The 55,851-nt window shown below is 69.8% G+C and carries 57 protein-coding genes (1 of these 57 running past the window's edge); 33 read left to right on the top strand and 24 right to left on the bottom strand.

Features of this window, described 5'->3' with window-relative positions; all coding sequences use genetic code 11:
• Window positions 1–182 carry the 5' end (the start) of a DNA polymerase domain-containing protein gene (locus tag EFL95_RS08835; protein WP_123233632.1) on the bottom strand. It extends 898 nt beyond the left edge of the window, so the window shows 182 of its 1,080 coding nt (coding positions 1–182); the start codon lies at window positions 180–182; its stop codon lies beyond the left edge, outside the window.
• Between the two features lie 28 nt (window positions 183–210).
• On the opposite strand from EFL95_RS08835, the gene EFL95_RS08830 reads away from it, so the two are divergent.
• The gene (locus tag EFL95_RS08830) at window positions 211–705 is read left to right on the top strand and encodes an SRPBCC family protein (protein WP_123233631.1); all 495 of its coding nucleotides are present in this window, start codon (window positions 211–213) and stop codon (window positions 703–705) included.
• Window positions 706–776: 71 nt separating this feature from the next.
• The gene (gene msrB, locus EFL95_RS08825) at window positions 777–1,184 is read left to right on the top strand and encodes a peptide-methionine (R)-S-oxide reductase MsrB (protein ID WP_123233630.1); all 408 of its coding nucleotides are present in this window, start codon (window positions 777–779) and stop codon (window positions 1,182–1,184) included.
• Window positions 1,185–1,254: 70 nt separating this feature from the next.
• Here the strand turns inward: msrB and hemQ are convergent, their stop codons facing one another.
• Window positions 1,255–1,950 carry a hydrogen peroxide-dependent heme synthase gene (gene hemQ, locus EFL95_RS08820; protein ID WP_123233629.1) on the bottom strand — a complete coding sequence of 232 codons (696 nt, stop codon included), beginning with the start codon at window positions 1,948–1,950 and terminating at the stop codon, window positions 1,255–1,257.
• A gap of 23 nt (window positions 1,951–1,973) precedes the next feature.
• On the bottom strand, window positions 1,974–3,401 hold the full coding sequence (hemG, locus tag EFL95_RS08815) for a protoporphyrinogen oxidase (RefSeq protein ID WP_246004868.1): 1,428 nt from the start codon (window positions 3,399–3,401) through the stop codon (window positions 1,974–1,976).
• A gap of 57 nt (window positions 3,402–3,458) precedes the next feature.
• On the opposite strand from hemG, the gene EFL95_RS08810 reads away from it, so the two are divergent.
• Window positions 3,459–4,514: a DUF4349 domain-containing protein gene (locus EFL95_RS08810; protein WP_123233627.1), complete on the top strand. Its 1,056-nt coding sequence runs from the start codon at window positions 3,459–3,461 to the stop codon at window positions 4,512–4,514.
• Here the strand turns inward: EFL95_RS08810 and hemE are convergent, their stop codons facing one another.
• Entirely contained in the window at window positions 4,515–5,552 is a 1,038-nt protein-coding gene (hemE, locus tag EFL95_RS08805; protein WP_123233626.1) for a uroporphyrinogen decarboxylase, read from the bottom strand. It abuts the gene before it with no gap.
• A gap of 70 nt (window positions 5,553–5,622) precedes the next feature.
• Between hemE and EFL95_RS08800 the strand changes: the two genes are divergently transcribed.
• Together EFL95_RS08800 and EFL95_RS08795 are read left to right on the top strand one after the other, a co-directional pair.
• On the top strand, window positions 5,623–6,222 hold the full coding sequence (locus tag EFL95_RS08800; RefSeq protein WP_123233625.1) for a DUF3000 domain-containing protein: 600 nt from the start codon (window positions 5,623–5,625) through the stop codon (window positions 6,220–6,222).
• A gap of 10 nt (window positions 6,223–6,232) precedes the next feature.
• Entirely contained in the window at window positions 6,233–7,525 is a 1,293-nt protein-coding gene (locus EFL95_RS08795) for an HRDC domain-containing protein (protein ID WP_123233624.1), read from the top strand.
• Here the strand turns inward: EFL95_RS08795 and EFL95_RS08790 are convergent, their stop codons facing one another.
• Window positions 7,526–8,941, bottom strand: a complete 1,416-nt coding sequence (locus EFL95_RS08790) for an ABC transporter substrate-binding protein (protein WP_183407100.1) — start codon at window positions 8,939–8,941, stop codon at window positions 7,526–7,528.
• A gap of 80 nt (window positions 8,942–9,021) precedes the next feature.
• Between EFL95_RS08790 and EFL95_RS08785 the strand changes: the two genes are divergently transcribed.
• The 4 genes from EFL95_RS08785 (at window position 9,022) to EFL95_RS08770 (ending at window position 11,432) form a co-directional block, all read left to right on the top strand.
• Complete coding sequence (locus tag EFL95_RS08785) at window positions 9,022–9,768, top strand: hypothetical protein (protein ID WP_123233622.1); 747 nt, start codon at window positions 9,022–9,024, stop codon at window positions 9,766–9,768.
• A gap of 59 nt (window positions 9,769–9,827) precedes the next feature.
• Window positions 9,828–10,463 (top strand): hypothetical protein, encoded by a 636-nt coding sequence (locus EFL95_RS08780; protein WP_246004867.1) that lies wholly within the window; start codon window positions 9,828–9,830, stop codon window positions 10,461–10,463.
• 161 nt (window positions 10,464–10,624) lie between these two features.
• Window positions 10,625–11,062 (top strand): type II toxin-antitoxin system PemK/MazF family toxin, encoded by a 438-nt coding sequence (locus tag EFL95_RS08775; RefSeq protein WP_123233620.1) that lies wholly within the window; start codon window positions 10,625–10,627, stop codon window positions 11,060–11,062.
• A 1-nt stretch (window position 11,063) separates the two neighbouring features.
• Complete coding sequence (locus tag EFL95_RS08770) at window positions 11,064–11,432, top strand: type II toxin-antitoxin system PemK/MazF family toxin (protein ID WP_123233619.1); 369 nt, start codon at window positions 11,064–11,066, stop codon at window positions 11,430–11,432.
• Here the strand turns inward: EFL95_RS08770 and hrpA are convergent.
• Window positions 11,423–15,184 carry an ATP-dependent RNA helicase HrpA gene (gene hrpA, locus EFL95_RS08765; RefSeq protein ID WP_123233618.1) on the bottom strand — a complete coding sequence of 1,254 codons (3,762 nt, stop codon included), beginning with the start codon at window positions 15,182–15,184 and terminating at the stop codon, window positions 11,423–11,425. The genes EFL95_RS08770 and hrpA overlap by 10 nt on opposite strands.
• Window positions 15,185–15,305: 121 nt before the next feature.
• A complete protein-coding gene (locus EFL95_RS08760; RefSeq protein WP_123233617.1) occupies window positions 15,306–15,761 on the bottom strand; it encodes a hypothetical protein in 456 nt (151 codons plus the stop codon).
• A 149-nt stretch (window positions 15,762–15,910) separates the two neighbouring features.
• Here EFL95_RS08760 and EFL95_RS08755 point away from each other — a divergent pair, with 149 nt between their 5' ends.
• Both EFL95_RS08755 and EFL95_RS08750 read left to right on the top strand, forming a co-directional pair.
• A complete protein-coding gene (locus tag EFL95_RS08755) occupies window positions 15,911–16,642 on the top strand; it encodes a response regulator transcription factor (RefSeq protein ID WP_123233616.1) in 732 nt (243 codons plus the stop codon).
• A complete protein-coding gene (locus EFL95_RS08750; protein ID WP_246004866.1) occupies window positions 16,639–18,054 on the top strand; it encodes a sensor histidine kinase in 1,416 nt (471 codons plus the stop codon). The genes EFL95_RS08755 and EFL95_RS08750 overlap by 4 nt, the downstream gene beginning before the upstream one ends.
• Window positions 18,055–18,084: 30 nt before the next feature.
• Here the strand turns inward: EFL95_RS08750 and EFL95_RS08745 are convergent, their stop codons facing one another.
• The 4 genes from EFL95_RS08745 to EFL95_RS08730 form a co-directional block, all read right to left on the bottom strand.
• On the bottom strand, window positions 18,085–18,702 hold the full coding sequence (locus tag EFL95_RS08745; RefSeq protein WP_183407099.1) for a class I SAM-dependent methyltransferase: 618 nt from the start codon (window positions 18,700–18,702) through the stop codon (window positions 18,085–18,087).
• Window positions 18,703–18,852: 150 nt separating this feature from the next.
• Window positions 18,853–19,989, bottom strand: coding sequence for a glycosyltransferase family protein (locus tag EFL95_RS08740; RefSeq protein WP_123233614.1), 1,137 nt, complete (start codon window positions 19,987–19,989; stop codon window positions 18,853–18,855).
• Between the two features lie 2 nt (window positions 19,990–19,991).
• Entirely contained in the window at window positions 19,992–21,077 is a 1,086-nt protein-coding gene (locus EFL95_RS08735; RefSeq protein ID WP_123233613.1) for a glycosyltransferase family 4 protein, read from the bottom strand.
• A gap of 79 nt (window positions 21,078–21,156) precedes the next feature.
• Window positions 21,157–22,131 (bottom strand): UDP-glucuronic acid decarboxylase family protein, encoded by a 975-nt coding sequence (locus EFL95_RS08730; RefSeq protein ID WP_123233612.1) that lies wholly within the window; start codon window positions 22,129–22,131, stop codon window positions 21,157–21,159.
• An 83-nt stretch (window positions 22,132–22,214) separates the two neighbouring features.
• On the opposite strand from EFL95_RS08730, the gene EFL95_RS08725 reads away from it, so the two are divergent.
• A complete protein-coding gene (locus EFL95_RS08725; RefSeq protein WP_123233611.1) occupies window positions 22,215–23,384 on the top strand; it encodes a nucleotide sugar dehydrogenase in 1,170 nt (389 codons plus the stop codon).
• Window positions 23,385–23,401: 17 nt separating this feature from the next.
• Here EFL95_RS08725 and EFL95_RS08720 read toward each other — a convergent pair whose 3' ends face one another.
• The gene (locus EFL95_RS08720; protein ID WP_123233610.1) at window positions 23,402–24,004 is read right to left on the bottom strand and encodes a TetR/AcrR family transcriptional regulator; all 603 of its coding nucleotides are present in this window, start codon (window positions 24,002–24,004) and stop codon (window positions 23,402–23,404) included.
• A 72-nt stretch (window positions 24,005–24,076) separates the two neighbouring features.
• On the opposite strand from EFL95_RS08720, the gene EFL95_RS08715 reads away from it, so the two are divergent.
• The 3 genes from EFL95_RS08715 to EFL95_RS08705 are packed head-to-tail and all read left to right on the top strand — an operon-like array spanning window position 24,077 to window position 26,970.
• Complete coding sequence (locus tag EFL95_RS08715) at window positions 24,077–25,594, top strand: flavin-containing monooxygenase (protein WP_123233609.1); 1,518 nt, start codon at window positions 24,077–24,079, stop codon at window positions 25,592–25,594.
• Window positions 25,591–26,430: an SDR family NAD(P)-dependent oxidoreductase gene (locus tag EFL95_RS08710; protein ID WP_123233608.1), complete on the top strand. Its 840-nt coding sequence runs from the start codon at window positions 25,591–25,593 to the stop codon at window positions 26,428–26,430. The genes EFL95_RS08715 and EFL95_RS08710 overlap by 4 nt, the downstream gene beginning before the upstream one ends.
• Before the next feature lie 21 nt (window positions 26,431–26,451).
• Window positions 26,452–26,970 (top strand): ribonuclease FAU-1 family protein, encoded by a 519-nt coding sequence (locus EFL95_RS08705; RefSeq protein ID WP_123233607.1) that lies wholly within the window; start codon window positions 26,452–26,454, stop codon window positions 26,968–26,970.
• Here the strand turns inward: EFL95_RS08705 and EFL95_RS20035 are convergent.
• The gene (locus tag EFL95_RS20035) at window positions 26,951–27,637 is read right to left on the bottom strand and encodes a VOC family protein (RefSeq protein ID WP_123234877.1); all 687 of its coding nucleotides are present in this window, start codon (window positions 27,635–27,637) and stop codon (window positions 26,951–26,953) included. The two genes, EFL95_RS08705 and EFL95_RS20035, sit on opposite strands and share 20 nt — an antisense overlap.
• Before the next feature lie 28 nt (window positions 27,638–27,665).
• On the opposite strand from EFL95_RS20035, the gene EFL95_RS08695 reads away from it, so the two are divergent.
• Window positions 27,666–28,805 carry a glutamate--cysteine ligase gene (locus EFL95_RS08695; RefSeq protein ID WP_123233606.1) on the top strand — a complete coding sequence of 380 codons (1,140 nt, stop codon included), beginning with the start codon at window positions 27,666–27,668 and terminating at the stop codon, window positions 28,803–28,805.
• 37 nt (window positions 28,806–28,842) lie between these two features.
• Window positions 28,843–29,397 carry a cysteine hydrolase family protein gene (locus tag EFL95_RS08690; protein WP_123233605.1) on the top strand — a complete coding sequence of 185 codons (555 nt, stop codon included), beginning with the start codon at window positions 28,843–28,845 and terminating at the stop codon, window positions 29,395–29,397.
• Here EFL95_RS08690 and EFL95_RS08685 read toward each other — a convergent pair.
• Complete coding sequence (locus EFL95_RS08685) at window positions 29,394–30,509, bottom strand: FUSC family protein (protein ID WP_246004864.1); 1,116 nt, start codon at window positions 30,507–30,509, stop codon at window positions 29,394–29,396. The two genes, EFL95_RS08690 and EFL95_RS08685, sit on opposite strands and share 4 nt — an antisense overlap.
• Window positions 30,493–31,995 carry an aldehyde dehydrogenase family protein gene (locus EFL95_RS08680; RefSeq protein ID WP_123233604.1) on the bottom strand — a complete coding sequence of 501 codons (1,503 nt, stop codon included), beginning with the start codon at window positions 31,993–31,995 and terminating at the stop codon, window positions 30,493–30,495. Before EFL95_RS08680 ends, EFL95_RS08685 begins: the two co-directional genes overlap by 17 nt.
• Before the next feature lie 153 nt (window positions 31,996–32,148).
• Between EFL95_RS08680 and EFL95_RS08675 the strand changes: the two genes are divergently transcribed.
• Window positions 32,149–33,549: a WS/DGAT/MGAT family O-acyltransferase gene (locus EFL95_RS08675; RefSeq protein WP_123233603.1), complete on the top strand. Its 1,401-nt coding sequence runs from the start codon at window positions 32,149–32,151 to the stop codon at window positions 33,547–33,549.
• A gap of 43 nt (window positions 33,550–33,592) precedes the next feature.
• Window positions 33,593–34,462, top strand: a complete 870-nt coding sequence (locus EFL95_RS08670) for a matrixin family metalloprotease (protein WP_123233602.1) — start codon at window positions 33,593–33,595, stop codon at window positions 34,460–34,462.
• Window positions 34,463–34,466: 4 nt separating this feature from the next.
• Here the strand turns inward: EFL95_RS08670 and EFL95_RS08665 are convergent, their stop codons facing one another.
• From EFL95_RS08665 to EFL95_RS08645, 5 genes are all read right to left on the bottom strand, one after another.
• On the bottom strand, window positions 34,467–34,772 hold the full coding sequence (locus EFL95_RS08665) for a helix-turn-helix domain-containing protein (RefSeq protein ID WP_123233601.1): 306 nt from the start codon (window positions 34,770–34,772) through the stop codon (window positions 34,467–34,469).
• Between the two features lie 81 nt (window positions 34,773–34,853).
• A complete protein-coding gene (locus EFL95_RS08660; protein WP_123233600.1) occupies window positions 34,854–35,552 on the bottom strand; it encodes a response regulator in 699 nt (232 codons plus the stop codon).
• A gap of 9 nt (window positions 35,553–35,561) precedes the next feature.
• Complete coding sequence (locus EFL95_RS08655; RefSeq protein ID WP_123233599.1) at window positions 35,562–36,077, bottom strand: flavin reductase family protein; 516 nt, start codon at window positions 36,075–36,077, stop codon at window positions 35,562–35,564.
• Window positions 36,074–37,198 (bottom strand): MacS family sensor histidine kinase, encoded by a 1,125-nt coding sequence (macS, locus tag EFL95_RS08650; RefSeq protein WP_123233598.1) that lies wholly within the window; start codon window positions 37,196–37,198, stop codon window positions 36,074–36,076. The genes EFL95_RS08655 and macS overlap by 4 nt, the downstream gene beginning before the upstream one ends.
• A gap of 3 nt (window positions 37,199–37,201) precedes the next feature.
• Window positions 37,202–37,978, bottom strand: a complete 777-nt coding sequence (locus EFL95_RS08645; protein WP_123233597.1) for a lysophospholipid acyltransferase family protein — start codon at window positions 37,976–37,978, stop codon at window positions 37,202–37,204.
• Window positions 37,979–38,059: 81 nt separating this feature from the next.
• Here EFL95_RS08645 and EFL95_RS08640 point away from each other — a divergent pair, with 81 nt between their 5' ends.
• From EFL95_RS08640 to EFL95_RS08630, 3 genes are read left to right on the top strand one after another with little or no spacing between them, the layout of a single operon-like run.
• Window positions 38,060–38,845, top strand: a complete 786-nt coding sequence (locus tag EFL95_RS08640) for an alpha/beta hydrolase (RefSeq protein WP_123233596.1) — start codon at window positions 38,060–38,062, stop codon at window positions 38,843–38,845.
• Window positions 38,842–39,258 (top strand): hypothetical protein, encoded by a 417-nt coding sequence (locus EFL95_RS08635; protein ID WP_123233595.1) that lies wholly within the window; start codon window positions 38,842–38,844, stop codon window positions 39,256–39,258. The genes EFL95_RS08640 and EFL95_RS08635 overlap by 4 nt, the downstream gene beginning before the upstream one ends.
• 29 nt (window positions 39,259–39,287) lie before the next feature.
• Entirely contained in the window at window positions 39,288–40,523 is a 1,236-nt protein-coding gene (locus EFL95_RS08630; RefSeq protein WP_123233594.1) for an ornithine cyclodeaminase, nickel-pincer nucleotide-dependent, read from the top strand.
• Window positions 40,524–40,643: 120 nt separating this feature from the next.
• On the opposite strand, the gene EFL95_RS08625 is transcribed toward EFL95_RS08630, so the two are convergent.
• The 4 genes from EFL95_RS08625 to EFL95_RS08610 are packed head-to-tail and all read right to left on the bottom strand — an operon-like array spanning window position 40,644 to window position 43,659.
• Window positions 40,644–41,591 (bottom strand): ROK family glucokinase, encoded by a 948-nt coding sequence (locus EFL95_RS08625; RefSeq protein WP_123233593.1) that lies wholly within the window; start codon window positions 41,589–41,591, stop codon window positions 40,644–40,646.
• Window positions 41,588–42,022 carry a hypothetical protein gene (locus EFL95_RS08620; RefSeq protein WP_123233592.1) on the bottom strand — a complete coding sequence of 145 codons (435 nt, stop codon included), beginning with the start codon at window positions 42,020–42,022 and terminating at the stop codon, window positions 41,588–41,590. The genes EFL95_RS08625 and EFL95_RS08620 overlap by 4 nt, the downstream gene beginning before the upstream one ends.
• Window positions 42,019–43,215 (bottom strand): ArsA family ATPase, encoded by a 1,197-nt coding sequence (locus EFL95_RS08615; RefSeq protein ID WP_425463958.1) that lies wholly within the window; start codon window positions 43,213–43,215, stop codon window positions 42,019–42,021. Before EFL95_RS08615 ends, EFL95_RS08620 begins: the two co-directional genes overlap by 4 nt.
• A 6-nt stretch (window positions 43,216–43,221) precedes the next feature.
• Window positions 43,222–43,659 carry an SRPBCC family protein gene (locus EFL95_RS08610; protein ID WP_123233591.1) on the bottom strand — a complete coding sequence of 146 codons (438 nt, stop codon included), beginning with the start codon at window positions 43,657–43,659 and terminating at the stop codon, window positions 43,222–43,224.
• A 114-nt stretch (window positions 43,660–43,773) separates the two neighbouring features.
• Here EFL95_RS08610 and EFL95_RS08605 point away from each other — a divergent pair, with 114 nt between their 5' ends.
• The 11 genes from EFL95_RS08605 to EFL95_RS08555 all read left to right on the top strand — a co-directional run bounded on the left by EFL95_RS08605 (window position 43,774) and on the right by EFL95_RS08555 (window position 55,670).
• Window positions 43,774–45,576 (top strand): AMP-dependent synthetase/ligase, encoded by a 1,803-nt coding sequence (locus EFL95_RS08605; RefSeq protein WP_123233590.1) that lies wholly within the window; start codon window positions 43,774–43,776, stop codon window positions 45,574–45,576.
• A 290-nt stretch (window positions 45,577–45,866) separates the two neighbouring features.
• On the top strand, window positions 45,867–46,601 hold the full coding sequence (cpaB, locus tag EFL95_RS08600) for a Flp pilus assembly protein CpaB (RefSeq protein ID WP_123233589.1): 735 nt from the start codon (window positions 45,867–45,869) through the stop codon (window positions 46,599–46,601).
• 27 nt (window positions 46,602–46,628) lie between these two features.
• Window positions 46,629–47,825 carry a CpaE/TadZ family protein gene (locus tag EFL95_RS08595; RefSeq protein ID WP_123233588.1) on the top strand — a complete coding sequence of 399 codons (1,197 nt, stop codon included), beginning with the start codon at window positions 46,629–46,631 and terminating at the stop codon, window positions 47,823–47,825.
• A gap of 15 nt (window positions 47,826–47,840) precedes the next feature.
• Complete coding sequence (locus EFL95_RS08590) at window positions 47,841–49,487, top strand: TadA family conjugal transfer-associated ATPase (protein ID WP_246004863.1); 1,647 nt, start codon at window positions 47,841–47,843, stop codon at window positions 49,485–49,487.
• Window positions 49,484–51,433, top strand: a complete 1,950-nt coding sequence (locus EFL95_RS08585; RefSeq protein ID WP_123233587.1) for a type II secretion system F family protein — start codon at window positions 49,484–49,486, stop codon at window positions 51,431–51,433. Before EFL95_RS08590 ends, EFL95_RS08585 begins: the two co-directional genes overlap by 4 nt.
• Before the next feature lies 1 nt (window position 51,434).
• Entirely contained in the window at window positions 51,435–52,376 is a 942-nt protein-coding gene (locus tag EFL95_RS08580; RefSeq protein ID WP_123233586.1) for a type II secretion system F family protein, read from the top strand.
• Window positions 52,377–52,390: 14 nt separating this feature from the next.
• Window positions 52,391–53,875, top strand: coding sequence for a sensor histidine kinase (locus EFL95_RS08575; RefSeq protein ID WP_123233585.1), 1,485 nt, complete (start codon window positions 52,391–52,393; stop codon window positions 53,873–53,875).
• A 48-nt stretch (window positions 53,876–53,923) separates the two neighbouring features.
• A complete protein-coding gene (locus EFL95_RS08570; RefSeq protein ID WP_123233584.1) occupies window positions 53,924–54,565 on the top strand; it encodes a response regulator transcription factor in 642 nt (213 codons plus the stop codon).
• A gap of 135 nt (window positions 54,566–54,700) precedes the next feature.
• Complete coding sequence (locus EFL95_RS08565) at window positions 54,701–54,910, top strand: Flp family type IVb pilin (protein WP_123233583.1); 210 nt, start codon at window positions 54,701–54,703, stop codon at window positions 54,908–54,910.
• 146 nt (window positions 54,911–55,056) lie between these two features.
• Complete coding sequence (locus EFL95_RS08560; protein ID WP_246004862.1) at window positions 55,057–55,314, top strand: Flp family type IVb pilin; 258 nt, start codon at window positions 55,057–55,059, stop codon at window positions 55,312–55,314.
• Between the two features lie 146 nt (window positions 55,315–55,460).
• On the top strand, window positions 55,461–55,670 hold the full coding sequence (locus tag EFL95_RS08555) for a Flp family type IVb pilin (protein WP_123233581.1): 210 nt from the start codon (window positions 55,461–55,463) through the stop codon (window positions 55,668–55,670).
• Window positions 55,671–55,851: the final 181 nt, after the last annotated feature.

Here is a 55,851-nt window from a genome sequence, read left to right as displayed (position 1 = left end):
AGCGCGGTCGGGCGGTTGCGCAGCGCCCGCATCAGGCCGTCCCCGACACCCGCGAAGAACTCCGCGACCATCAGCTTGGTCACCTCGGGCGTGGACTCGGTCGCCGGGTAGATGACGCGGTCGGGACTGGAGACCCGGACAGCACGATCCCCGGCGATCACCTCGGCGGCAGGAGTGGCCATGGCACCGACCTTAACTACACTCGCCGACATGCCACGACGACCTATGACCGTGACCGACTCGGTCGACGTCTCCGCCTCGCCGGAAGCCATCTGGACCCAGGTGGCCGACCCCGCGAACATGCCGCGCTGGAGCCCGGAGAACACCGGTGCCCCTGACGGCGCCGGCCGCATCCTCGCCACCGGCGACGTCTTCACCGGGCGCAACAAGCGGGGACCTGCCCGATGGATCACCCGCTGCACGGTGACCGCGTCCGAGCCAGGTCAGGTCTTCTCGTTCGACGTCCAGGCGATCGGCGTACGGGCACCGTGGCTGCGCGGCAAGATCGCCAACTGGACCTACACCTTCGAGCCCGTCGGAAGCGGGACCAGGGTCACCGAGACGTGGACCGACCACCGCTCCTGGTGGCCGGACTGGTTCGCCGCCGGATTCGACAAGGTCGCGACCGGCAGTCGGTTCTACAAGTTCCAGGTCGGCAACATCGGTCGGACCTTGAAGAACCTGAAGGCAGACTTCGAAGCCTGATGGGTCTGACGTCCTGGTTCCGTAACCTCCTGACCCCTCGTGGGCCTGGTCTGACTCCGTACGCTGGTCACATGGGATACCAGGTCGAGAAGTCCGAGGAGGAGTGGCGCGAGCAGCTCTCCCCCGCCGAGTACAACGTGCTGCGCCAGGCGGGTACGGAGCGTCCGTTCACCGGTGAGTACACCGACACCAAGACCGTCGGCGTCTACAAGTGTCGCGCCTGCGGCAGCGAGCTCTTCCGCTCCGACAACAAGTTCGACTCGCACTGCGGCTGGCCCTCGTTCTACACCCCGCTGGCCGAGGACCGGGTCGAGTACATCGTCGACAAGACCCTGGGCATGACCCGCACCGAAGTGCGGTGCGGCAACTGCGGCTCGCACCTGGGCCACGTGTTCGAGGGCGAGGGGTACGACACCCCGACCGACCAGCGCTACTGCATCAACTCGATCAGCCTGACGCTGGAGCCCGCGGAGGAATGAGCCTGCGCGGTTCTGCGCGAAATGGTCGGGCTGCGGCTCGAAACGCAGCCAGATCGCTCAGAATCTCGCGTTACGGCAGGCGGTCGATGAGGTCGGCCGGCTCCAGCCGGCGGCCGGTGTAGAACGGGATCTCCTCGCGCACGTGGCGGCGGGTCTCCGACCCACGCAGGTGCCGCATCAGGTCCACGATCCGGTAGAGCTCGTCAGCCTCGAAGGCCAGCATCCACTCGTAGTCACCGAGCGCGAACGACGACACGGTGTTGGCCCGGACGTCCGGGTAGTCGCGCGCCATCTGGCCGTGCTCGGCCAGGAGGCGGCGGCGCTCGGCGTCCTCGAGCAGGTACCACTCGTAGGAGCGCACGAACGGGTAGACGCAGACGTAGGGCTTGACCTCCTCGTCGGCGAGGAACGCGGGGACGTGGCTCTTGTTGAACTCGGCCGGCCGGTGCAGGGCCATCTGCGACCAGACCGGGTCGAGCCGCCGGCCGAACGCCGTACGACGGAACCCGTGGTACGCGTCCTGGAGCTCGTCGGAGGTCTCGGCGTGCCACCAGATCATCACGTCGGCATCAGCCCGGAGACCGGCGACGTCGTAGGTACCGCGGATCGTCACGTCGGCGTCGTCGAGCTTGGCGAACAAAGCCTCGACCTCGGCGATCTCGGTCGCCCGGTCGGCGATGCCGTACGTCTCACGCAGCCGGAAGACCGACCACATGGTGTAGCGCACCATGTCGTTGATCTCGCGGGCCTTCTTCACCTTCGACATGGGTCCATCCTCCCAAGAGACGCTCAGACGCGCGCAGGCAGGTCCGCCAGCAGGGACGCGACGGCGAGGTGCGCCGAGGCGATGCACGCGGGGATCCCGAGCCCGTCGTACGCCGCACCGCAGACCTCCAGGCCCGGCAGCCGGCTGATCTCCTGACGGATCGACGCGACCCGGTCCAGGTGTCCGACCGCGTACTGCGGCAGCCCGCCGCCCCAGCGCTGCACGTGGGTGTCGATCGGCCGCACCGAGAGGCCGATGGCGTCCGCCAGGTCGGTCAACGCGATCTCGACCAGCTCCTCGTCGCTGGCCTGAAGCTGGTGCTCCTCGCGGTGCCGGCCGAGCGAGCAGCGCATCACCACGACGCCGTGCTCCCCTGCGCCGGCCTCGCGGACCCAGTCCCACTTGGCGAAGGAGAACGTCGCGGCCTTGATCGCGCGCTTCTCCACCGGCGGCACCAGGAAGCCCGAACCGTCCACGGACGGGAAGTCGCGGGCCGCGAACGCCATCGTCACCAGGGCCACCGAGGCGTACTCGATCCGCGCCAGCTCCAGGGCGGCACCCGGCGCGACGTCGCTGAGCAGTCGTGCGGTCGTCCGCGCGGGCGTGGCCACGATGACGGCGTCGGCCTGGAGCAGCTGCGGGTCGTCGGCCGAACCCACGACGAGGTTCCAGCCCCCGTCGGGACGCCGGGCCAGGTCGCGGACCGGGGCGTCGGTCGTGATCGTCGCCCCGCTGACCTTCGCGACAGCACCGGGCAGTCGTCCGACCCCGCCGACGATCCCGGCGAACACGGGGACGTCACTGACCGGCCCGGACGTCGCCCGCGCCGCGGCCTTGCCGAGCGAGCGATCACGGTCGAGCAGCGCCACCACCTGCGGCACGGCGGCGCGGGCCGAGATCTCGCGGGCGTGCCCGGCGTAGACACCGCCGAGCAGCGGCTCGACGAGCCGGTCGACGACCTCCTTGCCGAAACGCTCCTCGACCAGACCGCCGATGCTGGTGTCCCGGCCCTCCAACGAGGTACCTGGGAGCACCGCGTCCATCGCCGCGCGGGCCATGCCCGGCTTGGAGATGACGCCGGAGTCGGCCAGCGCACGCAGGTCGGTGGGGATGCCCATCATGGTGCGCGGCATCGCGACCAGCTCGTCACGGGTCCAGAGGTGGGCGGTGATCGTCGCGGGGTGCACGACGGCGTCAGCGAGGCCCGAGGTCCGGGCCAGCGAGACCGCCTCCGGGCGCCGGTTCAGCATCGCCTCGGCACCGACGTCGAGCGTGACGCCGCCGACCTCCGCGAGCTTCAGCTTCCCGCCGATCTCGGGCGAACCCTCCAGCACCGTGATCCGTACGTCGGACCGCTCCTCGTGCAGCCGCGCCGCCGCCGCGAGGCCCGCGATCCCGCCACCGATCACCACGACGTGGGGCGGTGCGACCACCGGGGCTGAGGAAGGCACGACACCAGCCTACGGATCGGGAGGGATCCGATCTCGCCCAGGCTGCGTCACACCCCCATGACGACCTCGCTGAAGAAGACCCTGATCGCTTCCCTGGTGGTCCCCGCGATCGCCCTGACTGCGGCCTGCACCAGCGGCAGCAACAACGACAAGTCCGCGTCTCCGGCCTCCTCCGCCAAGAGCGACACCGGCTCGAGCGGCGGATCCAGTGCCCAGGCACCCGTCCCCGCAGAACCCCCGGTCGACGGGATCACCGAGGCGTCCGGCGACTCAGGCGTCACCAAGGACTTCAGCACCAGCGCTCAATCTCTGAGCCGCAGCAACGCGCTGGCACCCGAGGCAGCGAGCGCCGACGCCGCCGGCACCGACGCCGCCGACAACGCCCCCGACAAGACCTCGCCCGAAGTGGAGTCCGCCTCGGTGATCTCCAAGGGCCAGATCTCGCTGCACAGCAAGGACATCGACGCCGCCCGCTTCGACCTGCAGAAGCTCCTCGACACGCTCAACGGCACCATCGACGACGAGCAGTCGAACGCGAACAAGGCCGGCAAGACCATCCGGCAGCGGCTGGTGCTCCGGGTCCCGAGCAAGTACTTCAGCAAGGCGATGGACGGCATCTCGAAGCTCGACGGCGTGAAGCTGGTCAGCCGTTCCCGCAGCTCCGAGGACGTCACCACCCAGGTCATCGACAACCGGACCCGGATCCGTACCCAGCGCGCCAGCATCGCCCGGATCCAGGCACTGCTGGCCCAGGCGAGCAACCTGAACCAGGTCATCTCGATCGAGTCCCAGCTCAGCCGCCGTCAGGCGCAGCTCGACTCCCTGGAGGCCCAGCAGAAGTACCTGGCCGACCAGACCTCGATGTCGACGATCAACGTCTACCTGACCGTGCCGTCCACGAAGCACGCCGCCTCGCACAAGAAGGACCACGACTTCTTCTCCGGCTTGAGGTCCGGGTGGGACCACCTGGGGAGCAGCACGAACGCCGTGCTCACGGGGATCGGAGCGGTCCTGCCGTTCGGCGTCCTGGCGGCGCTGGTCGGGTTCCCGGCGTGGGGTGTGTGGCGGCGCCGTACGCCGAAGCCGGTCGCCGAGGCGGCGCCGGCAGCCTGATCAGCGGGCGCTGACCTGGTGCACGTGGTCGGTCAGGCGCGCGAGCTGGTCGGGGTCGGTCGAGGGGATGACCCCGTGGCCGAGATTGAAGATGTGACCCGGAGCAGCCTTGCCGGCCTCGAGCACCTGGTCAGCGCGCTCGAGCATCACCTCGGTGGGAGCGAAGACCAGCGTCGGGTCCAGGTTGCCCTGGACGCAGCGACCGCCGACCCGGCGTACGCCCTCGGCCAGCGGCACCCGCCAGTCGACACCGACGACCTCGGCACCGGCCTGACCCATCAGGTCGAGGATCTCTCCGGTGCCGACGCCGAAGTGGATCCGCGGGACCCCGGTCTCGCCGATCGCACCGAGCACGGACGTCGAGTACGGCAGCACGCTGCGCTCGTAGTCGGCACGGGTCACTGCACCGGCCCAGGAGTCGAAGAGCTGGACCGCGCTGGCTCCCGCCGCGACCTGGACGTGCAGGTAGGCGGCCGAGATGCCCGCGATCTTGCGCATCAGGGCGTCCCAGACCTCCGGGGCGCCGAACATCAGTGCCTTGGTCTTGGCGTGCTCCTTCGAGGGACCGCCCTCGACGAGGTAGGAGGCCACGGTGAACGGGGCGCCGGCGAAACCGATCAGCGGGGTGCCACCGAGCTCACCGACGAGCTGCTGGACGGCCTGGGTGATGTACGGGACGTGCTCAGGGGTGAGGTCCGGGATCGCCTCGACGTCCGCCAGGGTGCGCACCGGGTTCGCCACGACCGGGCCGACTCCGGCCACGATGTCGAGGTCGACCCCGATCGCCTTGAGCGGCAGCACGATGTCGGAGAAGAAGATCGCCGCGTCCACGCCGTAGCGCCGGACCGGCTGGAGGGTGATCTCGGTGACCAGGTCGGGCTGCATGCAGGAGTCGAGCATGGTCACGCCCTCGCGGACCTTCAGGTACTCCGGGAGCGAGCGTCCGGCCTGCCGCATGAACCACACCGGGGTGTGCTGGACCGGCTCTCCGCGGGCGGCGCGGAGGAACGCGGAATCGGCGAGGTCGGAGTGACTCATGAGCCGATCTTCGCAGGTCAGGCGGCGAGTCGGAGACGCGGGATCCTCAGAACCGTCCTAACCTGAAGCCATGTCCGCCCCCCGCGAACGGCACATCGAGCCGACGCCTGTTCCGGCCGAGTTCGAGCGCGCCGTGAAGCAGCTGCGGGCGGCCAAGTTCCGGCCCGAGGTCTACACCGAGGAGATGCCGGCGCCGCAGCGGATCGCCCCGTTCGCCTCGGCGATCTCGGCGGACGTCACCGTCGAGGGCGAGGACGTCGGCACCGGGCGGATCGTGATCCTGCACGACCCCGCCGGCAACGACACCTGGGACGGCACCTTCCGCTGCGTGGCCTACGCCCGCGCGGACATCGACCCCGAGCTGGTCACCGATCCCCTGCTCGCCGAGGTCGGCTGGAGCTGGCTGACCGAGGCGTTGGAGGCCCACGGGGCCGAGTACGGCGCACCGTCGGGCACCGTCACCAGCGTCTCCTCCGAGAGCTTCGGCGGAATGGCTGCCGAGCCGGGCACCGCGCAGATCGAGATCCGCGCTTCCTGGACGCCGGCCGGCGAGCTGACCGCCCACATCGAGGCCTGGGGCGAGCTGCTCTGCACCGCCGCTGGTCTGCCCCCCGTCCCCGAGGGCGTCGCCACGATGCCGAGCCGGCGCGGCCAGCGCGGCCCGGAGTAGTGGCCGCGTGATGGTGCAGGAACCCGCTGATCCCGAGGTCGTCGAGGAGGCGCCACCCGCGCCCCTGCTGACGCTGCGCGACGGTCTGCCGCCGATCGTGGACACCCGTGAGGCCCTGGACGCGGTCGTCGCCGCCGTCGCCGCCGGTACCGGACCGGTCGGCCTCGACGCCGAGCGTGCATCGGGCTACCGGTACTCCGCGCGGGCCTACCTGATCCAGCTGCGGCGCGAGGGCGCCGGCAGCGCGCTCATCGACCCGATCGCCTTCGACGACCTCGCCGACCTGAACGAGGCGATCGGCGACGCGGAGTGGATCCTGCACGCCGCGAGCCAGGACATCCCCTGCCTGCGCGAGGTCGGGCTCGTCCCGACGGCGCTGTTCGACACCGAGCTCGCCGCGCGGCTGCTCGGCTACCCCCGGGTCGGCCTGGCCACCCTGGTCGAGGTGATCGTCGGCAAGTCGATGCGCAAGGAGCACTCGGCGGCCGACTGGTCCAAGCGCCCGCTGCCCGAGCCGTGGCTGGAGTACGCCGCCCTCGACGTCGAGGTGCTGCTGGAGCTGCGCGAGGTCCTGGTCGCCGAGCTCGAGGAGTCGGGCAAGACCGAGTGGGCCCGCCAGGAGTTCGAGCACCTGATCGCTCACGAGCCTCCGCCGCGCCAGGACCCGTGGCGGCGTACGTCGGGCATCCACAAGGCCAAGGGCCGCCGTGCGCTCGGGGCGGTGCGCGAGCTCTGGACCGTGCGGGACCAGCTCGCCGCCGACCTGGACACCACGCCCGGCCGGCTGATCCCGGACTCAGCCGTGATCGCCGCCGCCAACGCTCTCCCGACCAGCGGCAAGCTGCTGATGGACACCCCCGGCTTCCACGGCCGCGGTGCCCGGCGCTACCTGGACTCCTGGGTCGACGCCCTCAAGCGTGCTCGCGCGCTGCCGGAGAACGAGCTGCCGCCGGTGGCGAACCGCTCCGACGGACCGCCGCAGGTCCGCTCCTGGGCCGACCGCGACCCGGTCGCCGCCGCCCGCCTGAACACCGCCCGTGCCGCGGTCACCGAGCTGGCCGAGAGCCGCAACATCCCGGTCGAGAACCTGCTCACCCCCGACTACATGCGCCGGGTGCTGTGGAGCCCGCCGAAGGTCGCGGACGCCGACCTGGACGCTGCGGTCGCCGCGGAGCTCGCCGACCTGAGTGCGCGGCAGTGGCAGATCGACCTGATGACCCCGTTGATCTGCGAGGCGATCCGGAATCCCGGGACCCCCGAACCTGCGGCAGCACCCGCCGAGCCCGAACCCGACGAGGACTGATCAGCTGGTCGGCGTCGCCGAGGGTGAGGTCGTGCCGCTGGGCGTCGGGATCGGCGTGAACAACGGTGCCGACGCGGCGTCGATCGCCTTCAATCGTCCGTCGAGCGGGTCGATCACCGCGTCGTAGAACAGGTCGCTGAGCAGCGTGGCGGTGCTCTTCTCCACCGACGGCCAGGTGTCCGCGCTGCTGAACCGGCGGATGTTGCGCACGGTGTTGTTGAAGATCTCCGCGCTGGCCGGCTCGTCGCCGGGCTGGAGGAACGCGTCGGAGTTCGCGACGTCGAGGTTCACCGGGACGACGTACCCGGTGTCGGCGAGCAGCGCGCTGGAGTCGTCGGAGACGGCGTACGCGATGAAGTCGGCGGTCTTGTTGGGGTGCGCCGACTTCGCGCTGATGCACAGACCGGAGCTCTCCCCCGCGGTGGCCTTCGAGCCGACCTTGGGCATCGGCATCACGTCGAAGTTCAGGCCCTGCTGCGCGCGCAGCACCGGCGTCAGGCTGCGGTAGCCGAGCATCATCCCGAGCTGGCCGGACTTGAAGCGCTGCAACGCCGAACGGCTGGCGAGCTGCTTCTTGCTGAAGGTGATCGTCGGGTCGCGGACGATCTCGAGCAGCTTCTCCAGTGCCTTCTCGGTCGAACCGCCGGCGAGCGTCAGCGTGGTCGGCTCGTCCAGGTGGTCGACCAACGAGCCGCCGCCGGACCAGATGAACGGGGCGATCTGCTGCAGCGTCGGCGCGATGTAGACGCCGCGCGAGCCGGACTTCTTCACCTGGTGCGCGGCAGCCGCGAACTGGTCGAGGCTCCAGCCGGTCTCCGAGGTGATGGTCTTGCTGCCCGGCGTGGTCAGGAGCGGCAGGTGGATCAGGTCGGTGTTGTAGTAGACGACCATCGGCGAGACGTCGACGGGCATGCACTGCAGGGCGTTCTCGGCGCTGAACGCTTCCAGGGAGTAGCGCTGGTAGCCGTCGCCGAAGTCGACGTTGCGCTCGCCGAGCAGCTCGTCGAGCCGACGCACCGAGTGGTTCGCCACCAGGTCGGGCAGGTCCGTGAGCGGAGCGAGGAAGACGTCCGGCGGGTCCCCGTCCGCGAGCTGCTTGGCGATCGCCGCATGGGCGGCCTCCGCGGAGTCGTACGGCTTCACGTTGACCACGGTGTCCGGATGCTCGGCCGTGAAGCTGGCGGCGATCTTGGCGTACGCCGTGATCACCTGCGGGGGCCCGTAGACGGCGAAGGACAGCAGCGTCGGCCCGGTCGGGGTCGGCTTGTGGGTGGGCTCGGCCTTCGGCTTGTCGCCCGAGCAACCCGCCGTGACCGCGAGAACCGCTGCGACCACGAGCGCGAGCGCGCTGAACCTCGGCCCCCGACGTCCGCCGAACACGCTGCGAGCTCCCTCCTGCACGAGGGCCTGCCCCACGAGCATCTTCACGATAGCGGGACACGCCGCACGACCGGGCTCGGGCCGAGTGTGATGTCGCTCCCCCTAGGCTGAACGCCATGCGATTCACCCGCGCAGCCGCCCTGCTCGCCGTCGCCACGATCGCGCTGTCCGGGTGCACGTCGAAGAACGACGCACCCAAGAAGCCCGCAGCGGGCACCTCGCCCGGGGTCACGATCGGCACCGGGTCGCCGTCGGCCACCGGCTCCGCGAGCCCGACGAGCACCCCCACCCTGCCCGACATCCCGGACGCGTTCCTCCCTGCCGGCCTGGTCCCCGGGCTCAACGCCAGCTGGCAGTGGCAGGACGGCACCTCCAGCCACGGCGACGGCAAGCCCTTCGGAGTCTGCGCGAAGGCGGACCTGGCGAGCATCGGCGCCGACAAGGTCGGCGAGCGCACCTACTTCCCACCCGACGACAGCGACGACAGCGCCGCGCAGCTGGTCGCCCGGTTCCCGGACGCGAAGAGCGCCGCCCAGGCGTGGTCGGTGCTCGAGTCGTGGCGCAGCAGGTGCGCGGCCACGATCGGAGCGGCTCTGGGCCCGAAGGTCGGCTCGGAGACGGCCGTGAAGCTCCCGGACAAGGCAGTCGGCCGCTGGTACCTGGTCTCCTGGAACCCCGCGGGAGAGGAGACGGGTCGGTTCGAGGCGTTCGGCATGGTCCGCCAAGGTTCGTTGATCAGCGTTCTGCGCATCACCAACAGCGGTCAGGATTACAACTACCCGCGCGGCGAGGAACCGATGACCAAGATGGTCCAGCTGGCCGGGCTGAGGCTCTTCGCCGGCTTCGGCAAGACCCAGGGCTGAGGACCCTGCTGCGCGTGGTTCGCCACCTTCGTCCTGGTTCTCGGGCGTAGGTTGGCGACATGACCGAACCTTCTTCCGGGCGACGCCACCACCGGCCCGCCATGCCCGGGGCCGGTCACTTCGAGGCGATCGAGACCACCGCCCACGGCGCCGATCCGGCCGTCCTCGCCGAGGCTGCCGAGCGGGCCGCGACGGCTCTGGTCCGCGGCGCTCGGGACCAGGCCGACACCGAGCTGGTCTCGCGCGTGGTGCACCTGGCTGACACCGAGGGGCTCGAGACGCTGGCCGAGCTCTGGTCCGGGGCTGCGCCCGAGAGCCTGGCGGGCTCGCTGTGGCGGCTCTACGTGCTGCGCAGCTGGGTGTACGCCGACCCGCAGACCGCCGCCCGCGAGTTCGACCGCGGCCGCGCACTGGCCCCGGTCGCCGAGGCGATCTCCGGGGTCCAGGAACCACCCGGCCCCGACGAGGTGCGCAGCCTGGTCGACGCGGTGCTCAGCGGTGTCGTGGTCGGCGACTACGCCGACACCCTGTTCCGGGCCTCGGCCTTCGCCCGGGTGGCCGCCGCGGGACGAGCCCAGGACGAGCCGATCACCGGGTCGTCGTACGCGAGCGATCTGGCCGCCGCCAAGCTGCTGACCTTCGCCGAGCAGCTCGAGCGCGCCGCCCACCTGGAGCTCGACGGCTCGTTGCGTTGAGAGGCCCAGAACCCGGCACCGCGACCGTCCGCCCGCTAGAATTGGAGCACGCGCCGGGCCGCGGAAGCCCCGGGCTCCACCTATAGCCGCTTCGAGCGGCCACGCGCCGTGAGGCGCTCCCGGTCCGGCGCGCACACCTCTCGGGCGGTTAGCGTTCTGCCATGGCGATCCGACTTCCGCGATTCCTGCGCTCGCGCCGCCCCGACGGTCTCCGCATCCGCTACGCACCGCGGCGCAACGGCCGCCCCGACCCGGGCGAGGTCGTCTGGGCCTGGGTCCCGTACGAGGAGGACCCGAACCAGGGCAAGGACCGCCCGGTCCTGGTGATCGCGTGCGACCGGACCCGGGTCGTGGCGCTGCCGCTGACCAGCAAGGACCACGACGTCGACGCCGCCCAGGAGGCCCGCGCCGGGCGCTTCTGGATGGACATCGGCTCCGGGCCCTGGGACCGCGAGCGGCGGCCGAGCGAGGTCCGGCTGAACCGGGTGCTCGTCCTGGACCCTCGGACGGTGCGGCGCGAGGGCGGCGCGCTCCCCAAGCCGGTCTTCGACCGCGTGATCGAGGCCGTGACGCCGTACCTGCCCGAGCGCACGGCCTGAGATGGCCAAACCCGACTACAACCCGGCGGTCGACGGTCGCCCGTTCCCGGGCGAGGTCGTCTGGACCTGGGTCGCGTATGACCAGGACTCCCGCGAGGGCAAGGACCGCCCGGTGCTGGTGCTCGCCGTCGAGGGTGCCCGGGTGACTGCCCTCGAGCTGCGCAGCCGTCGCGAGCATCGTCCCCAGCGCGCCCGTCAGGTCTGGCTGGAGCTCGGCGTCGGCGACTGGGACCGCAATGAGCGCGAGAGCGAGGTCCGGGTCGACCGGACGCTGACGGTGAGCATCTACGACGTCCGACGCGTCGGCGCCGAGCTCGACCAACGTCGCTTCGACGAGGTGGTGCGGGCCCGTCGGCGGTTTCAGGCCTGATTCATGAGGGCGCGCAGGCGCTGGTCGGAGACCGGTTCGCTGGTGCCGAGGTGCTGGGCCCACAGCGAGACCCGGTACTCCTCGACCAGCCAACCCAGGCGGGCCAGGTTCTCACCGGGCGGTCTCTCCGCCGGGAGCGCGGCCAGCCGCTGCTCGTAGCCGGCCTGGAAGTCGGCGATCCGTCCCATCAGCTCCAGGTCGCGGTTCGAGGACTCCGCCAGCCGCCGGTGCCGCTCGGTCAGCGCCGCGAGGTAGCGCGGGTAGTCGTTGAGCCGGGCACCGCCGGCCCGCGCGACGAAGCCCGGAGCCGTCAGCCGTCCCAGGTGGGCCCGCATGTCGTTCATCGACGGCAGGACCGCGAGCTCGACCCGTCCGGCCAGCAGCCGGTCCACCGTCATCGCGTCGCGGAGCACCCGCACGACCTGGTCGCGGATCGCGACCGCCCGCGCCGGCAGCTCCGCCCGGACACGGACCAGGAGCGCGTCGAACGCGGCCTCGTCCCACACGGGCTCGGCCAGGTCACCGAGCGCCGCGAGCACGCAGTCGGCCAGCAGCGCCTTCACGTTCGGGTACGACGACCCGGCCAGGACCAGCTTGGTGGCGTTGTCCAGGCCCTCGCCGAGATCGGGCTCACCGGTGTTCAGCGCCAGCAGGCGGCGGATCGCCAGTCGGTGCTGCGCGAGCTGCTCGTCCGAGCTCGCGAAGACGCGCAGGCCGACGCTGGTCCCCTCGTCGACCAGTCCCGGGAACCCGCGGACCTCGTGACCGGCCCGGACCTGGACGAAGGACTGCTCGACGGCTCCGAAGGTCCAGGTCCGCTGACCCGTGGCCGCCAACCCGGACTCCTCGGCGGCACCGGCGACCGCCGCCTCGTAGGAGGGACGCAACGGCTTCTTCAGCGCCTCCAGGTCCTTTCCCTCACCGAGGACGGCACCGGACTCGTCAAGGATCCGGAACGTCGGTTTGAGGTGCTCGGGGACCTTGCCCTGGTCCCAGGCCTCGGGCGGCACCGCGACGCCGGTCGAGGCCCGCAGGTAGCGCGTCAGTGCCTCGAGCAGCGACTCCTCCCCGGGCGGTACGGCGGCCAGGAACGCCCGGGCCACGTTCGGGGCCGGCACGAAGTTCACCCGCAGCTGCTTGGGCAGCGAGCGCAGCAGCGCGACGACCAGCTCCTCGCGCAGCCCCGGAACGTGCCAGCTGAACGCCTGCGGACCTAGGTGGTTAAGGGTCGCCAGCGGCACGTCGACCCGCACGCCGTCGGCCTCAGCGCCGGGCTCGAAGTGGTAGTCGAGCGCGAACTCCTGAGATCCCTCGCGCCAGGAGTCCGGGAAGTCGCCCGGTGCGATCTGGGAGGCCGCGTCGTGCACCAGCATCGCGGGGTCCAAGTCGAGCAGGTCCGGCCGCTGCCGGCGCTCCTGCTTCCACCACGCGTCGAAGTGCGCGCCGGAGACGATGCCCTCGGGGACGACCCGGTCGTAGAAGTCGAACAGGGTGTGCTCGTCGACCACCAGGTCGCGACGACGGGCCCGGTGCTCGAGCTCCTCGGCCTGCTCGAGCAGCTCCCGGTTGGTGGCGAAGAACCGGTGCCGGGTGTGCCACTCCCCCTGGACCAGCGCGTGCCGGATGAACAGCTCGCGTGCCACCGGGGGGTCCTGGGCGCCGAAGTTCGCGAGCCGGTCTGCCACGAGCGGTACGCCGTACAGGGTCACGCGCTCGTAGGCGAGCACGGCGGCGCGCTTGCGCGACCAGTGCGGCTCGGACCAGGTGCGCTTCACCAGGTGCTGGGCGGCGCGCTCGACCCAGAGCGGGTCGACCGCGGCGCACTGGCGCCCCCACAGCTTGGAGGTCTCCACCAGCTCAGCGGCGACCACGAAGTCTGGCTGCTTCTTGAACAGGCCCGAGCCCGGGAAGATCGAGAACCGGGTGCCGCGAGCGCCCAGGTAGTCGCGCCGGCTCTGGTCGCGCTGACCGATGTGGGACAGCAGCCCGGACAGCAGCGCCTGGTGCACCAGGTCGGCGTCGGCCCGGGCTCCGGTCCTCTCGCGGGCGCCCTTGAGCCCCACCTGCCGGGCGACCTGGCGCAGCTGCGACTCGAAGTCCTGCCACTCCCGGACCCGCAGATAGTTCAGGTGCTCGTTGCGGCACATCCGCCGGAAGGCGCTCGAGCCGAGCTCCTTCTGGTTGCTGCGCAGGTGGTCCCAGAGGTTCAGCCACGCGAGGAAGTCCGAGGACGGGTCGGCGAACCGCGCGTGCATCTCGTCGGCACGGGTCTGCTGCTCGGCGGGGCGCTCGCGGGGGTCCTGGATGGAGAGCGCGGCGGCGATCACGACCACCTCGCGCAGGCAGCCGAGCCGGTCCGCCTCGAGCAGCATCCGACCCAGCTGCGGGTCAATCGGCAGCCGGGCCAGCCGACGACCGATGCCCGTGAGCTTCCTGCCCTTGCCGATCGAGCCTGTCGAGATCGCGCCCAGCTCGAGAAGCTGGTCGGTTCCCGACCGCACCGCCCGCTGGTCGGGCGGCTCGACGAACGGGAAGCGTCCGACCTCGCCGAGTCCGAGGGCGGTCATCTGGAGGATCACGCTGGCCAGGGTCGTGCGCAGGATCTCCGGCTCGGTGAACTCCGGCCGCGCGGCGAAGTCGTCCTCGCTGTAGAGCCGGACGGCGATGCCGGCCTCGACCCGGCCGCAGCGACCGGAGCGCTGGTTGGCCGAGGCCTGGCTGATCGGCTCGATCGGCAGCCGCTGGACCTTGGTCCGCACCGAGTACCGGCTGATCCGGGCCACGCCGGTGTCGATGACCGCGACGATGCCCGGCACCGTCAACGACGTCTCGGCGACGTTGGTGGCCAGCACCACGCGCCTGCGGGAGTGCTGCTCGAAGACGCGGTGCTGCTCGGCCGCCGACAGGCGGGAGAACAGCGGCACGATGTCGAAGCCGCGTGGACCCTCGGCCCTGCGCTTGAGCGCGTCAGCGGTGTCCCGGATCTCCCGCTCGCCCGGCAGGAAGACCAGGATGTCGCCGTCGATCTCGGCGTACAGCTCCTCGACCGCCGCCACGATCGCCTCGGTCTGGTCTCGGACCAGGACCTCCCCCTCGTCGTCCCTCTCCTCGGTTCCCGAGGAGGCGAGGGACGAGCCGTCTCGAAGGGCGACCAGCGGTCGGTAGCGCACCTCGACCGGGTAGGTCCGCCCGGAGACCTCGATGATCGGCGCGGGCTTCCCGCCGACGGCGAAGTGCTCGGCGAACCGCTCGACGTCGATGGTCGCCGAGGTGATCACGACCTTGAGGTCCGGGCGGCGCGGCAGCAGCCTCTTGAGGTAACCCAGGATGAAGTCGATGTTCAGGCTGCGCTCGTGGGCCTCGTCGATGATCAGGGTGTCGTAGCGGCGCAGCTCCTTGTCGTGCTGGAGCTCGGCGAGCAGGATGCCGTCGGTCATCACCTTGACCCGGCCCGCGGCGGAGGTCTTGTCGGTGAACCGCACCTGGTAGCCGATGACGTCGCCGAGCTCGGTGCCCAGCTCCTCCGCGATCCGCTCCGCGACGCTGCGAGCCGCGATCCGACGTGGCTGCGTGTGGCCGACGAGCTTCCCGTCCGTGCCCCGTCCGAGCTCCAGGCAGATCTTCGGGAGCTGGGTGGTCTTTCCCGAGCCGGTCTCGCCGGCGACGATCACGACCTGGTGGTCACGGATCGCCTCGGCGATGTCCTCGCGGCGGGCCGAGACCGGGAGCTCGGCAGGGAACTGGATACGCACAACGGACCCAGTCTCTCCAACAGCGACGGGCCCGCACCAATCGCCGACGTGAGGGCGGGTGCGGGCCCGTCGACCGGGACCAGCCCTGGGGGGATGAGCTGGTCCGGGCGAGGCGCAGCGCTCAGCTGCTCTTGGTCGGGGACGGCGTCGGCGGCGCCGGGGTCTGGGGACCGTTCTCCTGCATGCGCTGCTTCATGCGCTTTCGCATGTCCTTGAGGTCCTGGCGGAACTGCTGGCGCTGCTGCTGGTCGAAACCACGACCGGGTCCACCGGGGAACCCGGGAGGGCCGTCGCCGAAGCGCGCGAAGCCGGGACGACGGTCCGGGCCGTCGTCGTGGCTGACCGCCGTGATCGCCGCACCCACGCCGCCACCCAGGAGCAGCGCGGCCAGGGCGACCGCGACCATCGCGCGGAAGTTCCAGACACGGTCGGTGAACTTGGGTCCTGCTGGAGCCGCAGCCGGAGCCGCAGGAGCGGCCTCGCTCGCGACCGCGGTCTGCTCGGCGGTCGCCTCGGCGGGAGCGGCGGCAGCGTCCCCCTCGGTCGGCCCGGTCGTCGGGTCGTCGTTGTCTGCCATGGGTCCAGGGTGCGCCACAAACCTGTCAGAGACCTGTGATTCGGCCCAGGAAAGTGGCCGGAACCGGACATCGCAGCGTGCCCCGCGTTCACAGGTTTCTCACAGCGAACCCATGGATAAAGGCTGCACAGGTGCGTCACGCTTCCTTCATGACTGCTGCACGTGGACCCGAGCTCACCCGGATCGACGGCACCCCGCTGCGGGTGCTGGTGGTCGACGACGAGCCGAACATCGCCGAGCTGCTGCGGATGGCGCTGCGCTACGAGGGCTGGGACGTCGAGGTCGCGCTGAACGGGTCCAAGGCCGTGGCAGCGGCCCGGAAGTTCTCCCCCGACGCGGTCGTGCTGGACATGATGCTGCCCGACTTCGACGGCATGGAGGTGCTGCGGCGCCTGCGGGCTGACTCCGCCGACGTGCCGGTGCTGTTCCTGACCGCGCGCGACGCCATCGAGGACCGGGTCGCCGGGCTGACCGCCGGCGGCGACGACTACGTGACCAAGCCGTTCTCGCTCGAGGAGGTCGTCGCCCGGCTCCGGGCGCTGATGCGCCGCGCGGGCGCCCAGCAGACCGCCGAGCACTCGGTGCTCTCGGTCGGCGACCTGCTGCTCGACGAGGACAGCCACGACGTCAGCCGCGCCGGTACGGCGATCAACCTGACGGCCACCGAGTTCGAGCTGCTGCGGTACCTGATGCGCAACCCGAAGCGGGTGCTGTCCAAGGCCCAGATCCTCGACCGGGTCTGGAACTACGACTTCGGCGGCCAGGCGAACGTGGTCGAGCTGTACATCTCCTACCTGCGCAAGAAGGTGGACGCCGGCCGGGAGCCGATGATCCACACGATGCGCGGTGCCGGCTACGTGCTGAAGCCGGTCGAGGCGTGAGGTTCTTCCCCCGCACCCTGACCAGCCGCCTGGTCGTCACCGCGGTGGCGCTGGTGGCGGTGGTCGGCATCCTCGTCGGGACGAGCGCCACCGTCGCGATGCGCAGCTACCTGACCGGACAGCTGGACGGCAAGGTCTCCGATGCGCTGCACCGGGGTAACGGCCCCCAGTTCCAGGCCGGTGGTGGACCGGGCAGCGTCTCCATCCGCCAGCCGCCCGGCACCCTGATCGTGATCAAGCCGGCGAACAGCCTCAGCGCGGCCGGAGGGATCCTCGGCGAGGAGGTCAACACCGCGACCCAGCTGCCCGCCGCGACGGTGCGCCGACTCCTGAACAAGGCATCGGACGCCAAGGCGCAGTCCGCGGAGGTCTCCGGCAAGACGTTCCGGATCGAGTCGACCACCGACCCGAACGGGAACGTCTTCGTCCTCGGTCTGCCGACCGACGACATCGACCACACGCTCGGCAACATGATCGCCTGGTTCGCCCTGCTGACCCTTCTCGGCGTCTTCGCCGCTGGAGGGGCCGGGACCTGGCTGGTACGCCGGCAGCTCAAGCCCCTGCACGACGTCGCGGAGACGGCCCGCGAGGTCTCGGCCCAGAACCTCTCCACGGGCGAAACCACCATCCACACCCGGGTCGCCGAAGGGCTCACCGACACCGACACCGAGGTCGGCCAGGTGGGCGCGGCTCTCAACACGCTTCTCGAGCACGTCGACTCGGCGCTCGCGGCCCGGCACCGCAGTGAGCAGCAGGTGCGCCAGTTCGTCGCGGACGCCTCGCACGAGCTGCGTACGCCGCTGTCCACGATCCACGGCTACGCCGAGCTCTCCCGCCGCACGCCGGACGACCCGGGCGCCCTGGCCACGGCGCTGAACAAGGTCGAGACCGAGGCCGGCCGGATGTCCGCGCTCGTCGAGGACCTGCTCCTGCTGGCGCGCCTGGACTCCGGCCGTCCGCTGGTCCGCGAGGACGTCGACCTGACCCGGCTGCTGCTCGAAGCGGTCGCGGACGCGCGGGTGCTGGCCCCGGACCACCACTGGCGTTTCGACCTGCCCGACGAGCCGGTGACGGCGACCGGAGACGCGGACCGCCTGCACCAGGTCGTCACCAACCTGCTGAACAACGCCCGCAACCACACACCGGCCGGGACGACCGTGACGGTCCGCGTTCAGGCGACGCCGGCAGGTGGCGTCCGTATCGACGTCCACGACGACGGCCCGGGCCTTCCCGAGGACATCGCCGCAGCGGCGTTCGAGCGGTTCACCCGTGGCGACTCCAGCCGGACCCGAGCGTCCGGTGGGGCCGGCCTCGGGCTCTCGCTGGTGAGCGCGATCGCCGCAGCCCACGGTGGAACCGCCGGTGTCGTGTCCCGTCCGGGCGACACGACGTTCACGGTCGAACTTCCCTAGCCCTTCGAGAGCCTCAGGACGTCGCTTCGCTCAGCGCGTCGCCTCGACGACGATCTGCGCGCCCTCCTGGGCCAGGCGGAAGTCGATCCCCTTGAGCGCCTCGTGCTCGCTCTCGCCCATCTCGCACTGGACGACCGAGTGGAAGCCGGCGCGCTTGAGCTCCTGCTCGAGGACGTCGAAGTCGTAGACGTAGCCCTCGTGGTGGCCGAAGCTGCCGATCGGGATCCGGATCAGGTCGATGGAGTGCTCCACGACCAGGCCCATGTCCCGGTACTCCTTGGCCACGTCGGTCTGCGTGGACGCGGACCCGGCCAGGTACAGCTCGACGTGCTTCTTGATGTCCGGGGTCACCAGGCGGATGACACCGCCCGGCTGCAGCACCCGGTGAGCCTCGGCCAGCATCGCGCGGCCGGCGGCGAGAGGGATGTGCTCGATCACGTTGTCGGAGAAGATGTAGGACGCGGCCGCGTCCTCGACCGGCCACGTCGACGTGCAGTCCAGGTAGTTGCGGGTGGTCGCGTTCACGTTGGTGATGACCCAGCCGTCACGCGGCAGCAGGCCGCCGATCTCGAGCTTCATCGGGCGCGGGGCAGCCGCGAACGCACGACGGGCACGCATCTTGGCCAGCGGCGTGTTGACTGCGCTCACGGTCGACTTGATGGCCGAGCGCAGGCGGGGCGTCCGAAGGAGGAACTGCGGGTTCAGGGAGGTCACGACACACCTTTTCCGATGCTCATTGAAAGGAACTCCCCCGATTTCCTGGAACGAGTATGACCGTTTGCACGGTCACCTGCACGGCTAACGCCGCGACATGCCGACGAAACGTCCCTCCCCGTCGACACCGAGCAGGTTACGCGAGAACTCCTCCGCCGTCGCGGGCGGCACGGTGTTTCGCCGCGGAGCGTCCGGGTCGCGCTCCACGACCCGCTTGATCGCCGCGCCGATGCTTTCGGCGGTCATCTCCGCGTTCTCGCCGCTGTCGGTGGCCACCATCTCGCGGGCGCGCACCTCGGATCCGGCCGAGACCACCGGGACGCCGGCCGCGCTGGCCTTGCCCATGATCCCGCTCGGGCCGCCGTGGACCTGGGCGATCGGCACCGCGTTGACCGCCGCCACGTGCTTGTCCAGGACCTCGTTGCTCAGGAAGCCGTTGCGCACGATCACCCGGGCCCGGTCGGCCTCGTCCAGGCCGTCGAGCCAGGCGACGACCTCGGGCTTCACGCCGCCGGCGAGCACGAGGTCACCGTCGATCCCGGAGACCTTGATGGCCTCGAGCACCAGGTCCGGGCGCTTGTCCGGGCCGATCATGCCGAAGATGCCGACCAGCACCCGGTCCGCGGGCAGGTCGAGCTCGGCGCGCAACGCGGCACGGTCCCGGGAGTGCGCCGAGCAGATCTCGGGGTCGCGCGCGCGGCGTACGACCCAGCCGTGCGACATGTCGTCGCGGCCAGCGAAGCCGGACAGGTGCTGCACGGTCCCGTTCGCACGGGAGACCATCGCCAGCAGACCCTTGGAGATGCGCAGCTGCATGACCCGCTTGTCGGTGTACTTGATGCGCGCCGGGTAGCGGGTCAGCATCATCACGATGCGTGGCTTGCGGGCCAGGCCCTTGAACTCCCGCCGGGCCACCAGCCACCAGCGCTTGAGGGCGTTGTCGGCATCCATCAGCACGGCGGTCTCGACGTCGCGCTCCCGCGCCTGGTCGGCGATCGCGCGGGCGATCTCCTCGGTCGGCGGGTACAGCTGGTCGAAGACCGGCTCCACCGCGAGGAACTTCGTGTCGGCGAGGTAGACGTCGAAGGCCTCGCCCGCGGCCGCCTCGGCGGTGGTGAGCAGGACGACCTCGGTCGTCTCGCCGGCGACGGCGGCGACGTTGGCGACGGCCTGGAACCGGTGACCGCTCGGGTCCGGCTCGACGATCAGGGTGACGGCCACGCTCAGGTCCCCTGGCCCAACGCCTCGGGCAGCAGCTCGACGGCCTTGCTGACCAGGTTGCCGGCCATGAACTGCGGCGTGAACTGCTTGGCCAGCTCGGCGCTGCGCCGGCTGATCAGCTTGCGCTGCTCCGGGTCCGCGTTGGCGATCCAGTGCATCGCCTCGACCATCTCGTCGACAGCGCCGACCGCGATGATCCGGCCGTTGTAGCCGTCGTTGACGAGCTTGGACGCCGCCCCGCACACCTGGGTGAGGATGACGGCCTGTCCGGACGCGATCGCCTCGTGGACCACGACGCCCCAGGGCTCCCAGCGGCTCGGCAGGATCATGCAGCCGGTCCGCGCCATCACGGAGGGCAGGTCCTTCGGCATCACGAAGCCGAGCATCTCCACGCCCGGGATCGCCTTGAGCTCGTCCTCCATCGGCCCGATGCCGGCCACGGTCAGGCCCCACGGCGTCTTGCCGGCGGCCTCGGACTGCTCGCGGTACTTCCGGTACGCCGGGGCGAGGACGTCGACGCCCTTGGTGTCGACCAGCCGACCCACCAGCAGGAACGCGTCCGCCGGGTTCTCCTGCGGACCGGTGAAGAACGAGTCCTCGCAGGTGTAGAGGCCGGTGATGATCTGGTGCTGCTTGAAGCCCAGGTGCCGGGCGAACTCGGCCTGCGGGTCGCTCGGCATCCAGGCCGCGTCGAAGTACTTCTGGATGTAGAAGTTGCGGGTGAGCCGGGCCCCCCACTGCTTCAGGGTGCCGTCCCACTGGTGGTCCATGACGACCACGCGCAGCGCCTTGCCCTTCCACTTCTTCGCCAGCCGCATGTACGCCGGGATGTGCCACGAGTTCACGACCAGCACGTCGGGCTGGAACTCCTCGACCTGCTGGATCAGCAGGTCCTCGTCCGGCTGACCGGTCCAGCCGACGGCGTCCAGACCTTTGGTGAGCTCGGCGTCGTCGAAGGGAGCCAGGAACGGCGGCTTGACCAGCGCCTCCTGGAACATCAGCTTCACGTCGTGGCCCTGGGCCACCAGCTCGTGCATGCCGGAGGTCGAGTACCCGGTGATGTACTGCCAGGCCAGGTAGATGCGCATCGCTTGGGAAACCTTGTCGATCGGGTCGATCAGAGCGGGGAAGACGGGCAGGACGTTACAAGAAACGCCGCCGCTGGACTCACGCGTCCACCATTCCGCGGAAGTACTCCACGGTCGGCTTCAGGCCGTCGTCGAGGGCCACCGTCGGCTGCCACCCGAGGAGCTCGATGGCCTTGTCGATGTTCGGCTTGCGGCGGTTCGGGTCGTCGGTCGGCAGCGGCTCGTGCACGAGCTTGCTGGAGCTGCCGGTCATCGCGATGACCTTCTCCGCGAGCTCGAGCATGGTGAACTCACCGGGGTTGCCGATGTTGATCGGGCCGGTGACCTCCGGCGGGCTCTCCATCAGGCTGATGAGGCCGGTGACCAGGTCGTCCACGTAGCAGAACGACCGGGTCTGCTCACCGTCGCCGAAGACGGTGATGTCCTTGCCGGCCAGCGCCTGCATGATGAAGTTCGAGACCACCCGGCCGTCGTTGGGCAGCATGTTCGGACCGTAGGTGTTGAAGATCCGGGCAACCTTGATCCCGAGCCCGTGCTGGCGGTGGTAGTCGAAGAACAGCGTCTCGGCGCAGCGCTTGCCCTCGTCGTAGCAGGAGCGCAGGCCGATCGGGTTGACGTTGCCCCAGTAGGACTCCTCCTGCGGGTGCACCGCCGGGTCGCCGTACACCTCGGAGGTGGAGGCGAGCAGGATCTTGGCGCCGGTGCGCTTGGCCAGGCCGAGCATGTTGATCGAGCCGTGCACGCAGGTCTTGGTCGTCATCACCGGGTCGCGCTGGTAGAACACCGGCGACGCCGGGCAGGCCAGGTGGTAGATCTCGTCGACCTCGACGTAGAGCGGGAACGTGACGTCGTGGCGCATCAGCTCGAAGCGCGGCTCGTCGTGCAGGTCGTACAGGTTCGCCCGGGTGCTGGAGTAGAAGTTGTCGACCACCAGCACGTCGTGTCCCTGGTCCAGCAGCCGCCGGGTCAGGTGCGAGCCGATGAAGCCGGCTCCACCGGTGACGAGCACCCTCTTGGGCGGGCCCGGAACGTCGGGAACGGGGTTGGGGATCATGGTGCGAAACTTAACGGACTCGGACACCCGCCGTTCACGGAACCCGTCCGGAACACTCATTCCGGACCGATACCATCGGCGCCATGAAGATTGCGATCGCCGGAACCGGTTACGTCGGCCTCTCGAACGCCGTGATCCTGGCGCAGCACCACGACGTCTGGGCGCTCGACCTGATCCCGGAGAAGGTCGAGCTGATCAACGCCAAGCGGTCCCCGATCGAGGACGTCGAGCTCGAGGACTACCTCGCGAACCGTCCGCTGAACCTGACCGCGACGCTCGACAAGAACGAGGCTTTCCGGGGGGCGGCGTTCGTGATCGTGGCGACGCCGACGAACTACGACGAGCGCACCAACTACTTCGACACCGGCTCGGTGGAGGCGGTCATCGCCGACGTCGTCGCGATCGAGCCGACCGCCTCGATCGTGGTCAAGTCCACGGTGCCGGTCGGCTTCACCGCCCGCATGCGCGAGGAGCACCCGGGCGCCTCGATCATCTTCTCCCCCGAGTTCCTGCGCGAGGGCCGTGCGCTGTACGACAACCTGCACCCCTCGCGGATCATCGTCGGCTCCGACACCGAGCAGGCGCACACCTTCGCGAACCTGCTGGTCGAGGGTGCGATCAAGACCGACATCGACGTGCTGTTCACCGGCTCCACCGAGGCCGAGGCCATCAAGCTGTTCGCGAACACGTTCCTCGCCCTGCGGGTGGCGTACTTCAACGAGCTGGACACCTACGCCGCGAGCCACGGCCTCGACACCCGCCAGATCATCGAGGGCGTCGGGCTGGACCCGCGGGTCGGCAAGCACTACAACAACCCGTCCTTCGGGTACGGCGGGTACTGCCTGCCCAAGGACACCAAGCAGCTCCAGGCGAACTACCGGGACGTGCCGCAGAACCTGATCAGCGCGATCGTGGACGCCAACACCACCCGCAAGGACTTCATCGCCGACGACATCCTGCGCCGCAGCCCGCAGACCGTGGGGGTCTACCGGCTGATCATGAAGGCCGGCTCGGACAACTTCCGGGACTCCTCGATCCAGGGCGTGATGAAGCGGATCAAGGCCAAGGGTGTCGAGGTCGTGATCTACGAGCCGAACTTCACCGAAGAGGTCTTCTTCAACTCCGAGGTGATCACCGATCTCGACGAGTTCAAGAAGCGCTCCGACGTGATCATCGCCAACCGGCGCTCGGACAACCTCGACGACGTCCTGGACAAGGTCTACTCCCGCGACATCTACGGGAACGACGACTAGGCCCCAGTAGGCCCCGACTAGGCCAGGGCGATCGCCGGCAGCGCTCCTGCGAGCCGCTGCAGCAGGTCCTCGCGCGAGAGCCCGTGGTCGTCGGCGACCCACGCCACCACGACGGCCTCGGTCATCGCCGACCAGCCGTCGGCGAGCAACCGCACCGCAGGGCTGTCCGGCACACCGAGGGCATCCATCCCGTCGGATCCGGTGACCTCGAAGATCCGGTCGACCAGGGCACGGCGTCCCGCTTCGTAGATCGTGCGGAGCTCGTCGTTGCCACCGGAGGCCGCCCGCACGAGCGAGACGTATCCGGTGTAGTTCTCGACCACGTAGTCGACGTACGCGCCGAGCGAGACCGCGAGCTGCTCCAGCGGGTCCTCGATGTCGCGGGGTGCGGTGATCGCGACCAGCTGCTCGACCGCGCGGCGGACGACCGCGACGTGGAAATCCTGCTTGTTGCCGAAGTAGTGGTAGAGCAGGCCGCGAGAGATCCCGGCCTCCTCGGCGAGGACCTCGATGGAGATCTCGTCCAGCGTGCGCGTGGACAACAGCTGCGTGCCGAGCTCGAGGAGCTGCTCGCGGCGCCCCTCCGGCGACATCCTGGTGCGCCCACTGGTGCTGGTCATGTGGTCCAGATTACTGAACATTCGTCAACAACGCTATTGACGGTCGTTCAACAAGAGATAGAGTTTCTGTCCATGAGTACGACGCAGACGCTCCCCGAGCGCACCCGGATCCTGGTGGTCGGCGCGGGCTTCGCCGGTCTCGGCACCGCCATCAAGCTCGACGAGGCCGGCCGCACCGACTTCGTCGTCGTCGACAAGGGCGACACGGTCGGGGGCACCTGGCGCGACAACACCTACCCCGGAGCCGCCTGCGACGTCCCGAGCCAGCTGTACTCGTTCTCGTTCGCCCCGAACCCGAACTGGTCGCGCTCGTTCTCCCCGCAGCCGGAGATCCACGCCTACCTGCAGGACGTCGCCCAGCGCGCCGGTGTCCTGGACCGCTTCTTCTTCGGCACGAGCGTCGAGGACGCCGTCTGGGACGAGACCGACCAGACCTGGACCGTGACCACCACCGCGGGCACCGTCGTGGCCGACGTCGTGATCAGCGGTTCCGGTGGACTCTCCGAGCCGAAGAACCCCGAGATCAAGGGCATCGAGGGCTTCACCGGCGAGATCTTCCACACCGCCCGCTGGAACCACGAGGTCGACCTGACCGGCAAGCGGGTGGCGGTCATCGGCACCGGCGCCTCCGCGATCCAGGTGATCCCCGAGATCGCCAAGCAGGTCGCGCACCTCGACGTCTACCAGCGCACCGCCCCCTGGGTGATGCCGCGCCACGACCGCAGCTACACCGCGATCGAGCGTCTGGGCTTCAAGCTCGTCCCCGGCCTCCAGAAGCTCTACCGCACGGCGATCTACTGGGGCCGCGAGACCTACGTGCCCGCGTTCACCTGGCAGCCGAAGATCCTGGCGCCGGTCCAGGCGATCGCCGAGGGCAACATCAAGAAGGGCATCAGCGACCCGGAGCTGCGCGCCAAGGTCACCCCGGACTTCCAGATGGGCTGCAAGCGCATCCTGATCTCGAACACCTACTACCCCGCCCTCGCGCAGGACAACGTCGAGGTGATCACCGACGGCATCGCCGAGATCACCCCGACCGGGATCGTCACCCGCGACGGCGTGGCCCGCGACATCGACGTGCTGATCGTGGCCACCGGCTTCTACACCACCGACCAGCCCATCGCGCACCACATCAAGGGCCGCGAGGGCCGCACCCTGGGCGACGTCTGGGCCGAGCACGGGATGGCGTCGTACAAGGGCACCACCACCAGCGGCTTCCCGAACCTCTTCCAGATCGTCGGCGCCAACACCGGCCTGGGGCACTCCAGCATGGTGTTCATCATCGAGAGCCAGATCGCCTACATCCTCTCCGCCCTGGAGCAGATGGAGGCCGGTGGCATCACCGCCGTCGAGCCGACGCTCGCGGCGCAGGAAGCGTGGACCGAGGACATGCAGCGCCGGATGAAGCGCACCGTGTGGAGCACCGGTGGCTGCGCCAGCTGGTACCTCGACGAGCACGGACGCAACACCACCCTGTGGCCGCGCACCACTTTCGCGTTCCGGGGCCTGCTGCGTAATTTCGACCTCGACAAGTACGAGGTCACCACGCGCACGACCGGCACCACCGACGACAAGGAGCTCGTGGCATGAAGTCCCTCAACGACAAGGTCGTGGTGATCACCGGAGCAGGCTCCGGGATGGGCCGCGAGATGGCGCTCAAGGCCGCCCGCGAGGGTGCGCTGCTGGCGATCTCGGACTGGAACGCCGAGGGTCTCGCCGAGACCGTCGACCTGTGCAAGGCGGCCGGTGCCAAGGAGCTGCGCAGCGACGTCATCGACGTCTCCGACCGCGCCGCGATGGCCACCTGGGCGACCGCCGTCGCCGAGCAGTTCGGCCGGGTCAACATGGTCGTGAACAACGCCGGCGTCACCGTGACCGGCGACTTCGAGGAGATGGCGTACGAGGACTTCGACTGGATCGTCGGCGTCAACTTCCTCGGCGTGGTCAACGGCACCAAGGAGTTCCTGCCGCACCTGATCGCCTCCGGCGACGGCGCGGTGGTGAACATCTCCAGCCTCTTCGGCCTGATCTCCATGCCCGGCCAGACCGCGTACAACGCCACCAAGTACGCCGTGCGCGGCTTCACCGAGGCGCTGCGCGAGGAGATGCTGATCAACAAGCACCCGGTCACGGTCACCTGCATCCACCCCGGTGGCATCAAGACCGGGATCGCCCGCAACGGCCGCAAGACCTCGAGCCAGGACGCTGCCAAGATCGACGAGCTGTTCGACAAGAAGCTGGCCCGGATGACCGCCGAGAAGGCCGCCGGGATCATCCTCGACGGCGCGGTCAAGGGCAAGGCGCGGGTCCTGGTCGGCATCGACGCCCACCTGCTGCACAACTTCGCCAAGTTCACCGGGTCGGGCTACCAGGACGTCATTGCCCGGCTCGCGCCGATGACGATGCCCAAGCCGAAGAAGCACTGAGGCTGGCTCTAGGCTGCGCACGTGCGCAGCACCCGAGTCCTCACCCGCAAGTGGCCTGACCAGCCGCACTGGGAGTTCGACGCCGTCCGCCTCGGGGTGGACGCGCTCGGGCACTGGGTCGGCGTGCCCACCGGGACCTGGCTCTCGAAGCCGGACAAGGGGTTCACCGCGTGGGCCGACCACGTGGTGCTGCTCCCCCACGACGCCTGGTGGGTCGCCACGATCTACGGCACCGACCCGGACCGGCCGGTGGACATCTACGTCGACGTCACCACCCCGGTGGCCTGGACCGATGACGAGTCCGAGGTCCGCTGCGTCGACCTCGACCTGGACGTGATCCGCGAGACGGACGGCCGGATCTGGGTCGACGACGAGGACGAGTTCGAGCTGCACCAGGTCCAGCTCGGCTACCCCGAGGGCGTCATCCAGGCCGCCCGGGTCTCCTGCCAGGAGGTCTTCGAGGCCATGGCGAACGGCGAGCCGCCCTTCGACGGCAGCGCGCTGCGCTGGATCGAGAAGCTCAGGGCAGCAGGCCGGTAACCGGGTCCCGGTCGGTGAGGCAGTAGACCATCCCGACCGGATCGAGCATCCGGGTCCAGCGCGCGCCGCCTCCGTCGACGACGGCTCCGAGCGCGACGTGGCGGGCCACCTCGGCCTCCCGGTCCGTGGTCGCGATGTCGAGGTGCGCCGTGACCGGTCCGCTGCCCTCGTCCCGACGCTGCAGCAGGATCCGCAGCGGCATTCCGGCAGGGCGCACCAGCTGCCGCATGTACGGCGCACTCGTCGGCGCGAGCTCCCAGCCCGTCAGGTCTGCCCAGTACGCGCACTCGGCGTCGTACGCGTCCGGAGGGATGTCCAGGCAGACCTGGTCGACCAGCGAGGTGTGCCGACCGGGCCACGCCTGCGGTGGTGGACGCTCCCCGCCCGCAGGGACGTTCACGCAGAACACGAAGCCACCCGGCGAGGTGCGCACCTCCCAGTGGTCCTCCGCTCCGTGCAGGTCCAGGTGGATGCCCGGGCGGTCCGCGCCCGTCCGCTGCACCCGCAGGAAGGGCTCCCCCGTGGCCGGGAGCAAGGTCGCGAACTCGCCGTCCGCACCGCGAACCGGGGACAACCCGCTCGCAGTGACGTCCCGCCAGAAGCGAACCCCGTTCTCCCAGGAACCGGTGGGGAAGTCGAGGAACGCGGTGATCCAGGTCGGCGGCACCAGCCCATGCTTGTGGAAGGCTTGCCCCGTGGCCATCGAATTCGCGGACTCCCCTGGCCCGTCCCTCGGGGTCGAGTGGGAATTCGCCCTGGTCGACAAGCGCTCCCGCGACCTGGTCAACGCCGCTCGCGACCTGCTCGAGCGGTTCACCGAGGTCCACGGCCACGAGCCGCGGCTGCACCGCGAGCTGCTGCGCAACACGATCGAGCTGACCACCGGCATCTGCCGCAACACCGACGAGGCCCTCGGCGAGCTGACGGAGATGATCGCCAAGGTGCGCCCGGTCGCCGACGAGCTCGGCGTCGACCTGTACTGCGCCGGGACCCACCCGTTCGCCGACTGGTCCGGCCAGCAGCTCACCGCCGGCCACCGCTACGAGGAGCTGATCGCCCGCACCCAGTGGTGGGGTCGCCAGATGCTGATCTGGGGCGTGCACGTGCACGTCGGCGTGCGCCGCGAGCACGTCGTACCGATCGTCTCAGCGCTGATGAAGTGGTACCCGCACCTGCTGGCGCTCTCCGCGTCCTCCCCGATCTGGTCGGGCACCGACACCGGCTACGCCTCGAACCGCGCCCTGATGTTCCAGCAGCTGCCGACCGCCGGGCTGCCGTTCCAGTTCGAGACCTGGGCGGAGTTCGAGCACTACGCCCAGGACCTGCTGACCACCGGCGTGATCGACCAGATCGACGAGATCCGCTGGGACGTCCGGCCCGCCCCGAGGACCGGGACCGTGGAGGTGCGCATCTGCGACGGCGTGTCCACGGTCGAGGAGATGCGGGCGCTGGTCGCGCTGACGCACTGCCTGGTGGTGCACCTCGTCGACCGGCTCGAGGCCGGGGAGACGCTGCCGACGCTGCCGCCGTGGCACGTGCAGGAGAACAAGTGGCGGGCCGCCCGGTACGGCCTGGACGCCTGGATCATTCTGGACGCGGAGTCGAACGAGCGGCTGCTGCTCGAGGACCTCGAGGACCTCCTGGACGACCTGCTCCCGGTGGCGCGTCGGCTCGACTGCGTCGAGGACCTCGCCCTGGTCCGGACGATCCCGAAGCGCGGCGCCTCCTACCAGCGGCAGCGCCGGGTCGCCGAACGGACCTACGGAGACTTTACCGCGGTCGTCGACGCGGTGGTCCGCGAGCTGGCCGTCGAGGATGTCGGCGACGCCGGTTAACGTCGGGGTGAGGGGTCACCGAGCAGGAGGAGCAACGATGAGCACACTCGAGAACCGGCCGAACAAGGCGCTGCTGGTGGTCGATGTCCAGAACGGCGTCGTCGAGGGCAACCACGACCGTGACGGCGTCGTCGCGAACGTCGCGACCCTGGTCGGCAAGGCTCGTGAGGCACAGGTCCCGGTGGTCTGGGTCCAGCACAACAGCCCGTACCTCGAGCGTGAGAGCGAGTCCTGGCAGCTCGTGCCCGAGCTCACCCGCGCGGACGACGAGGCGCTGGTGGAGAAGCAGTACCCGGACTCGTTCGAGGACACGTCGTTGGAGGACGTCCTGGCCGGCCTCGGTGTCGGCAGCCTGGTCGTCTCCGGCGCGCAGAGCGACGAGTGCATCCGCTCGACCCTGCACGGCGCACTGGCGCGCGGCTACGACGCAACCCTGGTCAGCGACGCGCACACCACCGAGGACCAGAGCCCGTGGGGCGCCCCGACGCCGGACCTGGTGATCGCGCACACGAACCTGTACTGGTCCAACCACCGCGCCCCCGGACGGACTGCCGGCACGGTCACGACGGCCGAGATCGACTTCGCCGGCTAGACCTCGTCGACCAGCGGGATCTGGTCGGTCGCCTCGAGGGGGTCCATCCCGCTGACCGCGAGCAGGTCGGCGATCAGTGATCGGACGCCGGCGAGCACCACCTCGGCCGAGAGCACGGTCGTGCGTTCCAGGTGGGCAGAAGCCCGGCCGAGGGCGATCAGCGGGTCGCGTGCAGGCTCCGCCATCCGGTCGGCCCGCAGCTCGGCGGTCATCTGGTCGGTCACCTCGGCCAGGTCGCGCAGGAAGGTCGCGTACCCGGGCGGGATCGGCTCGTGCCGGTAGGCCGCCACGGCGACCCGACGCGCGATCACCCGGGTGTTGCGCAGCGCGAAGTCGAGCGGCTCGACGAGCTCGACCATGCGGCGCACGCCGCCGCGATGCCGGCGCCGGAAGGGCGAGGACGCGATCACCGAGAGGCCCTCGTCCGCAGCGGCCCGCAGCTCGGCGATCAGGGCGTCGCTGCGCCGCGCGTCCGCGAGCGTGGCCATCGCCCGCTCCACGTCGCCGTCCTCGATGCTCGTGGCCGAGGACCGCAGCAGCGCCGAGATCCGGCTCATCACCACGGCCGCCTGCTCGCGTGGTCGCCGCAACGGCGCCCGCGGCACGACCGTGGCCGCCAGCAGCGCCACCACTCCGCCGATGAGGGCATCGGTCCACCGGGTGAAGGCCTTGCCCGGGTCCGGGAGCAGGGTGCTGACCACGATCGCCTGGACGGCTGCCTGGGTCACGAAGATGGCGCCTGCGTCCAGCAGCAGCGCCGAGACCATCGCCAGGCTCACGATGAGCGCGATCTGCCACCCGCCCGACCCGAGCAAGTGGGTGATCACGTCGCCGAGGAAGACCCCGATCGCGACGCCGAGGGTCACCTCGGCGACGCGCCGCAGCCGCTGCCCGTAGCTGGTGCCGAGCGCGACCACCGCCGCGATCGGTGCGAAGAACGGTCGGTCGTGCCCGATCAGGTCGGCGGCGACGTACCAGGCCAGGCCCGCGGCCACCGCGCACTGCCCGACCTGCCACGACTTCGACCGAAGCCGGGCAACACGGGCCCGCAGCGAGGTGCTGCTGCGCCTCAGCGCCAGGTCGAAGTAGCTGGCGCTACTTCTTTCCGCCACGACCGTGGAGCATCTTCATCATCTTCCCCAGGGTCTGCTCCGACTTCTCGGTGCGCTCGAACGTGGTCAGCGCCAGCAACGGCTTCATCCGCTGCTTGGTGATCGCGTGCGCGTAGGTGAACTCCTTCAGACCCTCCGGGCCGTGGATCCGGCCGAAGCCCGAGTCACCGATGCCGCCGAACGGCAGCGACGGGACCCCCGCGAAGGTGATCACGCCGTTGATCGAGGTCATGCCGACGCGGAGCCGCTCGGCGATCTTCATGCCGCGCGACTTGGAGAAGACCGCGGAACCGAGCGCGTAGCGGGAGTCGTTGGTCAGCGCGACCGCCTCGTCCATGCTGTTGACCTTGGCCACGGTCATCGTCGGCCCGAAGGTCTCCTCGGTCCAGGCCGAGGACTCCTTCGGGACGTCGACCAGGATCGTGGGCTGCACGAAGCGCTCGCCGACCGCGCCGGAGCCACCGACCACGGCGCGGCCACCCTTGGCCAGAGCGTCATCGATGTGCCGGCGGATGATGTCGATCTGCGAGGGCATCGTGATCGGCCCGATCGGGGAACCGGCGGTGTCGCTGGCCTCCAGCGCCTTCGCCTTCGCGGTGATCTTCTCGAGGAACTCGTCGTACACGCGCTCGTGCACGTAGACGCGCTCGACACCGGCGCAGGTCTGTCCGGCGTTCCCGCAGGCGCCCCACACGGCGCCGTCAGCGGCGGCGTCCAGGTCGGCGTCCTCGTCCACGATCAGGGCGTCCTTCCCGCCGGCCTCGATGAGCACCGGGGTGAGCGACTCGGCACAGGCCGCCATCACCTTCTTGCCGGTGGCGGTCGAGCCGGTGAAGGCGAGCTTGTCGACACCCGAGCGGCACAGGGCCGCGCCCGTCTCCCCCAGGCCCGTGACGACCTGGAAGACCGGCTGGTCGATGACCTCGGCAAAGGTGGCGGCCAGCCACTGCCCGATGCCCGGGGTGTACTCGCTGGGCTTGAACACCACCGCGTTGCCGGCGGCCAGTGCGTAGGCGATGGAGCCCATCGGGGTGAACACCGGGTAGTTCCACGGTCCGATCACGCCGATCACGCCGAGGGGGCGGAACTCGACGGTGGCCTTCTGGTTGGCCATCACCAGTCCGCTCGGCACCTTGTGGCGCTTGAGGACCTTGCCGGCGTGCTTCGAGGCCCAGGCGAGGTGGTCGATCGCGAGCGCGGCCTCGAGCAGGGCGTCGCCGTGCGGCTTGCCGGTCTCGGCGCTCATCACGCCGGCGAGCTCGTCGAGGCGCTGGGTGATCAGCGCCTTCCAGGAGCCGAGCCGGTCGGCGCGCTCGGAGTAGCTCAGTGCGCCCCACCAGGCGGAGGCCTCGCGCGCTCGCGCGACGGCCGCGCGGACGTCGGCCTCGCCCGCGATCGGGTGGGTCGCCACGACCTCACCGGTGCGCGGGTTCAACGAGTCGAACGTCGAGGCGGCAGCTGTCGGGTTGGGCTCGGTGATCGTCATGGTGCGTCCTGACTTCCTTGGGGCACACCGAACGTGCCCCGAGAAGGCCAACCTACTCCGCGGAGCGCCCGGTCCCATCGTTCCGTGGAACCAATTCGTCGGCTCGGGCTGTGCGTCCTTCACAAACAGGGCCCCGACCGCGAGGATCGGCCCGTGGCCACTCCCATCGACCCGACCTCGCTCGGGTTCCTCCTCGCCGAGAACCGCAACCAGCCGATGCACGTCGCCGGCCTCCAGCTGTTCGAGAAGCCGGCCGACGCGGGGCCGAGCTTCGCGCGGGAGATGTACGAGTCAGCCCTGGACACCGCGGAGTTCGCCCCGCTGTTCCTCAAGCGCCCGGTGCGCACCCTCGGGGCTCTCGGCCGGTGGTCGTGGACCGAGGACACCGACTTCGACGTGGAGCACCACGTGCGGCACAGCGCGCTGCCCGAGCCGGGCCGGATCCGCGAGCTCCTGGAGCTGGTCTCGCGCTTGCACGGACAGATGCTGGCCCGCGAGCGGCCGCTGTGGGAGGCACACATCATCGAGGGCCTCGCCGACGGCCGGGTCGCCCTCTACACGAAGATGCACCACGCCCTGGTCGACGGCATCTCGGCGATGAAGCTGCTGCAGAACGTGCTGACCACCGACGAGGACCGGCGCAACATGCCGTTGCCGTTCGATGCTCGCGCGCTGCGCAAGAAGAAGGTCCGCGAGGCCGAGGCCCCCCTGACCGAGGTGCCGATGGATGCCTTCCGCACCGCGATGGGCCTGACCGCCGACGCAGCCGGGATGCCGGCCGCGCTGATCAAGACACTCACCAAGGGCGTGCGCAACGAGGCCTCGGCACTGTCGTTCTACGCGCCGAAGTCGATGTTCAACGTCAACATCACCGGCTCGCGCCGGTTCGCCGCCGACGACTGGCCGCTGGAGAGGATCCGGGCCGTCTCGAAGGCCAGCCGGACCACCCTGAACGACGTGGTGCTGGCGATGTGCGGCGGAGCGGTGCGCAACTACCTGCTCGAGCTGAACCGCCTTCCCGATGCCTCGCTCGTCTCGATGGTGCCGGTCGGGCTGAAGTCCCGCAGCGCCGAGTCGGAGTCCGGCGGTGGTGGCAACGCCGTCGGGTCGGTGATGGTCAAGCTCGCGACCGACCTCGCCGACCCGGCCGAGCGGCTGGCGGCGATCAACGCGTCGATGAAGGCCGGCAAGGAAGCGCTGGAGTCGATGACGCCGAACCAGATCGTCGCGATGAGCGCCCTCGGGATGGCGCCGTCCCTGGCGATCCCGATGCTCCGGCTCAACGGCATCATCCGCCCGCCGTTCAACCTGATCATCTCCAACGTCCCCGGCCCACGCTCGGTCCAGTACCTCAACGGAGCCCGGCTGACCGGCACCTACCCGGTCTCGGTGCCGATGCAGGGCATGGCGCTGAACATCACCTGCAACAGCTACGCCGACGACATGTGCTTCGGGCTCACCGGGTGCCGACGTACGGTGCCGCACCTGCAGCGGTTGCTGACCTACCTCGATGCCGAGCTGGCCGCGCTGGAGAACGCCACCGGCGTCGCCTGATCGCCTGCGCCAGGCCTCCCGGCCCGCTTACTGTTCTCGGGCCATGGACGAGCACACCCTCCCGACCGCCGACGAGCTCGGCGTCAGCCAGGAGGAGTACGCCAAGATCCTGCGCGACCTGAGGCAGCGAGGGCTCGGCGGGGAGCCGGTCGCGTTCGCGGCCGAGATGACCCAGGTCGTGGTGCCCGACGACCCGCGGACCGCGCTCCTCGCACCGCGTCAGGCGGCACCCGATCCTGCCCGGGGCCGGCTCAGGGCTTGGGGACCACTGATCGTCTCGATGGCAGCCGTGCTGGCGATCGTCGGCGGGCGATCCCTGCTCAGCATCGGCGACCCGGCCCCCGCCTATGCGTTCCTGGAGTCGGCCAACGGCCACCCCGTCACGTACAGCTCGTGCAAACCCGTGCAGGTGGCGGTCTACCCGGCGAACGGTCCGTCGAACGCGGTCGAGCTCGTGAAGGAGGCCGCCGAGGTGATGCGCGGCGCGACCGGTCTGGACATCGTCGTGGTCGGGCCCTTCGGCGGGCACGCGCCGAACTGGAACTTCAAGGCCGCGCCGATCCGGCCCGACGACCCGGTGGCCGTCTCCTGGCAGGACGGGAACGCGATCGCCGCACTCACCGACGACGTCGCGGGGCTGGGCGGCAGCTTCGTCATCGAGGGTGCCAACGGCAACGAGCACCTGGCCTCGGGAACGATCGCGCTCTCCCGCGACGAGTACGACCGGCTGGACCGGGCCGGCGACCACGGTGAGGAGGTGGCGATCCTGCTGCACGAGTTCGGGCACGTCTTCGGGCTCGCGCACGTGAACTCCCCCGGGGAGCTGATGTACGTGCACAACATCGGTCGGACGACCCTGGGGCCGGGAGACCGCGAAGGCCTGCGACTGGCAGGCCAGGGACCCTGCGTCTGAGCCGTCAGGCGGCAGAGGCGACGACGTCGCCGCCGCGCGTGGGCGCGATGTCGACCGGGATCCCGCTGAGCACCCGCTCCTCGGCGGCGACGGTGTCGCTCACCTCACGCAGAACCTCGGAGAGCGGAACCTCGAGGGCGTCGCACAGCGAGGCGAGCAGCTCGGAGGAGGCCTCCTTCTGCCCGCGCTCGATCTCGGAGATGTAGCCCAGGCTGACCCGTGCCTCGGAGGAGAGCTCGCGCAGGGTCATGCCGCGACGCATGCGCTCGCTGCGCAGCACGTCACCGAGTTGCCGGCGAAACAGCACCATCTGCGGTCCCCTCTCTGTCTTGCTGGTCCCAACGCTACCGGTACCCCGGTTCTTCCCGGGGAAGATCTCAACCGAACGGGCTCAACTTTCTGGCGTCCCGTCGTCGAGCCCCTGCTCCATCGCATAACGGACCAGGTGTACCCGATTGTGCAGCTGGAGCTTGCGCAGGGTGTTCTGCACGTGGTTCTGCACGGTCCGGTGGGAGATGAACAGCCGCTCGGCGATGTCCTTGTACGACAAGCCCTTGGCGACCAGCCGCAGCACCTCGGTCTCGCGCTCGGTCAGCTGGGACTCCTCGCGGGCCGGCTCGGGCTCGTCGTTCAGCCGGCGGTACTCCCCCAGCACCAGGGCCGCCAGGCCCGGGGTGAAGACCGCGTCCCCGACCGCGGTCCGCGCCACCGCGTCGATCAGCTCGGCCTTCGACGCCGACTTCACCAGGTACCCGATCGCGCCGGCCTTGACCGCCTCGAGCACGTCCGCCTGCTCGCCGCTGGCGGAGAGGATCAGCACCTTCACGGCCGGGTCCTGCTGCACCATCTGCGCGGTGACCGCGACCCCGTTCGGCTCGGGGATCTGCAGGTCGAGCACCACCACGTTCGGCCGGCTCGCGGGGAACCGGGCCAGCGCGTCCGCTCCGGTTCCGGCGCTGGCCACCACGGTGAAGCCGGCCTCGGCAAGGTCGCGCTCGACGCCCTCGCGCCACATCGGGTGGTCGTCGACGACCATCACCCGGATCTCGGAGCGTTCTTCCGGGCGTTCTCCGGCGTCCGCTGCGCTCATGCGGCGACCTTACCGACCGTCACCGCTCCGGGGGTGCAGGTAGCGGCCGCGTCGGTGCTCGAGCGGGCGCGAGTCCGCCTCGAGGTGGATGGCCTCGATCTCGGCGACCACGAGCGCCGACCAGCCGACCTCCCGCGACTCGACGTAGCGGACCTCGGCGCGGGTGCGACCGAGGAGCGCAGGTCCGGCTGCGGTCTGCTCCCAGGTGCCGATCCGGAAGGCGCCACCGGGTGCGGGCGCGACTCCGCCGAAAGCGTCCGCGAGCTCGCGGTCCGCGGCGTTCAGCAGCTGGACGACGCCCCGGCCGGTCGAGACGAGCGCGGCGTGCAGGTCCGAGTCCGGGTCGAGCAGACCGACGACCGCTGCCGGGTCCCCGTTGGCGACCATCAGCGAGGAGACCGTCAGCCCGGCTCGTGCCGACTCGGCACCCGAGGTCCAGAGCGACACGGCACCCCCGATGCGGCCGCGGAAGCGGCGTACCGGGTCGGGCGGCTCGGTGAACGGGTGCTCGGAGTGGATCGTCACGGACGGTCCTTCGGGACGGTGAGCTCCCACTCGGTGCCCGACGGCAGCGAGGCCAGCTCGGCGGAGCCCCCGAGCGACTCGATGCGACCGCGGATCGAACCGGAGACGCCCATCCGGCCCTCGGCCGAGGCCTGCTCGAGACGGCCCGCCGGGATGCCGGGGCCCTGGTCGCGCACCGAGACGACCACGCGGTCGCCGAGGTCCTCGAGCAGCACCCAGGCGGGTGCGCCCGCCCCGACGTGGTGCCGGACGTTGGACAGGCACGCCGCGACGGCAGCGGTCACCTCGGCACCGGCGTGAGCGCCGAGCTCCACCCGGGTGCCCGGTACGGCGACGCTGACCGACGTCGTGGACAGGGCGGAGAGCGCCGCTCCGAGGTCGACCCGGACCGCGGGGTCCAGGGCATCGGCGACGGGGACGGTGCTCTGCACGTACGCCCGGAGCGCGACCTCCTGCTCGCCGGCCAGCCGGCCGAGCTCGGCGGTCTCCCCTCCGATCTCGGCTCCACGGCGCTGAACGAGGGCGAGCACCTGGAGCACCCCGTCGTGGACGACCCGTCCGAGCCGCTGGCGTTCCTCCGCCGCCGCTGCGGACCGCTCGGCGCGATCACGCTCAACAGCCATCCGCTCGAGCAGCCCGGAGACGAACCCGACCACGACGCCGCCGAGCAGGAGCAGGAACACGTCGCGCCACCGCGACTGGTCGAACTCACCCCGGGTCCCCAGGTCGAAACCGCTGACGACCAGCGCGCCCACCAGACCGCCGGGCAGCTTCCAGCAGACCGCGAGGGCCAGCAACGGGCCCATCACCCAGAACCCCGGCAGGGTCCCGGTGAAGTGGTCACCCTTGACGTACGGCGTCACCGCGATCGCCCCGGCGGCGACGGCGAGGTCGGTCAGCAGCAGCGGCCAGCGCCGCAGGCGCGGGACGTCGTACGCCTTGACCGCGACCACGGTCCAGATGCCGATCGCCCCGAGGATCCAGGCACCGGCCGTCGCGTGCGGGTAGCGGCCGTGGTGCTGTGCATAAAGCACGACGGTGTTGGCGAGGACCACGAACCGGAGCACGGCCAGCGCACGCAGCAGCGTGCTGACCACGGCCGTGCCGGCCGCCTCGGACACCGCTCAGGAAGCCTTCGGCTCGGCAGAACCGCCCGCTGCGTCGGTGTCCTGGGCCGCCTCGGCGGCGGCAGCCCGCTCGGCCGCCCGAGCAGCGGCGTCAGCCTTCTTCTGCTCGTCCTTGGCCCGGGTGGCGTACATGTCGACGTACTCCTGGCCGGAGAGCCGCATGATCTCGTACATGATCTCGTCGGTGACCGAGCGCAGGATGTAGCGGTCGTTCTCCAGGCCCTCGTAGCGCTCGAAGTCGAGCGGCTTGCCGAACCGGACCACGGGGCGGGTGAACGAGCCGAACTTCTTGCCCGGAGGCGCCACCACGTCGGTACCGACGACGGCCACCGGGATCACCGGGACGCCGGTCTCCAGGGCGAGCCGGGCGACGCCGGTCTTGCCGCGGTAGAGCTTTCCGTCGTGCGAGCGGGTGCCCTCGGGGTAGATGCCGAACAGGTCACCGTCGGCGAGCAGCCGCTTCGCGGTCACGATCGCTCCCTCGGCTGCCGAGGCGCCGGAGCGGTCGATCGGCACCTGGCCGGACCCGGAGAAGAACTGCTTCTGCAGCCAGCCCTTGATGCCGGGGCTGGTGAAGTACTCCGCCTTGGCCACGAAGGTGACCCGGCGCGGAACCGTCAGCGGCATGAACAGCCAGTCGGCGTAGGAGAGGTGGTTGCTAGCCAGGATCGCCGGGCCCTCCAGCGGGACGTTCTCGACTCCCTCCGACTGAGGCCGGAAGAAGATCTTGAGCAACGGCCCGATCGCGATGAACTTCAGGAACCAGTAGAACAACGCCCGCCACCTCCCTCGATCTTGGCTGGACCACCTCTGGGGACACCCGAACCCTAGCCCGTCCTGGGGTCGCGTGAAACGATGGCTCGTGTGACGAACGCCCCGCACGCAGCATCGCCTCACGGGACCCTCTACACCGACGGAGTTCCTGGTCCGGACGGACGACGGATCGGTGTCCTGCTCAGCCACGGCTTCACCGGTTCGCCCGCCTCGATCGTGCCGTGGGGCCGCTACCTCGCGGACCAGGGCTTCGCCGTCGCGGTGCCCTGCCTGCCCGGTCACGGCACCACCTGGCAGGACATGGTGCCCACCCGGTACGACGACTACTACGCCGCCCTCGAGCGCGAGTTCGAGACCCTCAAGGCCCGCACCGACGCCGTCGTGGTCGGCGGCCTCTCGATGGGTGGCTGCTTGACGCTGACCCTGGCCGAGCGGCGCGCCGAGGAGATCGCCGGTCTGATCATGGTGAACCCGGCAGTGGCCAGCACGAACAAGCAGCTGCTCCTGCTCCCGGTGATGAAGCACCTGGTGAAGGCGTTCCCGGCGATCGGCAACGACATCAAGAAGGAGGGCGTGGTCGAGCACGCCTACCCGAAGACGCCGCTCAAGCCGCTGGCCTCGATGCTCGAGGCGTGGAAGCAGATCCGTGCCGACCTGCCCAAGGTGACGGCACCGGTACTGCTGTTCCGCTCGGCCGACGACCACGTCGTCGACCCGTCGTCGGCCCGGATCATCCTGTCGTCGATCTCCTCGACCGACGCCTCGGAGCGGGTGCTCACCGAGAGCTACCACGTGGCCACGCTGGACAACGACGCCGAGCAGATCTTCTCCGAGTCCGCGGAGTTCATCCGCAAGGTGACCGGATGAGCTCGCGCGAGGAGGAGGCCCGCCGGGCCCGCGAGGACGCGGACTGGCAGGCCTTCGTCGACTCCTACGGCGAGCGACCTGAGTTCCCCGAGGAGGCTGCCTACGTCGCACCGGTCGAGGAGCACGTGGTCGAGCTGCCTCCCGAGCTCGCGTACGAGGACGCCGAAGACGGCTACGTCCCGCCGCCGCCTCCCCCGCTGCAGCGCCCGCACGGCCTGCGCGCCCTGGCCTGGTTCGGCCTGTTCGGCGTGCCCGCGATCGTCCTGCTCTGCATCATGGTGAACCTCTCGCTACCGTCCATGCTGAGCCTGCTGTTCCTCGCCTGGTTCGTCGGTGGCTTCGGCTACCTGGTGGCGACGATGAGCGGCCCGAAGGATCCGGACGCCGGCTGGGACGACGGCGCCGTTCTCTGATCACCCCGGTCCCCCAGCGGAGGAGCAGCGTGCAGGCAGTCGAGACGGTCCAGATCAGCGGTCACCTGATGGACTCCGGGATCCTCTCCCGGGTCCTCGACGACATCCGCGAGTACGGCGGCGACTACGTCGTGGAGAACTTCGACCTCGGGCACGACAAGGACGACATCTCGCACGCCCGACTGAAGGTCTCGGCGGCCGACGACGCCGCGCTGCAACGACTGCTCATGCGGCTGCAGACACGCGGGGTGAACCAGGTCGACCCGGGCACGGCCGAGGTGGCGGTCGCCGCTCAGGACGGGGTCTTCCCGGACGGCTTCTACTCCAGCACCAATCTGGAGACCCAGGTGCGGCTCGACCAGGTCTGGTTGCCGGTGCAGAACCCGGAGATGGACTGCGGCCTCATCGTCGACGACGCCGACGGCTCGCCCCGGATCCACACGCTGCCGATGGCCGACGTGAAGGCCGGGATGAAGGTCGTCTGCGGCGCGTCCGGCATCCGGGTCGACGTACCGGTGGTCGCCGAGAGCGGCGGGTTCGGCTTCATGGAGTCCGACGTGTCCAGCGAGAAGCCCCAGGCGGTGCTCGTCCGCCAGGTCGCCGACGGCATGCGCGAGGCCAAGGCCGCCGGCAAGAAGGTCCTCTGGGTCGGCGGCCCGGGCGTGGTGCACACCGGCGCAGCGCCGGCGATGGTCGCGATGGTCGACGCCGGGTTCGTGGACGTGCTCTTCGCCGGCAACGCCCTGGCCACCCACGACATCGAATCCGCGCTGTACGGCACCTCGCTCGGCATCGACCTCGCCCAGGGCCAGGGTGTCGAGCACGGGCACGAGCACCACATCCGGGCGATCAACACGATCCGCAAGGCGGGCTCGATCCGCGACGCCGTCGAGACGGGTGTGCTGACCGGCGGCATCATGCACGCGCTGGTGAAGGCGGAGAAGCGGTTCGTCCTGGTCGGCTCGGTCCGCGACGACGGACCGCTGCCCGACGTCTACACCGACGTGATCGACGGCCAGCGGGCGATGCGTGCCGAGCTCACCGACGTCGGCTTCTGCCTGATGGTGGCCACGATGCTGCACTCGGTCGCGACCGGGAACATCCTGCCCGCCTCGATCCCGCTGGTCTGCGTCGACATCAACCCGGCCACGGTGACCAAGCTCGCCGACCGCGGGTCCTCGCAGGCGCGCGGCATCGTCACCGACGTCGGGCTGTTCCTCGAGCAGCTCGCGGGCGAGCTGGTGCCGGAGTACCGCAGGCGCTAGCGCGCTAGCGTCGGCAGGCGCGGTGCATGGCAAGGCGGAGGAGGGAAGGCGTCCTTCTGCGGAGCTCGCGGAGCGGACGTCGACCGACGACAACGCGGCCAGGCGCCGTGCATGTCGGCGCTAGGCCTGGACCCGGGCCAGGTCGGCGGCTCCGATCAAGCCGGCGCTGTTGCCGAGCTCGGCCAGCCGGATCGCGGGTGCGGGCCGGTGCCCGGACCCGCTCTCGGCCGGCCCGAACGCGTCGATGACCAGCTGCAGGTCGAGCTCGGGAGACTCGGCGACACCACCGCCGACGACGAACACGTCGGGGTCGAGCACCGCGGACAAGCTGGCCATGCCCTCGCCGAGCCAGCGGGCCAGCTCGACGAAGCACTGCTTCGCAGCGGCATCGCCACGCTCGGCGGCCTCGGTCACCATCCGACCGTCGATCGCGTCGATGTCACCGCCGGACAGCTCGACCAGGACCGGGGCTCCAGCCGGGTCCTCGGTGACGAGCTCACGGGCACGGGCGGTCAGCCCGGTGCCGGAGCCGTAGGCCTCCCAGCAGCCGTTCAGCCCGCAGTTGCAGCGTCGGCCGTTCGGGACGACCCGCATGTGACCGAACTCGGCGCCGACGCCGAACCCGCCCAGGAACAGGCGTCCGTCGATGACCAGGCCGCCGCCGATCCCGGTTCCGGAGGCGACCAGGGCCAGGGTGCGCGCGTCACGGCCGGCACCGAAGCGGTACTCGGCCCAGGCAGCGGCGTTCGCGTCGTTCTCCAGCACGGTGGGCAGCTGAACGCGCTTCTTCACCATGCTGCGCAGCGGGGCGTCGCGCCAGGCGAGGTTGGGCGCGAACATCACGGTGTCGCGCTCGCGGTCCAGGAAGCCGGCCGCAGCGACGCCGACGGCCACGACCGGGTGCTCACGACGGAACTCCTCGACGATGTCGACCACCGCGTCGGTGATCGCGTCGACGTGGTCGGCCGGAGAGTCCCGGCGGGTCTCCGCGACGACCTTGCCGCTCTCGTCCACGATCCCGCCGGCGATCTTCGTCCCGCCGATGTCGATTCCAACGGTGAGACTCACGACTCGTCCCAGCCCTCGTCGTCGTCGAGGTTGATCTTCTCGACCGGTCCGGCCTTCTTGTCGTCGGGCACCTGGGTGGCCAGCACCCCGGCAGCGGCGTGCATCAGCGAGCTCGCGGCGACGGTCAGGTGCGCCTTCACCTCGGGACTGGTCGCCCGCACCGCCGAGATCAGCTGGCACACCGGGCAGTACTTGCAGTCCTGTCCCCCGGTCGCGATGTGGTCGTTGACGTCCTTGAGCAGGTCGCCGAACGCGAACGCCGCGCCGGCAGCAGAGTCGGCGCCCTGGGCGCCCTGGTCCTTCGCCCACCCGGACAGGGCGGTGAACAGCTTCGCGGCCTCTTCCCCGACACTGCCGATGGGTTCGCCGTGCGGACCCTCGTTCGGGGGCAGGGGCCCGCGAGGCCCGGTGCCGAGGTCGTCGTCGCTCACACCTGCTCCTGGTTCGTCTCGTCGAGGTCGCTGCGGAACTTCACCTGGAGTGATCCGGCTTCGACCCGCGCACCGGTGACAGTGTGCCGCGTCAGCGCAGCGGGCAGGGCCAGCAACCGCCGGTAGGACCCGACCGTGACGACCAGCTCGTCCCCGTGGCGGGCCAGGTCGACGTCCTCCTTGGCCGCGAACGGCAGCGCGATCCGCAGCACCGCGCCGGTCGCGGTCCGGGTGATCGTCATCGGCCCCTCGCCGGTCGGGATGGCGAGCGGGTCGCTGTCGCCGTACGCCGCCTCGGCGAAGGCAGCCAGCGCCTCGGCGCCCATCGGCTCGCCGGGCTGGTACGACGACATCCAGATCGGGAGGTCTACGAAGGACTGGCGCACCTCGGCGAGGACGTGCTCCTGGGCGCTGACCCAGGCCTCGCGCCAGGCGTCACCGCCCTCGGCCGGGAACACCCGGTTCGCGATCACGCCGTCGACCCGGTAGCCGTAGAGCGACAAGGTGGTCAGGGAGCGCCGCGCCTCGGCGACCACGACGGCCTCGGGGGTCAGCACCAGCCGGACGCTGGCGTCCTTGTCTGTGAGGATCTGCTGGATCTCCTCCAGCTCGCCGTGCAACCGCTCGACCGCGTCGAAGACCGAGTCCTCGGGCATCGGGACACCGGCGGCCCGGGTGAGCACCGGGCGCAGTGCGCGCATCACCTTGCGCTGCACCCCGAACATCCGGGACATGTACCAGTTCAGCGCCTCGGGCAGTGCGAGCAGGCGCAGGGTCTCCGCGGTCGGGGCGCAATCGACGACGATCACGTCCCACTCGCCGGAGAGCGCGTGGTTGCGGAGCTCGAGAAGCGCGAGCACCTCCTCCGCACCGGGGATGACGGTGAGCTCCTCGGCGGTGATCGGGTCGACCCCGGCGGCGTCCAGCACCGACATCAGGTACCCCTGGATGTCACCCCACGAACGCTCGAAACGCCGCTGGGCGTCGACCTGGTGCACCCAGAGGTTCTCCGCGACCAGGGTCGGCTCGGGACCGATCGGGTGGTTGAACGCGTCGCCGAGCGAGTGCGCGGCGTCGGTGGAGAGCACCAGCGTGCGCTCACCGCGCCGGGCGGCCAGGGTCGCCGTACCGGCCGCGGAGGTCGTCTTGCCGACCCCGCCCTTGCCGGTGAACAGGATGATCCGCACGCTCATACGCGATCAGCCCAGCGACTCGACGCGCTTCTTCAAGCCCTTGAGAGCGGTGTCGATGATGACCTTCTCGGCCTTGCGGCGCAGCATGCCGATCATCGGGATCGCGACGTCGACGGACAGGTGGTAGGTCACCGTCGTCCCCGACGGGCCGGCGGCCAGGTCGTAGGAGCCCTCCATCGCCCGCAGCATCTTGCCCTCGGCCAGCGTCCACCGCAGGGTGTCGGTGCCGACGTAGGTGTAGGCGAGCGTGTACGAGTCCTTGATCGGAGTCGCCTCGAGCTCGAAGTGGACCCGCTCGGCACGACCCTCGCCGTCGGTCGCGGTGACCTCGGCCGACTTCATCCCCTGGGCCCAGGCCGGGTAGGCCGGGAAGTCGAGGATGACCGCCATCACCTGGGCCGGAGTGGCATCGATGACGATGCTCGACGTGGTCTGTTCGGGCATGGATGCGAGGCTATCCGATGGAAGAGGGCCCCTAGTACCGTGCAGGTGCCGGGTGAGCAGCAGATCACACCGCGTTCACACCGCCCGGGAACGCCCCCTAGGACGAGGAGCAGCGTGCGCGAGTACTCCACCCCCCTGCAGGTGCAGATCCCGGAGACCGGGAACCTGACCGACGACGTGGTCAGCAACGGGGTCGAGCACCCCGCTGCGGTCGTGTTCTCACGCAGGTCCGGCACCGGGTGGAGCGACGTGACCGCCGCCGAGTTCCTGGCGGAGGTCCGCGCCGTGGCGAAGGGCCTGGTCTCGGCCGGCGTGGAACCGGGCGACCGGGTCGCCCTGCTCTCGCGCACCCGCTACGAGTGGACCCTGTTCGACTACGCGATCTGGTTCGCGGGCGCCGCCACGGTGCCGATCTACGAGACCTCAAGTGCCGAGCAGATCGAGTGGATCCTGTCCGACTCCGGTGCACGGGCGGTGATCGCCGAGACCCCGGAGCACACCGGTCGGCTCAAGGAGATCCGCGAGCGGCTCCCCGAGGTGCACCACGTCTGGTCGATCGAGGACAACGCGGTCGCGGTACTGACCACGCTCGGCGAGGAGATCACCGACGAGACCCTCGAGGAGCGGCGTACGGCGACCGGCCCGGGCGCCCTGGCGACGCTGATCTACACCTCCGGGACGACCGGACGCCCCAAGGGCTGCATGCTCACCCACGGCAACTTCATGTTCGAGCTGGGCGTGGCCATCGACGAGCTGGACACGCTGTTCGTGCCCGACGGTGACGACGAGGGAGCGGCGACGCTGCTCTTCCTGCCGTTGGCCCACGTCTTCGCCCGGATCATCCAGGTCGGGTGCGTGAAGGCGCGCGTCCGGATGGGGCACTCGGCCGACATCCGGCACCTGCTCGACGACTTCGCCGCCTTCAAGCCCACCTTCATCCTGGCGGTCCCCCGGGTCTTCGAGAAGGTGTTCAACACCGCCTCGCAGCGCGCGGTCGCCGACGGCAAGGGCCGGATCTTCAATCGCGCGGCCGAGGTGGCGATGGCCTGGTCGCGCAGCCAGGAGACCGGGAAGACCAGCGTGGTCGTCCGTACCCAGCACGCCATCTTCGACAAGCTCGTCTACGCCAAGCTGCGTGAGGCGCTCGGCGGTCGCTGCCAGTACGCCGTCTCCGGCGGTGCGCCGCTGGGTGACCGTCTCGGCCACTTCTACCGGGGCATCGGCGTCAACGTGCTCGAGGGCTACGGGCTGACCGAGACGACCGCGGCTCTGACCGTGAACCTGCCCGACGCGCAGAAGGTGGGCACCGTCGGCCGCCCGGTCCAGGGCACCGCGGTCCGCGTCGCCGACGACGGCGAGCTGCTCTTCCGCGGAGGTCAGGTGTTCGCCGGGTACTGGCACAACGACGAGGCGACCGCGCAGGCTCGCGACGCCGAGGGCTGGTTCCACACCGGCGACGTCGGCGAGATCGACGACGAGGGCTTCGTCCGGATCACCGGCCGGAAGAAGGAGATCCTGGTGACCGCCGGCGGCAAGAACGTCGCCCCTGCGGTCCTCGAGGACCGGCTGCGCGGGCACCTGCTGGTCGACCAGTGCATGGTCGTCGGGGACGGCCGGCCGTTCATCGGCGCCCTGGTCACCCTCGACCGCGAGACCGTGCCGAGCTGGGCCGAGCAGCACGGCAAGCCGACCGACATCGCCAAGCTGCTCGACGACCCCGACCTGCTCGAGGAGATCCAGGGCGCAGTCGACGACGCCAACAAGGCGGTGTCCCAGGCCGAGTCGATCCGCAAGTTCGCGGTGCTCCCGGGCGAGTGGACCGAGGAGGGCGGACAGCTCACCCCGAGCCTCAAGCTCAAGCGCAACGTGGTGATGCGGGAGAACGTCGACGAGGTCGAAGCGCTCTATACCCGCTGACGCAACTGGTACAGACCAGTGGGCTAGTCAGCAGTCCTGGGAACCTGGGTGTGCAAAAAAGACATTCCAGACAAATAGTCCGTTTGGGCTACTTCTTGAGTGACAACTGGGTCATGTGTTGCCGTCTGTGCTGCGCGCGGGTGGACTATCGGGCAGAGTTTCCCGTGCACCAGCACCGGAGGGTGTGCTGGGAGATCACTTCGGTGCTCGCGCGGCGGGCCTGGGGTTCCGAGTAACAGTCGGGAATCCGTGGGCCGCAGGGGGAGCGCCACTGAAGGGAAGGCCTCGGCATGGACCGCAGGAGAATTCTTATTGTTGTCGCGGCGGTTGTCGCCGCGTTGGGCACGGCGTTGGTGTTCTTCTACGTCCAGGGTGCCGACAAGCGAGCAGAGGACAAGTACGACGCGGTGCAGGTGCTGACCGCCGTCAAGCAGATCAACGTCGGCGAGACCGTTGCCCAGGCGCAGGCCGCCGGCAAGATCGAGGTCGGCAACGTCTCCAAGGGATCGCTGCTCCCCGGGGCGCTGACCTCGCTCCAGGGCATCGAGACCCAGATCGCCCAGACGAACATCTACCCGGGCGAGCAGATCATCGCGGGCAAGTTCGGCACGAACGCCGCGTCGACCAACGCACTCACCATTCCCAAGGGCGACATCGCGGTCTCGATCAACCTGACCGACACCGCCCGCGTCGCCGGGTTCGTGAACCCGGGCGACAAGGTGGCGATCTTCCTGACCAGCCCGTCGGCGACCAAGCTGCTGCTCAACAACATCGAGGTGATCGCCGTCGGCACCACCACGGTGGTGTCCACGACCACGACCGACAGCACCGGAGCCCAGACGACTGAGCAGCTCCCCCGTACGCTGTTCACGCTGGGCGTGACACAGGCACAGGCGCAGAAGATCCTGTACGCGAGCAGCGGTGGTTCCGGTGGCGGTGAGCTCGCGTTCGGTCTCCTCAACGACGACTCGATCGTGAAGCCGAACAACGGCGCCAGCGCGGGCAACCTGTTCGACGGCCAGTAGTCAACGCCACTCACGAAAGGGAGCCACATGCCAGTCCTCGTCGAGAACGACGCTGCTTGGGCGAACGCGCTCGCGGCCGGCTTGCCCGCGGGCACGCAGGTCGTCGGGACGGTCCCCCAGCTGGACAACTGGCTGGCTCACCAGGACGGCGAGTACGCCGTGGTGCTGGGGCCGAACACCCAGCTCGCGGACGCGGTCGCGGTGGCTGAGCGGCTGAGGTTCGACCACCCGACGACCGGCATCGTGCTCCTCCGGCACGAGCTGACCGCCGACGTGTTCCAGACCGCGATGCGAGCAGGCATCCCGGCCGTGGTGGCCGCCAACGACGTCGAGGGCATGGCGGCGGCGGTGGACCGCTGCCGTCAGACCTGGGAAGCGATCCGGGGCCCGGCCGCTCCCAGCGGCGACAGGGACGGCACCGTCATCACCGTCTTCTCGCCGAAGGGCGGGGTCGGCAAGACCACCGTCGCGGTGAACCTCGCGGTCGCGCTCTCGGGAAGCGGTGCGGCCCGGGTCTGCATCGTCGACCTGGACCTCGCCTTCGGTGACGTCGCGATCACGCTGCAGCTGATCCCGGAGCACACCATCGCCGAGGCCGTCGACGCCGAGGAGCACCTGGACTTCAGCCTGCTCGAGACGCTGCTGACCCGGCACGAGAACTGCTCGATCCTGGCCGCTCCGACGCACCCCGAGGGCAAGGACCGGGTCTCCCCCGCCCTCATCCGCCGGGTGCTGCGGATCCTGCGCCAGCACTTCGACTACATCCTCGTCGACACCTCGCCGTCGTTCGACGACCAGGTGCTGCACGCCTTCGACGAGACCGACGAGTGCATCCTGGTCGCCACGCTGGACGTGCCGACCGTGAAGAACGTCAAGGTCGCGCTGGAGACGCTCGACTCGCTCAACCTGGTCGCCGGACACCGGCACCTGCTGCTCAACCGGGCCGACGACGAGGTGGGCCTCTCGCCCAGCAACGTCGAGAGCCTGCTCAAGATGCCCGTGAAGACCGCGCTTCCGTCGGCCTTCGCCGTCGCGAACGCGACCAACCACGGGCGTCCGATCGTGCTCAGCCGCCCGGACCACCCCGTCAGCCGCGCGCTGATCAAGCTGGCCCAGGACCTGAGCGCGGGCAAGAAGGACATCGTTGCCGCGAAGAACGCGGTGGCGCCGACGGCCGTCGAGGACGACTCCAAGCGCGGACTCTTCGGTCGACGCAGGAAATAACGTGGGGGTGGGAGCATGAGCGATTTCTCGGATCGACTCGCAGAGCTGATGCGGAACACGGCCGGGGGGCCGGGAGACGCAGAGGGCAACGTCGGAGCTGCAGAGGGAGCAGCCCCGGGCCAAGGAGCAGGCACGCCGGCAGCGCCGGCCCGCCCCGCTGAGACCGTGCAGGCCCCGGCGGCCGCTGCTGCCGCGCCTCCGCCGCCCAGCGGCAACCCGCCGGCTGCGCCGCCCAGCACTCCCCCGGCGGCTCCGCCGCCGCCCAGCGTCGGGACCACTGCCCCGCAGGCGCCGGGCGCCCGTACGGGCCAGCAGGGACAGTCCCAGCCCGTGCAGACTCCTGGCCAATCACGTTCCATCACCGGAGCACCACGCACGAAGCCGGTCAAGGGTCGGTTCGACGACCTGAAGGAGAGCGTGCACGAGGAGCTCCTCGTGCAGCTCGGACCGAAGCTGTACGACGCGAACCTGAGCGCCGGCGAGCTGGAGTCGATGGTCCGCCAGGCGCTCGCCGACGTGATCGCCTCGACCGACCGGCCGCTGACCAGCAACGACCGTCAGCGGATCACCCAAGAGATCGCCGACGACATCCTCGGCTACGGACCGCTGGAGCCCTACCTGCGTGACGACAGCGTCGCCGAGGTCATGGTCAACGGACCGTTCGACATCTGGCTCGAGCGCAAGGGTCGCCTGGTCCGCGTGGACGGCACCTTCAACGACGAGGCGCACCTGCGCCGCACGATCGACAAGATCGTGTCCCGGATCGGGCGCCGGATCGACGAGGCCTCCCCGATGGTGGACGCGCGCCTGCCCGACGGCAGCCGTGTCAACGCCGTGGTCCCGCCGCTGGCGATCGACGGCAGCAACCTGACCATCCGGAAGTTCTCCCGCGACCCGCTGACCGCTGAGCACCTCATCGACTTCGGCACGCTGTCGCGCAAGACTGCGGACTTCCTCGACGCCTGCGTCCGCGGTCGACTGAACGTGATCGTCTCCGGCGGTACCGGTGCCGGTAAGACCACCACGCTGAACGTGCTCTCCTCGTTCATCCCGTCCGACGAGCGCATCGTCACCATCGAGGACGCCGCCGAGCTCCAGCTCAAGCAGGACCACGTGGTCCGCCTGGAGTCCCGGCCCTCGAACATCGAGGGCAAGGGCGAGGTCAGCATCCGCGACCTGGTCAAGAACTCGCTGCGCATGCGGCCGGACCGCATCGTCGTCGGTGAGGTCCGTGACGCCTCGGCGCTCGACATGCTCCAGGCGATGAACACCGGTCACGACGGCTCCATCACCACGGTCCACTCCAACGGTCCGCGCGACACCCTGGCCCGCATCGAGACCATGGTGATGATGGCCGGCATGGACCTGCCGATGCGCGCGATCCGCGAGCAGGTGGCCTCGGCGATCGACCTGATCGTGCACCAGGCCCGTCTCAAGGACGGCACCCGTCGGATCACCCACGTGACCGAGGTGGAGCGGATGGAGGGCGACGTGATCACCCTCCAGGACGTGTTCCTCTTCGACAACAGCGCCGGGTTCGACGCCGACGGCCGCAGTCTCGGTTCGCTCAAGGCGACCGGACTCCGGCCCAAGTTCCTGGAGAAGATGGCGTTCGCGAACGTCACCGTCGACCCGCGGATCTTCGTCCCGGAGACGTCGTGACCAGGGGCCTGACCCGTGTCGCGGCCGGGTTCGCGGCGGCACTGGCGGCCTCGTTCGCCGTACTCGCTGGTGCGGCGTACGGCGCCGACGACGCGACCATCGACCACACCGAGCTCACCAAGGCCGGCCTCCAGCTGCTGGTCACCGTCCCCGGTGACAACGACGTCGACCTGGGCTCGGTCAAGGTGACCATCGACGGCCAGCCGACCGACGCGACCGCGGCCCTGGCGGCGACCCAGAGCGAGGTCAAGCGCACCACCGTGCTCGCGATCGACACCTCGGGGAGCATGAAGGGCGAGCGGATCGCAGCGGCCAAGGCGGCGGCCCTCACCTACCTCGACACCGTTCCGGCCAACGTGAAGGTCGGCATCGTCACGTTCAGCAACACCGTCGACGTCCGCCAGCCCCCGAGCCTCGACCGGGACGCGTCGAAGGCACTGATCAACGGTCTGACCCTGACCAGCAACACCGCCCTCTACCAGGGCGTCACCGCGGCGATCGACGCCACCGGGACCGACGAGGGTCTGCACCAGGTGCTGGTGCTCTCGGACGGCGAGGACAGCACCAAGACAACGCTGCCGCCGGTGATCTCGGCCATCAAGAAGTCGAAGGTCAAGCTCGATGTCGTCTCCCTGGAGCAGGGCGCGCAGGCACCGGCTGCACTCCAGCAGATGGCGGACGCCGGCGGCGGAAAGGTGATCGCCGCGGACTCCGCCTCGCTCGAGGACGCGTTCTCCAGCGAGGCCGACGCGCTCGCCCGCCAGATCGCGGTGACCGCGACGGTGCCGGCTGACCAGCAGGCCAAGGACGCCACCGTCGAGGTCAGCCTCGACTCCGGGGGGACGACGCACAGCGCGTCGGGCTTCTTCGTCGTCAAGGACAGCACCGCGCCGACGACCAAGCCGGTCGACAACTCCAAGATCATCCCGGCCGACTCGAACAGCCTGAACATCCCGAAACCGGTCGTCTACGGCGCCCTGGGCGCGATCGGCCTGGGCGCGCTCGGACTGATCGGCGCCCTGATCGGGTCCAGCAAGCCGGAGAAGCGGGCAAGCATCTCCGAGCAGATGCAGGTCTACAGCGCCTCCGCCGAGACCAGCCGGGTGAGCAAGGCGCAGGTCCAGGCACAGGTGGAGCAGGTCTCCCTCGGTGCCCAGGCCCGCGCTGCCGCGGAGAACGTGCTCGCCTCGAACACCACCTTCGAGGCGCGTATCGCCGACAAGCTCGAGGGTGCCGGCATGGCGCTCAAGTCGTCCGAGTGGCTGCTGCTGCACATCGGCATCGCCTTCTTCGCCGCGATGCTCGGCCTGCTGCTGAGCGGGGGCAACCCGTTCGCGATGCTGCTGTTGCTGCTGCTCGGTGCCATCGGCCCCTGGGTCTACCTGACCATCAAACAGTCTCGACGTCTTGCCGCTTTCGACGCAGGATTGGCGGACACGCTGCAGCTGATGTCGGGCAGTCTCTCGGCCGGTCTCTCGCTGGCGCAGTCGATGGACACCATCGTCCGCGAGGGTGTCGAGCCGATCACCGGGGAGTTCCGTCGGGTGATCGTCGAGAGCCGCCTGGGCGTGCCGCTCGAGGACGCCCTGGAGGGCATCGCGATCCGGATGCAGAGCCAGGACTTCAAGTGGGTCGTGATGGCGATCCGGATCCAGCGCGAGGTCGGCGGAAACCTGGCCGAGCTGCTCAACAACGTGGCCAACACCCTGCGCGAGCGCGAGTACATCCGCCGCCACGTGCGGGCGCTGTCGGCAGAAGGACGGCTCTCCTGCTGGATCCTCGGCGGCCTTCCGCCGGGCTTCCTCATCTACCTGTCGCTGACGAAGCCGGACTACGTGAACCCGATGTACACGACCCCGATCGGCTGGCTGATGTGCGCCGGCATGGCGATCCTGCTGTCCGTGGGCATCTTCTGGATGACCAAGGTCGCAAAGGTGGAGGTGTGAGATGACCACCGGAATCATGCTTGCGGGGATCGTGCTGATCTTCGCCGCGATCCTCATCATCATCCTGGCCCTGGCTACCGGCCCGAACGAGCAGACCGGCGTCAACCGCTCGATGGCGGTTCTCGAGGCGCTCACCTCGGCTCCGAAGGAGATGAAGAAGGAGCTCGACGCCCCGTTCGCCGACCGGGTGCTGCTCCCGCTGCTGGCCAGTGCCCAGGGCCTGGGACGACGGCTCACCCCGGCGGACGCCAACGAACGGATCCACACCAAGCTCGAGCTGGCCGGAAACCCGGGGGGCTGGACCGCTGACCGGGTCAGTGCCGGCAAGGTCGTTGGATTCTTCGCCGCTCTGCTGGTCTCGCTCGTCCTCTCGCTCGCGATGGGGCTGTCGTTCTTGCCCACGCTCGGCTTCGTGGTGCTGGCCTCGGTCGCCGGCTACATGGCACCGAACCTCTACCTGTACCAGAAGGCGTACGACCGCTCGGCGCAGCTGCAGAAGGCTCTGCCGGACGCGATCGACCTGCTCACCATCTCGGTCGAGTCAGGCCTCGGGTTCGACGCAGCGGTCGCGCAGGTGGCCCGCAACACGGATGGCCCCCTTGCCGACGAGTTCGCCCGCATGCTCCAGGAGATGCAGATCGGTCGTGGCCGCACCGATGCGCTGCGCTCGATGGCAGACCGCACGAACCTGCCCGACCTGCGCGCCTTCGTGAGCGCGATGGTGCAGGCCGACGCCTTCGGTATCCCCGTCGGCCAAGTGCTCCGGGTGCAGTCCTCGGAGATCCGGGTCAAGCGTCGCCAGTGGGCTGAGGAGATGGCCCAGAAGGTGCCGGTCAAGATCCTGGTGCCGCTGATCTTCTGCATCCTGCCCTGCCTGTTCATCGCGGTCCTCGGGCCGGCCGGCATCTCGATCATGGACAGCTTCACCGGCACGGTGAAGTGAACGATCTCCGACGTGTGACGATCGCGGCCAGGGTCTTCACCCTGGCCGTCATCGTCTCCACGGCTCTGGTGAGCGACCTCTCGGTGGAGGGCGTCTGGTACGTCAGCGTGATCGCGATCGGCGCCGAGGCGATCTCGCTGAGCCGGTTGCTGCCCGAGCGGATGCTGGCCGTGCTCGAGGGTGCCCTGACAGGCGTCGCTGCGATCGCCGCGTTCCCCGCCCACGAGGCCGCGCTACCGTACCTGGCGACGCCGGCTCTGATCGCGGGCATCGCCGGAGGCGTCCGCTGGGTCAGTCTGGTGCTGCTAGGCGAAGCGCTGGCGATGGCGGCGTACGGGTGGCTGACCCTCGACATGTACAACAGCGACCTGGCGGGCAGCGCGGTCACCTGGCTGACCACCGGGTTGGGCCTCGGGCTGCTCGGCTCGTTCACCGGCCAGAACGTGCGCCGCGGCACCTCCGACTCGTCGTACCGCAGTGCCCTCGATCTGATCCGGCAGCTGCACGCGCTGTCCGGGAAGCTGACCTCTGGTCTTGACCCGGTCGACCTGGCAGACCAGGCCGTCGACATCGTCGCCGAGGATGTCATGGTGCGGCAGGCGGTCGTGGTGGTCCGGCACGGCAGTGCGTTCACGCCGCTGCGGTTCGCCCACGGAGCGATGGGGTTCCCGATCGACGACGCCGAACAGCTCCTGCACCGCGCCTGGCAGACCCGGAGACCGGTGATCGGCGGAGCCCGGGTCGCACTGCCGATGGCGACCGAGACCGAGCGGGTGGCCGTGATCCTCGTCGAGTGCGCGAGCATGCCCGACAGCCGGACGCTGGACCAGGTCAGCGCCAAGCTGGAACCGGCCACGCTACGGCTCAACGCCGCGCTGCTGTTCTCCAGCGTGCGCGAGTCCGCTACCAGCGAGGAGCGGCACCGTTTGGCCCGCGAGGTCCACGACGGCGTTGCCCAGGATGTGGCGTCGTTGGGGTACCTGGTCGACAACCTGGCCGCGTCCGCGACCACCGACGACCAGCAACGCGACGTCGCGGTCCTTCGACGCGAGGTCACCCGCGTGGTGGCCGAGCTGCGGAACTCCGTCTTCGACCTGCGCAACGAGCCGGCGGCCGGACAGGGCCTCGGGCAGAGCATCGCCACCTTCGCCCGCCATATCGGCTCGCACAGCCCACTCACGGTGCACGTCACCCTGGACGAGTCCGCGACTCGGTTGCGCCCCCGCGTCGAGGCCGAACTGCTCCGGATCACCCAGGAGGCGATCAACAACGCGCGCCGGCACTCCGGAGCCGAGAACTTGTGGGTGAACTGCCGCGTGCACCCACCGCGCGCCGAGATCGACGTCATCGACGACGGCGACGGCCTCGGCTCACCTCGCGACGACTCGCACGGGCTCCGGATCATGCAGGAGCGCGCCGACCGCGCAGGCGCCAGCCTGTCGGTCGTCTCGCCCGCCAACGCCGGCCGCGGGACACGGATCTCGTTGCGCCTGGACTGACCACGCGAAAGGCCTCCTGTTGACTACCCTGATCCCCAAGGAGGGACCATGACCACCTCGGTACTGCTCGTCGACGACCACGAGCTGATCCGCCACGGCCTCGCGGGGGCGTTCACCCGCGACGAGTCGTTCACCGTGGCCGGGCAGGCAGGCACGATCGCCGACGGCCTCGCGCTGGCCACCTCGACCCAGCCGGACGTGCTGGTCGTCGACCTCCAGCTGCCCGACGGCTCCGGGCTGGACCTGGTCCGGGCGCTGCGCAAGGAACGCAAGGACGTCGGCCTGGTCGTGCTGACGATGTACGCCGGGGACGAGCAGATCTTCGCCGCGATGGATGCCGGCGCCTCCGCCTTCGTCGGCAAGGACGCACCCAGCACCGAGGTGGTCGCCGCCGCCCGCCACGCCGCCGTGGCCCCGCTCAGCTTCACCTGCGCCGGCCTGCCCGAGGCGATGATGCGGCGGATGTCGTCCAGCTCGCCGCGCCTCTCGGACCGCGAGCGTCAGGTGCTCGACCTGCTGGCGGACGGACTCGGCGTGGCCGCGATCGCCGCGAAGCTCTACATCAGCGAGTCGACCGCGAAGACGCACATCGCCAAGGTCTACGAGAAGCTGGGCGCGGCGAACCGGGCCCAGGCCCTGGTCGCGGCCATGCGTGCCGGGCTGATCGACACGTCCAGCCCGCCGCGCTGACCACCCCGGTCTAGTCCGAAAGAACTAGGCCAAAACGACACACCAGCCGATGGCACGATTCGTACTAAACCGGACATACTGCAAAGTGGGCGTCCAGCCGGGCCGCTCCAGAGTTCCACAGGGGAAGGAACCCTCATGCTCGAGTTCATCCGCACCATCACCGCCAAGCGCGACCAGGACGGCGCATCTGCCGTCGAGTACGGCCTCCTGGTCGCCGGCATCGCCGCGCTGATCGTGGCGATCGTCTTCATCTTCGGCGGCGTCATCAAGGACGCGTTCAGCAAGACGTGCGGCAAGGTCAGCTCCGGCGTGACCGGTACGTACGACAGCACCGCAACCTGCTGACAAAGCAAGCAAAACGGGCGCCGACCGGATAACTTCCGGTCGGCGCCCGGCTTTCTCCCCCGTTCTGGTTCCCGACTAGTCCCAAATGGCCACTCGTCTACGGCCAAGGACCCGATGTAGCGACACGCTGCCCGTGCGAGGGTGACGTGTCTGCCGTTTCCGGCTGCCACAACCACGCATCCTGGGGGTACATCCACATGCTTCAGCACATCCAGAACCTGGTCCGTCGCGACGAGGACGGCGCCTCCGCCGTTGAGTACGGCCTGCTGGTCGCCGGTATCGCGGCGCTGATCGTCGCCATCGTGTTCATCTTCGGCGGCGTCATCAAGGACACGTTCAGCAAGACCTGCGGCAAGGTCAGCTCCGGCGTGAGCGGCACCTACAACAGCGCAGCAACCTGCTGAACCACTCCGGGCGGGCTAGATAGCCTAAACGGACTACTTCAGACAAACCGGACATCCGATGTGCGGCTGATGTTGAAGTGAGAGAGTTTCAGTTGCCAGTGAAAGGCACTGGCAAGCCTTCGAGTTCCCAAGGGGAAGGAACCACCATGCTTGAGTTCATCCGCAGGATCACCAAGGGTCGCACCGAGGACGGCGCGTCCGCTGTTGAGTACGGCCTGCTGGTCGCCGGCATCGCCGCGCTGATCGTCGCCGTCGTGTTCATCTTCGGCGGTGTCATCAAGGACGTCTTCAGCAAGACCTGCGGCAAGGTCAGCTCCGGCGTGAGCGGCACCTACAACAGCGCCGCTACCTGCTGAACTAGTTCGTATCGAATGCCGGCCAGGCGTACCTGGCCGGCATTCGCAATTTTCGGTCCGTTTCGTCCAGTGTTCACAGCAGGTGGTTCGGTGCCAGACTGGCGCTGCCTATTTCAAGACCTTCGAGTTCCCAGGGGAAGGAACCACCATGCTTCAGTTCATCCGCAGAATCACCAAGGGC

The organism is Nocardioides marmorisolisilvae (genome assembly GCF_003725775.1).
GTDB lineage: Bacteria > Actinomycetota > Actinomycetes > Propionibacteriales > Nocardioidaceae > Marmoricola > Marmoricola marmorisolisilvae.
Note: the sequence above shows the minus strand (reverse complement) of the source record. Positions and strands in the feature narration are given on the sequence as shown.

Excerpts from the sequence above, each read along its gene's own strand:
- EFL95_RS08775 (WP_123233620.1), top strand. The coding sequence starts at position 10,625 with ATGGCGATCCGACTTCCGCGATTCCTGCGCTCGCGCCGCCCCGACGGT.
- EFL95_RS08735 (WP_123233613.1), bottom strand. The coding sequence starts at position 21,077 with ATGCGCATCTACCTGGCCTGGCAGTACATCACCGGGTACTCGACCTCC.
- EFL95_RS08760 (WP_123233617.1), bottom strand. The coding sequence starts at position 15,761 with ATGGCAGACAACGACGACCCGACGACCGGGCCGACCGAGGGGGACGCT.
- EFL95_RS08720 (WP_123233610.1), bottom strand. The coding sequence starts at position 24,004 with ATGACCAGCACCAGTGGGCGCACCAGGATGTCGCCGGAGGGGCGCCGC.
- EFL95_RS08690 (WP_123233605.1), top strand. The coding sequence starts at position 28,843 with ATGAGCACACTCGAGAACCGGCCGAACAAGGCGCTGCTGGTGGTCGAT.
- EFL95_RS08555 (WP_123233581.1), top strand. The coding sequence starts at position 55,461 with ATGCTTGAGTTCATCCGCAGGATCACCAAGGGTCGCACCGAGGACGGC.
- EFL95_RS08810 (WP_123233627.1), top strand. The coding sequence starts at position 3,459 with ATGACGACCTCGCTGAAGAAGACCCTGATCGCTTCCCTGGTGGTCCCC.
- EFL95_RS08680 (WP_123233604.1), bottom strand. The coding sequence starts at position 31,995 with ATGACGATCACCGAGCCCAACCCGACAGCTGCCGCCTCGACGTTCGAC.
- cpaB (WP_123233589.1), top strand. The coding sequence starts at position 45,867 with ATGGACCGCAGGAGAATTCTTATTGTTGTCGCGGCGGTTGTCGCCGCG.
- EFL95_RS08785 (WP_123233622.1), top strand. The coding sequence starts at position 9,022 with ATGCGATTCACCCGCGCAGCCGCCCTGCTCGCCGTCGCCACGATCGCG.
- EFL95_RS08725 (WP_123233611.1), top strand. The coding sequence starts at position 22,215 with ATGAAGATTGCGATCGCCGGAACCGGTTACGTCGGCCTCTCGAACGCC.
- EFL95_RS08615 (WP_425463958.1), bottom strand. The coding sequence starts at position 43,215 with ATGAGCGTGCGGATCATCCTGTTCACCGGCAAGGGCGGGGTCGGCAAG.
- EFL95_RS08830 (WP_123233631.1), top strand. The coding sequence starts at position 211 with ATGCCACGACGACCTATGACCGTGACCGACTCGGTCGACGTCTCCGCC.
- EFL95_RS08580 (WP_123233586.1), top strand. The coding sequence starts at position 51,435 with ATGACCACCGGAATCATGCTTGCGGGGATCGTGCTGATCTTCGCCGCG.
- EFL95_RS08795 (WP_123233624.1), top strand. The coding sequence starts at position 6,233 with ATGGTGCAGGAACCCGCTGATCCCGAGGTCGTCGAGGAGGCGCCACCC.
- hemQ (WP_123233629.1), bottom strand. The coding sequence starts at position 1,950 with ATGTCGAAGGTGAAGAAGGCCCGCGAGATCAACGACATGGTGCGCTAC.
- EFL95_RS08770 (WP_123233619.1), top strand. The coding sequence starts at position 11,064 with ATGGCCAAACCCGACTACAACCCGGCGGTCGACGGTCGCCCGTTCCCG.
- EFL95_RS08730 (WP_123233612.1), bottom strand. The coding sequence starts at position 22,131 with ATGATCCCCAACCCCGTTCCCGACGTTCCGGGCCCGCCCAAGAGGGTG.
- EFL95_RS08610 (WP_123233591.1), bottom strand. The coding sequence starts at position 43,659 with ATGCCCGAACAGACCACGTCGAGCATCGTCATCGATGCCACTCCGGCC.
- EFL95_RS08565 (WP_123233583.1), top strand. The coding sequence starts at position 54,701 with ATGCTCGAGTTCATCCGCACCATCACCGCCAAGCGCGACCAGGACGGC.
- hemE (WP_123233626.1), bottom strand. The coding sequence starts at position 5,552 with ATGAGTCACTCCGACCTCGCCGATTCCGCGTTCCTCCGCGCCGCCCGC.
- EFL95_RS08590 (WP_246004863.1), top strand. The coding sequence starts at position 47,841 with ATGAGCGATTTCTCGGATCGACTCGCAGAGCTGATGCGGAACACGGCC.
- EFL95_RS08595 (WP_123233588.1), top strand. The coding sequence starts at position 46,629 with ATGCCAGTCCTCGTCGAGAACGACGCTGCTTGGGCGAACGCGCTCGCG.
- EFL95_RS08800 (WP_123233625.1), top strand. The coding sequence starts at position 5,623 with ATGTCCGCCCCCCGCGAACGGCACATCGAGCCGACGCCTGTTCCGGCC.
- EFL95_RS08635 (WP_123233595.1), top strand. The coding sequence starts at position 38,842 with ATGAGCTCGCGCGAGGAGGAGGCCCGCCGGGCCCGCGAGGACGCGGAC.
- EFL95_RS08780 (WP_246004867.1), top strand. The coding sequence starts at position 9,828 with ATGACCGAACCTTCTTCCGGGCGACGCCACCACCGGCCCGCCATGCCC.
- EFL95_RS08640 (WP_123233596.1), top strand. The coding sequence starts at position 38,060 with ATGGCTCGTGTGACGAACGCCCCGCACGCAGCATCGCCTCACGGGACC.
- EFL95_RS08710 (WP_123233608.1), top strand. The coding sequence starts at position 25,591 with ATGAAGTCCCTCAACGACAAGGTCGTGGTGATCACCGGAGCAGGCTCC.
- EFL95_RS08715 (WP_123233609.1), top strand. The coding sequence starts at position 24,077 with ATGAGTACGACGCAGACGCTCCCCGAGCGCACCCGGATCCTGGTGGTC.
- EFL95_RS08670 (WP_123233602.1), top strand. The coding sequence starts at position 33,593 with ATGGACGAGCACACCCTCCCGACCGCCGACGAGCTCGGCGTCAGCCAG.
- EFL95_RS08755 (WP_123233616.1), top strand. The coding sequence starts at position 15,911 with ATGACTGCTGCACGTGGACCCGAGCTCACCCGGATCGACGGCACCCCG.
- EFL95_RS08570 (WP_123233584.1), top strand. The coding sequence starts at position 53,924 with ATGACCACCTCGGTACTGCTCGTCGACGACCACGAGCTGATCCGCCAC.
- msrB (WP_123233630.1), top strand. The coding sequence starts at position 777 with ATGGGATACCAGGTCGAGAAGTCCGAGGAGGAGTGGCGCGAGCAGCTC.
- EFL95_RS08665 (WP_123233601.1), bottom strand. The coding sequence starts at position 34,772 with ATGGTGCTGTTTCGCCGGCAACTCGGTGACGTGCTGCGCAGCGAGCGC.
- EFL95_RS08660 (WP_123233600.1), bottom strand. The coding sequence starts at position 35,552 with ATGAGCGCAGCGGACGCCGGAGAACGCCCGGAAGAACGCTCCGAGATC.